Consider the following 57,671-nt stretch of genomic DNA (forward strand, 5'->3'; position numbering starts at 1 on the left):
GCCATTACGACTAGCACTGGTTGGCGCTTTAAAAGGTCCAGACGTGTTTGACATTATGTTTATGATTGGAAAAGATGAGACTAAACGACGTATTGACAATTTAATAAACACACTGTCATAAAAAGAGCGCCTAAAAAGGCGCTCTTTTTATTTTGTACCATTTGATTTGTTAAATAGAAATCATCAAAGAAAACACAAACATAGATTGGTTGCCTTTAAACTTGCCATTATTATCTCCTAAATTTAAATTGTTGTCGTTTAACTTGTTAAATGAATTCAAAAAACCGTAAATATAAGCTGCTTTTATTCTGAAGTGGCTAATACCTGCTGACAAACCAACGGTTCCATCAATATTAAATTTTGAAATATCTGAAATGTCTTTTGCTAGCAAAAGATCATTGTAGTTTTTAATAAAATAATTTTCTTTTTGGTCATCTTTTAATTCCATTTCCCCATTGTATTGTAGCATAGGGCCTAAATCCAATGTAAGATAAGGACCAATAATTTTTACATGCATTAACAATGAGATTTGAGCTGTAAAAATTTTATAATCTAAAAACTCTTCAGGGCCCGATGGAACTGGGCTCGCAGCTATACCGATATTGTTTTCAGCTATTTGAATCATATAACTCATATTGTACCACTTGTGTGGTAAATCAACAGTGGCCGACCCAGCAACAGCCCAACCGTTTCCTGCTTTGGTTTCAAAATTATCTGTTTGAAAGTCGTATTGTGTAATACCTCCAGAAATGCCAATACCATTTACAATGGGTATTGTGCCATGAGGCCTCCTTTGTGCTTGTGCGGTTGTAACAAAAACACTAGATATGGCTACTAATAATATAAGTCGTATAAATTGCATGCTATTAATATGAGATTGCAACAAATATAACTTAAATTAGTAGAACTTATTTTTAACCATTAAAACATATTGCTATGCCTCCTGTTTTTTTTATTCCTTTTATTGTAATTGGGCTTTTAGTCTTAATATCTTCTTTTTTCATTGTCAAGCAACAATCTGCTGCTATTATAGAGCGCTTTGGTCGATTTCAAAGTATTAGACAATCTGGTTTACAAATGAAAATTCCTCTTGTTGATCGCGTTGCGGGACGCTTAAGTTTAAAAATTCAACAATTGGACGTTATCATAGAAACGAAAACATTGGATGATGTATTTGTGCGCTTAAAAGTCTCGGTTCAATATAAAGTGATAAAAGACAAAGTTTACGATGCTTTTTATAAACTAGATTACCCACATGACCAAATTACAAGTTATGTGTTTGATGTGGTTCGTGCTGAAGTGCCTAAAATGAAATTAGATGATGTGTTTGTTAAAAAAGATGATATTGCTTTAGCGGTAAAAGCTGAATTGAATGACGCCATGCTAGATTATGGTTTTGATATCATTAAAACATTAGTAACTGATATCGATCCAGATGCTCAAGTAAAATCTGCTATGAACCGTATCAACGCTTCCGAACGTGAAAAAATAGCTGCGCAATTTGAAGGTGATGCAGCGCGTATTCTCATTGTTGAAAAAGCAAAAGCTGAAGCAGAAAGCAAGCGTTTACAAGGTCAAGGTATTGCCGACCAACGTCGTGAAATTGCTCGTGGTTTAGAAGAATCCGTTGAAGTCTTAAACCGTGTGGGTATCAACTCGCAAGAAGCGTCTGCATTAATAGTTGTAACACAGCATTATGATACGTTGCAATCACTTGGTGAAGAAACCAATAGTAACCTCATTTTATTGCCAAATGCACCACAAGCTGGAAGTAATATGTTGAATGATATGGTTGCTAGTTTTGCTGCTAGTAATCAAATTGGTGAGGCAATGAAAGAAGCTAGAAATAGTAAAAAATAAAAATAACAATCGTTTGAGCGTCAGGCTTATTTAAAAGGATGGCGCTCTTCCCAGTTTTGTTTTGGGTTCATTAATCTGAAAACATTTTTTAATAGCGCATTCATAAACCAATTTGTGTGTTTTAAGTACATGTGCATTTTATATGGTTTTGCCCCTACAGAACTTTTAATAGCCATAGCCGTTCTGGCATAAACTACATTTTTAAATCGGTTTTCTATACCGAATTCCAGCATGTCAAACAGCATGTTTAAATACAATTTATGCTTGTATTGATGGGTTGTATCATACCCTAAAAAGTATGTTTCTAAATCATTATGGTTTAGTATCAGCGTGTAAAAACCAACAAGCGTGTTTTCTAAATAGTAACCAAATATTTTAAAATTATCCCCTAACTGTTTTTTATATTCTAAAAAGTGATTTTCTGGTAAAATAAACGTGTTGATTTTAGCATGATCTGAAACACTTTTATACAGTTTGTATAGTGTTTTAGATTCCTTTTCAACTTCTAATAAATTGAGTTCCCTTTTTTCTATCTGCTTTGCTTTTTTACGCGCTGACTTATACCTATCGCGATACTTTTTGGTTAGATCAAATATGTAATCATCAAAAGATTTCCACTGTGGTTTTATATGAAGAATCATATTGGGTTGAACAGTTAATTGATGACACCCAAAAGCATCTAATTCTTTTGTGTGATTGTTAAAAACATCATTTGTGAAATAATCTTTTAATAAGTACGCGCGTATTTTTTTATTGTGTTGATTTTTAATATTTCTTTTTAACTGTGTCGTAGCTTTAAACAAAACATCTAAAAAATCTGTGTAGTTGTGTTTTTCGGTATAAAAATACACACCATGTTGACCTGTATGTGTTAAATTACCAATTACTAGAATATTACCTTTTAAAACTTTTGAAACTAGACTCTTAAAACGTTCTTTAAAGCATGAATCGTTATCATTTCTGAAAATGTCATTTAAATATAATTGCACACGCTGAACTATAGCAACTCCTATTAAATCTGAATGGCTAAAAAAACCAATGTAATATATGTTAATATTAGCAGGAGATGCTTTTTCTAGAGCTTTTAAATAAGGTGTTTGTAAAAATAAATCATGATAGACTAAAGCATCCCAGTTATTTGGTAATTCGGTGTAATTATTAAAAATTTGATAATCTATCACAATAGCATGAAAAAAGACTGATTGATGCAATCAGTCTTGAAAATTTTAGGTTCATTACAAAATATTACATACCACATAAAATAGCTCCCATTACAGCTAATGTAACAATCCAATATCCACTATTTATAAAAATATATTTTGCGCCTTTTCGCTCAAATAAGGCGTTTGTTCCAATAATTGGTAATGCACCAAAAATTCCAAATATAGCGCCATGTAATGCGCCATGTTTAAAGGTTCTAAAAACAGTACCGTAGTCTGCCATGAATGCTTCAAAAGAGGGTTTTGCAGTTTCTGGCTCTCCTCCCACCATTCCCATGGCTCCCCATTGATGGTTCGTAAATTGCATAAGTAAAATAGCTAATAATAGCGCAAATAATAGTGCAAAGCCAAAAATTACAGCCATATTGCCACCTTTAATTTTTTCTTCAGTCATTCCTGAAGCTTTCATCCAAGCGTTTCCAAAAACTTTTGGGTTGTACCATACAAAGCCAACTACTAAAGCTGACACAGCAGCAATAGGAATGGCTATAGGGTTGATTGGTAATTCCATAGTCAGTAAATTTTAAGTTAGTGCAATAAATATAACTTAAAAATCTGATTTAGAGTGCTTTTTTAACTTTTGCAAATTGAGCTTATAGTGATTGAGCTTCGGTAACCAATAATTCGCTTTTGTCCTCTAAAGCTTTTGAAATAAAGTCGTCAATTGCGTTGTTTCGCTCAAGCCCATTCTTTATCAACTCCTTTAGAGTAATCATTACAGCTATTCGTGTTCCAGCTTTTTTAACAGCTGTATTAAAAAGAGGCTCTAACTCATCATAAGAAACATCTTTAGCTAATTTTTGAATTTCAGCTTTTACTTTTTGCTGTTTTTCTTCTGGGTAATTGGTATATTTTTTACCTAATTGCTGAATAACACTAATGGCTTTTCGTTGTGGCTGATTGGTATTCTGTTTTGATTGATTACTTTGTGGTTTAGGCTTTTGTTTAGCCCATGAATCACGCAAACCAACCGTTTTATTAAAAACTAAATGTTCTGAAGTCGAGTCATCATCAACATTAAAATATCCTAATCGCTGAAATTGAAAACGCTCGCCCACTTTAGCATCTTTTAAACTTGGTTCGACAAAAGCTTCGATTATTTTTAGTGAATTCGGATTCAAAAACTCCATAAAATCTTTACTGTCATGACTGTCTGGAGACTCGTCCATAAATAATCTATCGTACTCCCTAACTTCGGCTTTAATAGCGTGCTTTATAGAAACCCAATGTAATGTGCCTTTCACTTTTTTTGACGTATCTTCAGAATATGTGCAATGTATTTCTGCAATAGATCCATCAGCATTTTTAACAACGTTTTCAGCCTTTATTATGTAAGCATTTTTTAAACGCACCTCACCTCCTAGCCTTAATCTAAAAAATTTACTGCCAGCTTCTTCCTTAAAATCGGCTTTTTCAATATAAATTTCTCTAGAAAATGGCACTTTTCTGAATCCAGCGCTTTCATCTTCTTGATTGTTTTCAGCTTCTAGCCATTCTTCTTTATCTTCAGGGTAATTGGTGATAACCACTTTCACAGGGTCTAAAACCGCCATAACACGAGGCGCAGTTTTATTTAAATCTTCACGAATGCAAAATTCTAAAAGTGAAACATCAATTACATTTTCGCGTTTAGCAACACCAACTTTTTCAATAAAGTTTCTAATAGATTCAGGTGTGTAGCCACGACGTCTTAATCCTGAAATAGTTGGCATTCTAGGATCATCCCAACCGTTTACAATGCCTTCTTCTACCAATTTTAGTAACTTACGCTTACTCATTATGGTATAGCTCAAGTTTAAGCGTGCAAATTCACGCTGTTTTGGAAGCATTGGAAGTGCTTCTGGCTGATATTTATAGACTTGTTCCTTAAACCAATCGTAAAGCTCTCTATGCGGCTTAAATTCAAGCGAGCATAAGGAGTGGGAAATTTGCTCTATATAATCACTTTCACCATGAGTCCAATCGTACATAGGATAAATACACCAATCATTACCGGTTCTGTGGTGTGACTTTTTTAAAATACGATACATAATGGGGTCACGCATCAGCATATTCGGGTGCTGCATATCTATTTTGGCACGCAACACATGAGTTCCTTCATTGAACTCACCATTTTTCATGCGTTCAAAAAGGTCTAAATTTTCTTCAATGCTTCTATTTCGAAATGGACCGTCTATACCTGGTTGTGTAGGTGTGCCTTTTTGTTCAGCCATCGCTTCACTAGATTGCGAATCTACATAAGCTTTACCTTCTTTGATAAGCAATATTGCCCAGTCATATAATTGTTGAAAATAATCTGAAGAATACAATTCATTAGCCCAATTATATCCTAACCATTTTACGTCCTGTTTGATGGCATCAACATACTCCTGCTCTTCCTTTGCTGGGTTGGTGTCATCAAAACGTAAATTTACAGGTGCATTATATTTTTCACCTAAACCAAAACTAATACCAATGGCTTTTGTGTGCCCTATGTGTAAATAGCCGTTAGGTTCTGGTGGAAATCTAAAGCGCAATGCTTTTTTATCTAGTCCGTTCGCTAAATCCTCTTCTATAATATGCTCAATAAAATTGAGTGATTTTATTTCTTCTGACATAATAATTTCTGCATCTAAAATGAGAGGCACAAAATTAGACAATTTTAGTGTAAATGTAACATAGTGATAGTTTTTCACACTAATAAATAAAACCTTTTCAATATGGAACATAGAAACTACGAATGTCCTAAATGTCACAATCGCACCTATCAAGTAGATCAGATGCAAGCTACTGGTGGTTTATTCACTAAATTGTTTAATATTCAAAATAAGCGTTTTACTTCGGTTACTTGTGAACGCTGCACATATACGGAGTTTTATAAAACCAAAACAAGTGCCATTACCAACATCTTTGACTTTTTTACCAACTAGCCAACTTCTCGATACAAATTTCTTTTAGAAATTCACTTAAAGTGACGGCAGGAGTTTTATTTTTGCTTTATGGGAATTATAAAAGTCGAAAACATTAGAATATTCGCAAACCATGGTTGTTTAAGCGAAGAAACTAAAATTGGTAGTGATTATCGTGTGGATTTAGAAGTTAAAGCTAATTTACAGCCATCAGCTAAATCAGATTTATTGAGTGATACGGTGGACTATGTGTTTCTAAATCGCATAATAAGAGAAGAAATGTTAAGGCCATCACATCTTTTGGAAACCGTTGCTAGACGCATATTAAATCGTGTTTTTAAAGAAGATAAACTGATTAAAAAAGCAACTGTTTGCATAAGTAAATTAAACCCACCAATTGGTGGCGATGTCGAAATGGTAACGATAAAAATGACCGACAAACGAAAAAACTACAAGTAAATAGTGTGAAAACTATATTTTTTTTACATTTGCGAACGTTAGTTCTCTAAATAGAATTGATAAGATTCCTGCTTTCGTAGGAAGTTAGGGTGTCGTGGCCGAGTGGCTAGGCAGTGGTCTGCAACACCATCTACAGCGGTTCGAATCCGCTCGACACCTCAATAAGCCTTCAAACTATGTTTGGAGGTTTTTTTATATCTAATTTTTAGGAAAAATTAATTAAAGATAACAACACCATCTACAGCAGTATTCCTATAGTTTCGGGACGCTCGACACCACCAAAAACCTTAAACATACGTTGAGGGTTTTTTATTTTTAAAATTATAGTGAGGTTGTCAGACTGTTCAAAAACAAAAACCTAATTATCAATCCAAAGGATTTATTTGTTCCAGTTTTTCTTTGAGAAGTTCTTTTTCTTTTGGAAAAAAACCTTGAATTAAGAGAAGAATACCAAATCCCATTATAACCAGAGAAACGATTTTTTTAGTTTTAAAAATACGCCTTGGTGTCAATTTATTTTTAAGGGTTTTAGCTGCTGCCATTTTTAATAAATCTACTAGGAAATAAACAGCTAATATAGTACCTAAAAACACCCAAAGCTCTTTTGTTGTTTCAGTTAATGAATTACCAATAACAATAAAACCGAGCCAACCGAGTAATACACCAATGTTTATGAAATTGAGTAAAAACCCTTTGATAAAAAGTTTACCAAACTTCTTTTTAATTTCTACAGTGTGATAATCTCTAACTATTTCACGGAAGGATTTTGATGTTTTCACAAAAGAAATAAAGCCATAAACTGCTAACAAAACACCACCAAAAATTAAAAAACTTGGATCATCTTTTACCTTATCTAAAAGCTTAGTAGTACTGTAAAACGCTACAATTATAAAAAAAATATCAGCAAATATGACACCTAAATCAAATATAAAAGCGCTTTTAAAGCCTTTTGTGGCACTGGTTTCTAGTAAAACAAAAAAAACAGGTCCTATAGTAAAGGACAGAATAATTCCGAATGGGATAGCCGCTAAAATTGCGTCAAGCATAAGTGGATAGCATTTCCACAAATTTATAAAAAAAGCAGGTAATTAATTCTTTCTAACTATTTTACCACCAAAAACAGTGTTTTCATCAACTGTTTCAGGATTTCCATAAATATAAACACTACCACCTGCCCTAACTTTTGCAGTCACCTCTTTTGTAGCATAAACACTAGCTTCGCCAGCTGCTCTAATTACAACGTCTGTTTTTTCAGTTTGGAGACTTTTTCCTTTATAGGTCCCACCAGTATTGATGTCAACATTTTGATTTTTGGAGTTCCCAGTTACTTGTAAAGAACCTCCTGTAATAGCTTTTATATTTAGAAAAGTTAGATCTTTTACTTGTAATTTTATTGAGCCACCTTCTTGTGCTCTTAAGTCTATTTCAAATTGCTCAAAAATATCATTAGATCCAATAAAGGTACCTTCATTAGCATCTATAATATCAATATTCTTGTAATATACTTTAACTTCAGTTTCATCACCATTAAAAATTTTTTCCAGAGTCATTCTAATTTTCAAAGTTTCGTTTTTAATGACAAAAACAACGTCTTCAGTGTTTTTTCCAGAAACAACAACTTTATTCTCATCTGCTTTTACTAGCTCCACTTCTATCCTATCATAAACTTTAACTTCCTTGAAGTCACCTAAATTTTTTTCGGTTTGTGAAAACAATGCAGTTGTCAATAACATGGTCACTGCAACAAAAATATACTTCATGATTCTAAACTATTTATATAATTATTATGCGTTGTGCTTTCCAATTAAATGAAAATCTAAATGCTTTTTTACTAAATCCGTATCTTTTACTTTGACAACTACTTCATCACCAAGTTGATACATAATGTTAGTATTTTTCCCAATTAATGCAAAATGATCTTCATCAAATTGATAATGATCGTCTTTCATATCACGAACACTAACCATACCTTCACACTTATTTTCAATAATTTCTACATAAATTCCCCAATCGGTTACGCCAGAAATAACACCTACAAATTCTTCATCTTGATGGTCTTGCATAAAACGTATTTGCATGTATTTTATTGAATCGCGTTCAGCTTTTGTAGCTAAATATTCCATATTACTAGAATGGTTGCATTTATCTTCATAAACATCTTCATTAGCAGATTTTTCTCCATCCAAATACCGTTGTAGTAAGCGATGCGCCATAACATCTGGATAACGACGAATTGGTGATGTAAAATGACTGTAGTAATCAAAAGCTAGACCATAATGACCTATATTATGAGTGGTGTATTCAGCTTTACTCATTGTCCTAATAGTCAATGTATCAACCAAATTTTGTTCTTTTTTACCATTTACTTCACTTAATAAATTATTTAAAGAAGATGCAACACTTTTTCTGTCCTTAAAATTTAACTTATATCCAAAACGACCAACAACATTTTGTAAAGCTGCTAATTTACTTTCGTCTGGTTCATCATGAACCCGATAAATAAAGGTTTTTTGTGGTTTTTGTTTACCAATAAATTCAGCCACTTTTCGGTTTGCTAACAACATAAATTCTTCAATCAGTTTATTAGCATCTTTTGACGTTTTAAAGAATACACCTACAGGATTATTATCCTCATCTAAATTGAATTTTACTTCAACTTTATCAAAAGAAATAGCGCCAGAGCGCATACGTTTTGAGCGCATTATTTTTGCAAGCTTATCTAGCGTTAATACAGCTTCAGCTATAGCTTGATCTGCTTGATATTCTTTTCCTGTTAAGGATACATCTTGAGGAATGGTTGAATTAATTTGAGACCTCTCGACTGCGCTCGAGGTGACATTTGGATTATTTTCAATAATAGCTTGCGCTTCTTCATAAGCAAAACGCGCATCAGAATAGGTTACTGTTCTACCAAACCATTGATTTTTTACTTCAGCTTTATCATTCAATTGAAAAACAGCTGAAAAGGTATATTTTTCTTCATGTGGTCTTAATGAACACGCATTGTTAGATAGAATTTCTGGCAACATAGGTACGACTCTATCTACTAAATAAACCGATGTAGCACGTTCATAAGCTTCATCATCAAGAACCGTATCAGGTTTTACATAATGTGACACATCTGCAATATGAATACCAATCTCATATAATCCATTTTCTAATATTTGAAATGATAATGCATCATCAAAATCTTTAGCATCTTTTGGATCGATTGTAAAGGTTAAAACATCACGCATATCACGACGTTTAGCTATTTCTTCTTTAGTAATAGCAGTATTTATTTTGTTAGCGTAATCTTCAACTTCATGCGGAAATTCATATGGTAAACCATACTCTGCTAAAATCGAATGAATTTCGGTATTGTGTTCTCCTGGTTTACCTAAAACTTTTAGAACACGTCCGTGTGGTGAATCTGCTTTTTCAGGCCAATCATCCAGTGATACTAAAACTTTATCACCATCTTCAGCTTTGTTAATCTTATTAATTGGAACAAAAATATCTTTATACATTTTTGTACTGTCTGGTATTACGAACGCAAAATTCTTATTGTTTTGAATTTGAATTACACCAACATAATCATTTTTTGCACGTTTTAAAACCTGCGTAATTTCTCCTTCTCTTCTACCACGTTTTAAACGTTTATACGCATAGAATTCTACTTCGTCACCATTTAATGCACGATTAATATTATTTGATGCTATAAAAACATCTTCTTCAAAATCATCGCTAATAATATAACCCGATCCTTTGTGCGATAGGTCTAAAATTCCTGTGTGATACTCGGTTGTAACAATGGCTTTAAATTTACCACGTTCTACTTCTTCAATTTCTTGTTTAGCTTTTAACTGTTGGAGTTTTTTAATTATTTGATTACGACTACTCGCATCATCAACACCAATTTTAGCTGCAATTTGTTTATAATTAAAGGATTTATTTCGTTCTTTTTTTAATATACTTAAGATTGTATTAGTCAGGTTAGAAATCTTATTTTTTGATGATTTCCTTTTTTTCTTTCTTGTCATGTAATTCTTTTCATATTCTGGTTCCTAAAGTATGGAACACTTTCATTTATAATTTAATACTCAAGGCGAAGTAATTTGTATTAAACAATTACAAAGCTACGGTTAATAAATTAAACTAATATGTTTTTAAAGTTAATTATTTGATAACTAACCAATTATTCAATAATAAGTTTTTTGGAAGCTTTTCCTTTATTGGTTATTACTTCAACCACATAAACTCCTGATGATAAACTACTTACATCAACTATAGATTTGGTTGTTTTTGTAACTAATTGTCCTAAATTATTATAAATAGCTATAGTTTTAATATCTAGATTCTTTGGAACTTCAATTGCAATACTTGTAGAAGCTGGATTAGGAAATAAATTAAAGTTTATAAGACTATTTTCATCTACTGATAAAGCTTGTGTTAAATCATAAACACGAACATATCCTATATGAGAAATATCATTATATGTACCAGAAGCACCAATAGCAATTTTAGACCCATCCGCATTTAAACTTATTGAATCACCAAAAAAATCATTTTCTGTTTCTCCAATTATATCACTTCCTATTTGAGTCCATTCATTAGATTGATTGAGATAAATACGAGTTTGTCCAAAACCAGTATTTGAACCATGATTAATATAACTTATAGCTATTATATCTCCATTATTAGATAAATCTATTCTAGGATTTATAATATCATTATCAGAGTTAGAGACTAACCATTCAATATCACTACTTACTTGAGTCCAAGTTTCAGACTGATTTTCATAAACTTTTACTATAATAGTGTGTTCTCCAGATATATATTCTTCCTTTCCAACTGCAATTTTATTACCATCTGATGATAAACTACATAAATAATATCCATTAATATCTTGACCTGTTTGTGTCCAAATTCCGGATTGGTTTTTATATATACGTATAAAACTAAATTGTTCACTTCCGTTATATATAACAAACCTAATTCCTATTGTAGTACCATCATCTGACAAAACCACTGAAGTTAAAAAAGTATCTTCTGGTTCAGTATCTATGGTGCTTCCTATTTGCGTCCATACTCCTGATATGTTTTTATATACTTGTACATAACCAGACCTATTAATTTGATTTAATAATTGAGCTCTAGCTGATATTGCTAAAACAGTTCCATCTCCAGATAAACTTACAAAAGAACCAAACTCACTACCTATATCTCCTTCACTATTAGCCCCTCCTTCGCCGTCAATATCACTTCCAATTTGTGTCCAAACTCCGGATTGATTTTTATAAACACGCACATGACCTGAATCTATCCCATTTTCATCATTATTTGGTGCTCCGATAGCTACTACAGATCCATCCGCACTTAAACTTACAGAATATCCTGAAAAATCATCTAGAGCTTCGCCATCAATATCTTGACCTATCTGCACCCAACTACCAGATTGATTTTCAAAAACACGTACATGACCTGATCTTGATCCATTACCATCATTTGCAATTGCTCCTATGGCTACCACAGAACCATCTGCACTTAAACTTACTGGCCAACCAGAACCATCATTTTCTGCTTCACCAATGATATCTTGGCCAATTTGAACTTGACTAAATATAAATAAAGGAAAGAGAAGTAATAGAGTAATAATATGTTTCATAAACTAAAATTTTCATACAAAACTATAAAACATATGCTTATCAACATTTATAAAATTAATTATATTCTTTCTTTTAAATTAAAAAAAAATATTAATGATTATTATAGCTTGTTAATAGCACGTATAACTTTTTTAGTATTTATTTTGATATGACGTAGTTTACAAAAAGTTGATAGGTAATTAACACAACTTTTATTTATAAAACATTCATTATGAATACTATTTTAATTACTATTAACAGCTGTTTATAACTCATGTTAATAGTTAAATATTAATATTAATTTTATTTTTTACTGTTTATAAAGTCAGATTTCATGCTTAAAAGTCAACCAAAAAAAGATGCTAAAATTTTTGTTCCTTTCGTCTGAATTTTTGCTTGTAATTTTAATTGAATTTTAAAAATATATCTATTAGAAAATGATAAATAGATATTAACAAGTTATGAGTCTATATAGACTGTTTTATAAACACGTTAAATTTTACGATTTAAAATCTGGCATTTTGTACCTTTATAACCTTAATATTAAAGTAATCAAATTATGACAATATCTATAGGTAACGATCACGCTGGAACTGACTATAAATTTGCAATTGTTGAATATTTAACATCTAAAGGTTATACTGTAAATAATCATGGTACAGATAGTAATGATAGTGTTGATTATCCTGATTTTGTACATCCCGTTGCTCAAGACGTTAATGATAACAAAGTTGATTTTGGAATTTTAATTTGTGGTAGTGCAAATGGTGTAGCTATGACAGCTAATAAGTATCAAAATGTACGTGCAGGAATTTGTTGGATAAACGAAATAACTGAACTAACTAGACAACACAATAATGCAAACATTATTTGTATTCCTGCTCGTTTTACAGCAATTCCTCAAGCTATAAAAATGGTTAGTACATTTTTAGAAACTAAATTTGAAGGAGGTCGTCATCAAAAACGCGTTGATAAAATTCCTGCAAGTTGCTAGATATTAATATTTAAATAGATACCAATTTAATATTGGTACATAATGGGTCACTCACATTCACATAGCCACTCACACACCAATATGAAAGATAGAAATCTCATTATTTCTATCTTATTAAACATCATTATTACAGCTTCGCAAATAATAGGTGGATTAGTTTCAGGTAGTTTAGCTTTATTGAGTGATGCGCTTCATAATTTTTCTGATGTTATTTCACTAGTGGTTAGTTTTGGAGCTTCAAAACTATCCAAACGCAAAGCTTCTATTTATAGAACATTCGGTTATAAACGTGCTGAAATATTAGCAGCATTCATTAATGCCTCCACATTAGTCATAGTTGGTATTTTGTTAATTGTTGAAGCAGTTGAACGCTTCCAAAATCCTCAAGAAATAGAATCTAATCTTGTTATTTGGCTATCAGCAATTGCTATACTAGCTAACGGATTTAGTGTGTTGTTACTAAAACGAGATGCAAATACTAACCTTAACATGCGTTCGGCGTATTTACATCTTCTTACAGATATGATGGCGAGCGTTGCTGTGTTGATTGGTGGTTTGTTAATGAAGTATTATAAAATATTCTGGGTAGATAGTTTATTAACGTTACTTATAGCATTGTACCTGGTTTGGGTAGGTTATGATTTGCTAAAAAAATCAACTCGAATTCTCATGTTATTTACTCCAGATCAGGTTGATATAAAAGAAGTGCTTCGTGCTGTTCATAAATTACCAAAAGTTAAAAAATTACATCATGTTCACGTATGGTGCTTAAATGATGATGAATTACATTTAGAAGCACATTTAGATTTAAAAGAAGATATACCCATAACTGAATTCAATACTGTTTTAAAGCAAATAGAAGACATTTTACATAACGAATTTGAAATAAATCACGTGACTATACAACCGGAATTTAATAAAGCAGATCCAAAAGACATTATTGTTCAAGATTAATTATTCTCTTTAAAATGTTAAAAATTATAACCAAAGAATTTCAGGAATTAAATACTAAAGAGTTGTATGATTTATTACAATTACGATCTGAAGTTTTTGTTGTAGAACAGGATTGTGTATATCAAGATATTGATGGTAAGGATATGAAAGCTTACCATATTTTGGGTTATAAAAACGACGAATTAGTAGCTTATACTAGAGTCTTTAAAACAGGAGATTATTTTGAACGAGCTAGTATTGGTAGGGTAGTAGTCAAAAAAAGTGAACGCCATCATAAATATGGATATGATATTATGAAAGCGTCAATTAGTTTAATAGAAAATGTTTTTAATGAAACGGAAATATTAATTTCAGCGCAAACCTATTTGGGTAATTTTTATAACAAATTAGGATTTATAGAAATAGGAGAGGAGTACCTTGAAGATGGTATTCCACACATTAAAATGATAAAAAGTTAGTTTCCTTCTCCAACATATGTTACTAATATTTCAACACGTCGGTCAAATTTAGGATCACCACCCAAAGGAAACTTTCGCCGCATTCCAACATATTTCATACGTCGTTTATCTATTCCTTTTTTTGCTAAATAATCATAAATATATTTTGCTCTTGTAACAGATAAATTCCTTTTGTTTGTTTGCCTATCCATAGCATCTCTTCCATTTTGAGTACAACAGACATGACCTTGAATGGTGAAATAAATATCTTCTCGTTCTAACAACGTTTCGGCAATTTTTTCAAGGGTTTTTTTAGATTCTGGAAGGAGTAAACTATAACCTGTTTTAAATAAAATGTTTTCTAATAAAAATTTATCGCCTGCCTTTATATCGCCTTTTATAGCTTCAGAAAACTCTTTCTTTTTAGGTTTGTTTATTTCATCTGCTGTTCTTGGCGGAGAATAGGGTTGTACACGGATTTCTACTTTACGGTTTAAGCCACGTATTTTTGCAATTTCATTCTCTTTTACAACTTCAAGAAGTACTTCTCCTTTACCATCAACATTGGTTATTTTTGATTCATCAAATTCATTATTTGAAAAAATGGTCTTAATCGAATTAGCACGATATTGTGATAACAATTGGTTGTAAGAGTCAGAACCCCTATCATCACAAAAGCCATAAATAGAGATTTTTTCGATGTCTAGCGATTCAATTTCAGATAAAAACAGCATAAGTCTGCTTTCTTCGGTGGGAAGTACTACATATTGATCGGTTTCAAAGAAAACAATATGTGTACGTTCTCTTTCTGCATCTGTTTGAGAAAAGAGCATATTAAAACCACACAATATGAAGAGCGCTATTAATTTATTCATTGTAGGTATTTACAAATTATCTTAAATATACTTAATTTAAGTAATTTTTATATGTAGAAGGGCTGGATAAAATTTCAGATGCTTTTTTAATTTCTAAATTATGTTCTCTGTAGAATTCGTACAAACCTTCCCTGTAAACAAAACGTTTTACTATTTCATCAGTTAATAACGCAAGAATTTCTTCTTTATTTTCGTTAATTGCTAATTCTTTAGAGTTATTAAGCTTGGAAACAAGGGCATTGTAATCGGTTTCAATATTATCATCCAAATCTTCTTTTACAGCTTTTTCTAATACTTTAGAAAGTGCTTTTTCTGTTTCAGTAACAAATGTGAAATCATTTGTTTTTAAGAAGTTTTTAAAGTCATTGAAATCTGCTGTTGTTAATTTAAAATTGTGAATATCTGTATTGGGATGTTTGTAATAATAATCAGTAGCAAAATCAAAAATCAAAAAATCATTTTGAATGGCTTTTGTGATGGCTGAATTTTTAGTTTCTGCTAATGCTTCATCTGGGAAAACACCACCACCATCAAATACTTTTCTACCGTTTTTAGTTTTAAATTCATTGTATCTATCTTTTTCAATGCGCACAGCGTTTCCTTTATCATCACGGTTCCAGTAGTCAAGAGCTTGAATACAACGACCAGATGGAGTATAGTATCTAGAAATAGTAATTTTTAATTGTGTTCCATAGGTAAGAGGCTTTGGCCTTTGTACCAAACCTTTACCAAAGCTTCTAGATCCTACTATAACTGCGCGATCCAAATCTTGAAGTGCGCCAGACACTATTTCACTTGCCGAGGCACTCGTACCATTAATAAGCACAATGAGAGGTATTTCAGTATCTATTGGATCATTTTGTGTGTAATAAGACCGATTGAATTTTTTAACTTTTGATTTGGTTGAAACTACTAGTTGACCTTTAGGAACAAATAGGTTGACAATTTTAACAGCCTCAAGCAAAAGCCCTCCTGGATTACCTCTTAAATCTAGAATAATATTTTCAGCACCTTGAGCTTTTAAGTCTTTTACAGCATATCCTGTTTGAGATGAAGCTTTATTATTAAACTTATCTAAAACAATATAACCGGTTTTATCATCAATCATAGAAAAATGTGGAACAGCATCTATTTCAACTTCAGAACGCATAATGTCTGCGTTGTATTCCTTGCCTTGTCTTAAATACGTAACAGTTACTTTGGTACTAGAAGAGCCTTTTAATAAATCACCAGCATCTTCTTTATAATTTGCCAATACAGTGTTACCTATTTTTATAATTTCATCACCAGCTTTTAAACCTGCTTTGTCTGCAGGATAGTCTTTGTAAGGCTCTATAATCACTAACTTGTCCTTCATAGTCCTTACATTGGCTCCTATGCCAGTATAATCTCCTGTACGTCTTATTTTTTCAGCTTCTACGTCTTGTTCATTGTAAAACTGTGTGTAAGGATCCAAATCGCTCAACATACTTTTAATGGCAGTATCCATGAGCTGGGCTGGGTTTGTATCATCAACATAGTTCATATTGACCTCTTTGTACAAGGTGGTAAATATTTCTATTTGCTTGGCTATTTCAAAAAAATCGTTTTGAAATGCCGTACTGGATATGAATATTATAAGAGCGCAAAAAGGGATAATAATGCGCTTTTTTAGTAGTTTTTTCATCATCAATTACTTTTAGATTCTTTATCTACAAATTTTTCAAACAGTTTATTCATTGGCTGTTCGAGTTCTGCATAAGTAGGTATATGTTTACCAATGTACAAAATCATTAACGCATATTGTGTTGTAATGTTGTTAAAATAATTGGTTTTGTTCAATCGGTAAACCTCACGCATAAGTCGCTTAATCCTATTTCTATCAACAGCTTTTTTAAAGTGTTTTTTTGAAACCGAAACACCAGTTTTTGCAAAGACATTTTCGTTAAAATTGGTTTTTAAATATACTAATCGTAGCGGATATGACGAAACAGACTGTCCATCAGTAAACAGTTGTTCAATGAGTTTTTTGCTTTTAAGCTTATCTTTCTTGGAATAAGTTGCCTTCATTTAATGCTATCTAATTGCGAAAATAGTAATTACAATTCATTGAAAGTCTATTTTCAGTATGACATAAATCATATTTTTTGAAAGCTCTTCACTGTAACTTACATAACTATTATAAGTAAATTTTTTTAGGTATGGGTAATTTAAATGTAACACGATTGATTTCAAAAGAAGAGAAAGCAGCATTTATTCATCAATTAACACGAGATATTGAAGCGCTTGAAATCATGCTAAATAAGGGTTTAATAGAAAAAGAACCCATAAGAATAGGAGCGGAGCAAGAGTTTTGTATCGTAAATAATGATTTTTATCCTAATGACAACTCTATAGCTTTATTGAATGACATAAACGATGAGCATTTTACGACTGAAATTGGTAATTATAATCTTGAAATTAATTCTGATCCGTTAGAATTAAAAGCAGATTGCTTTTCGCAATTGCACAAACAGCTTTCCAAACTTCTTGATAAAGCCAAAATAGTTTGCAATGCGCATAACACTAAAATTATTCTCACAGGTATTTTACCAACCTTATCACTTAAGTATATTTCAGATGATAATATGACTAAAATTCAACGCTATAAAGTGCTGAATGAAGCAATTAAAGATTCAAGAAAACAAGATTTTAGTATTCATATCAAGGGTGTAGATGAGTTGAATTTATTACACAATTCGGTGATGTTAGAGGCTTGTAACACCAGTTTTCAGGCTCATTTACAAATTCATCCTGATCGGTTTATAGATGATTATAATTGGGCTCAAGCCATTGCTGGTCCTGTTTTAGGTATTTGTACCAACTCACCTTTATTATTCGGAAAAGAGCTTTGGAATGAAACACGTATTGCTCTATTTACTCAAAGTGTTGATACACGAGCGAATTCATTTATTTTGAATGAGAAACAGTCTCGTGTAAGCTTTGGAGCTAACTGGGAAACGGGATCTGTTGTAGATATTTTCAGAGATAGTGTTTCACGATTTAGAAGCCTAGTAACCGCAGAGTATGACAAAGATAGTGTTGATATGGTGGAATCTGGTGAGATTCCAAAATTAAAAGCCTTAAGTCTTCACAATGGGACAGTCTATAGGTGGAATCGTGTATGTTATGGTGTGGGAGGAGGAAAACCACATCTTCGTATTGAAAACCGTTATATTCCTTCAGGACCCACGTTAACTGATGAAATTGCCAATATGATGTTTTGGGTTGGTTTGATGCTTGGTAAACCAAAAGCGTTTGAAAACATTCACGAAAAATGGGATTTTAAAGATGTTAAAACTAACTTTTTTAATGCGGCCAGATATGGTATGGGCACTCAATTTATATGGAACGGAGAGTATGTTTCAAGTCAGAATTTATTACTTGATCACTTACTACCTATGGCATATAAAGGCCTGTATAAAGCAGACATTTCACCGAGAGATGCTGAAAAGTATTTAACAATAATTGAAAATCGAATAAAATCTAATTGTGGTTCTCAATGGTTGGTAAAAAGCTACCGAAATTTACAGGAAAACCATAAACCATATACTGCTGCCCAAATTTTGGTAGCTAATTTATACAATAAACAAGAACAAGATTATCCAGTTGGAAGTTGGAGTGTTTTAAATGGTCATGAGTCATTAGGTTTTGAAGCTGAAAAAACTGTTAAGCATCATATGAGTACTAAAATATTCTCGGTTGAGAAAGATGACAGCCTTAAACTGGTTTTAAATATCATGAAATGGAAGAACATTCATCATATGCCAGTGATTAATAATGATTTGAGTTTAGTAGGCTTATTATCCTGGAACGATGTTTCAAGATATATTGATAATGTAAATATTAGCAACATTTCAATTGAAGAGGTTATGCATAAAAACCTTATAACAACTAACGAGTGGATGCCCATATCAGAGGCAAAAGCTCTAATGGATAAACATGAAATACATAGTCTTCCTGTACTTAAAAATGATAAATTAATTGGAATTATAACTTCAAAAGATATATAAATACATGGTTGAGGTTAGTAGTCCAGCACTTAAAGAAATTATAAAAACACATCGTATAATCGGAAAGATTAAAGGCATTATAGATGGCCCTACCGTAGTTTTTTTTGGAGGAATTCATGGAAATGAAACTGCTGGTGTATTTGCCTTAAACCATGTTTTTAATCAAATTAACCCGAAAGATGTTTTAGGGACAATCTTTGCTATAACTGGAAATATTCAAGCCTTAAAACAAAATAAACGCTACATAAACGAAGACTTAAATAGACTCTGGTTTGAAGAACGTATTAATAGTATAAAAAAGAAAACTAATTTAAATTATGAGGAAAAAGAGTTAATTGATTTGTACCATCTCATTCACAACATTATTGAAACTGAATCTGGACCATTTTATTTTATTGATTTTCATACAACCTCTAGTAAAACCATTCCATTTATAACTATAAACGATGCCTTAATAAATAGAAAATTCTCAATGCTTTTTCCGGTACCAATCGTCTTAGGAATTGAGGAGTATCTAGAGGGACCCCTTTTAAGTTATGTTAACCAATTAGGTTATGTTTCTTTAGGTTTTGAATCTGGACAACATAATGACAATGACGCTGTGATAAACAGTCAATCTTTTATTTATTTAGCACTTCTTTTTACAAAGGCTATAAAATCTGATGCAGATTTGGATTTTCAGGCGCATTATAAGCAATTACTTGAGCAATGTCATAATATTCAAGATGCTTTTGAGATAAATTATTTACACCGTATAAAACCAGAAGATAATTTTAAAATGGTTGAAGGTTTTAAGAGTTTTGAAAAAATAAGAAAAGAAACGGTTTTAGCAACTGACGTAAACGGCAAAATCACCCCAAAACAACGTGGTAGAATTTTCATGCCATTATATCAAAAAATTGGTGCAGAAGGCTTTTTTATAATAAAACCTATAAAACCATTCTTCTTAAAATTATCTGAGTTTTTAAGACGTGTAAAATTTGATAATTTTTTAGTGATTTTACCTGGCGTTTCTTGGGAAAGCAAACATAAACAGGTTTTACTTGTGAATCTAAAAATAGCAAGGTTTTTAGCGAAATCGTTTTTTCATTTGTTGGGTTATAGAACTCAAAAAATAGATGCCACACATTTAAGACTCTCAAGCCGAGAATGGGCTTCAAAAAACATAATGTATAAGAATGAAGACTGGTACTAAAAAAAAGCCACTCGTTAAAGTGGCTTTATAGAATATTGTTGAAGTTTTTCTAGCTCCTCATATATTTTGACTCGCCATTTATCTAGCGCTGCTTTAGATTCCCAACCACTATTAGTAGCTTTTCTGAATTCAGATTGATATTCTTTACACGCTCTTAATAAAAAGTTATATTCATATTGATAAGCTGAAAAGCGCTTCTCTTTAGAAATCTTCAATTCATCAAACTTCTGTCTTATTTTTCGAGCATATAATTCTGCGATATCAAATGTTAGTTGTTCATATTCTAATAAGTCAGACTCATAATCAGGATGAAAATGCGATTGATTCATATGAAACTCCGCTACCACAGTCAAATGCTTGTAACCTTGAATATAGTCATTCCTATCAACGATAACTTCTGAAGGATAAAATTCAATTTTGTAGGCCGTAAATGAATAACTATCACTATCATCCCTAGCTTTCTGAAAATCTTCAACTCGAAGTTTATAATCCTCTTGCCATTGGAGCACATTTTCACTATTAACTGTTTTGTCTTGAGAAAAACATGCTTGAGTAGAAAAAATTAATACCAATAAAAAAACTAACCGCACTACTTTTCTAATAAATTGTTCTCACGATTAACATCCGCCATACCTTGTTTAGGGTCTATATTAACTGATTTTACAGTTTTTGATGCTTCAAATGAATAATTAGGATTCGCCCAGGCCCAGTCTGCAATAATGGTTGCTGAAGTTGGCTTCTCACCACGCATCATTTGCAAAGGGATATAATAGTCTTCGGTCGTGCCATCAGTATATGTTACTGTTACATCTAAAGGCATTGGCATTAATCCTATACGCTCTAAATTAATGGTTTTATCTTCAACACTTTTTACACCATAATCAATTGTATTTGTGGTTTGAGTAAAATCTATTAGATACCAATCCAATTCAAAGTCTGTTACCTTTTCAGCAGATCGGATAATATCAATTGGTCTTGGGTGTTTAAAAGCAAAATCATTAAAGTACTTTTTAATGGCTTTTTTAAGGTTTTCCTCACCAATAACATACCCTAATTGAGCTAAAAATACTTCACCTTTACTATAAGCCGAAATACCATAGGCCTGATTAAACTCATAGCGATCAGCGTGCGTAGAAAGCGGTTGTTCCTTACCAGATTTAGCCAGATATAAATAACCTCTATAAGCGTTAACTGTTGGGTTTTCTTTACCTTCATCCATAACTTCATTCATTGCATAATCGCTAATGTAGCTTGTAAACCCTTCGTCCATCCATTCATGTTTTGCTTCATTTGTGGCTAACAGAAATTGAAACCACGTGTGAGCCAACTCATGAGCAGTTACTCCAACCAGACTTCCAAATGAGCGATTACCAGTAATAAGTGTACACATGGCATACTCCATACCGCCATCACCACCTTGAATTACGGAATATTGATCATAAGGGTACTTACCAATATGCTCGCTGAAATACTGCATCAACTCTACTGTTTTTGGTTGAAGCTTTTTCCAACTTTCTTTCTTTTCATCATCCAATGTACTCTTGTAGTAAAAATTGAGCATTGGACCATTTGGAACTTGCATAGTATCGTGAATGTACTCTGGATCTGCAGCCCATGTAAAGTCATGAACTTTAGGCGCTACAAAATGCAATGTTTTTTTATCACCTTTTGTTTTTATATCATCTTGCAAGTATCCAGTCCCTCCAACAACATAATCTTTGTCGATAGTTAGTTTGACATCAAAGTCACCCCAAACACCATGAAATTCACGACCTATATAAGGATCTGCATGCCAGCCTTCAAAATCATATTCAGCTAATTTAGGATACCATTGTGTCATTGATAGTGCCACACCTTCAGCATTATTTCTTCCTGAACGACGAATTTGAATAGGGACTTGCGCATCAAAATCCATATTAAACGTCACAGATTCACCAGACTGAATAGGTTTTGCAAGTTCAACCTCCAGCACTGTTCCAACGGTTTCATATTTTATGGATTTTCCATTTTGCTTTAATGAATTGACCTTGATAAAGCCAATTTCATTGGGTTGTAGTTTACTGATTCTATCTCCTACACGACCATCAGGATCTGCAATGGTTCTCGAACGAATATCCATCTCGCTACCAGGCTGAAAAGCATTAAAATATAAATGGTAGTAAACACGATTTAAAACATCTGGAGAATTGTTGGTATAAACCAAAGTTTGTTTCCCTTTGTATTGATACGACTCCACATCCATATCAATTTCCATTTTATAATCTACATGTTGTTGCCAGTAACAATTATCATTTGAATTTGTTGGGTTTTGCGCAATGGCTTTATTGCTTGTACCACAAGATAGGATAAGCACAAAGCAGGATGCGATTAAGAATAAATTTTTCATTTGATTGAAGTTTAAAAAAAATCCTATCACTTTAGGATAGGATTTTTTAAGATTTTGAATTGTTTTATTTCATTTGGCTTGCCATGATTAATGCGTTGTAAGCATTAACCATTTTAGCTGATTTAGTTAGGTCTCCAAACGGTCTAACATCTTCAGGATTTCCGCCAACAACAACGTTGGTTTTTACAGGTAATCCAGAATCTAAAATAACCTGCTTCACTTGTTCGGCAGATAACTTTGGATAGTATGATCGAATTAATGCAGCTACACCGGCTACTGCAGGAGCAGCCATGGATGTTCCACCCTTTGTATCGTATTCATTTTCTGGAGTTGTAGAATACACTTTGGCTCCTGGAGCAAAAACATCAACATTATACTTTCCATAATTTGAGAATCCTGCAATCATTCCTGAACCGTATTTTGGTTCTAGCGCTCCAACAGTAATAAAGGTTTTTGAAACTTCAGGACCTGTTCCGATAGCATCGTTTGGATACACATCTTTTTTGTCAATATCAATTCCTTCGTTTCCAGCTGCGTTAATGAACAACACATCGTTATCACTAGCATAAGCAATAGCATCACGAACCCAATCACTATGTGGTGAGTAGTACTTCCCAAAACTTCCGTTTATAATTTGAGCGCCATTATCAACAGCGTAACGTATAGCTAGTGCAATATCTTTATCATATTCATCACCATTTGGAACCGCTCTTAAGCTCATTATTTTTACATTATTAGCCACGCCATTTGCGCCCAAACCATTGTTGCGTTCTGCGGCAATAATTCCAGCAACGTGTGTCCCGTGACTTTCACCTTTTTCAGAAGGCATAACGTTGTTGTTTCCATAACCAACATCAGATAAATTATCAGGATCATCACCAGTTGTTCTTCCTTTCAACTCTTTGTTTAAATTGGCATTTAATTGATCAGTATAATACTCAACGCCTCCTTTTATAGCTTTTAATGCAGCATCAGTATTATCAAAACCATTACCATACATGTTTTGAAGCATCGCTTTGGCTTGATTTACTGTAGCGTCGTCCGATTTAATAGCCTCAACATCTTCTTTTGAATAGTCTTCTTTCTTTAAATGTTTTGAAACAGTTTCGTCAGCGCTTTTTACCATTTCATAAATTTGGTCGTAACGTTGTTTATTTGATAAAGCTTCTTGGTATTTCTCTTCGTACTCGGCAACTGCAGCATCATATTGTGGATTATTTTTGTCACCTTTAACGATTATACGAACAAATTCTAACTGCTCATCATAGGTGTCTCCTAAAAAGTTCCAACCATGTATATCATCAACATAACCATTTTTATCATCGTCAATTCCATTTCCTGGAATTTCATCTTCATTGGTCCAGACAACACCATCTAAATCTTCATGTTCGATATCAATACCGGAATCGATAACAGCTACAATTACTGTTTTTCCTTTTTTATCTTTAATAATTTCAGCATAAGCCTTATCAACACTCATTCCAGGGATGGTGTCAGCAACCAGGTCTAGATGTCCCCAATTGTGTTTTTCACTTTCGGTTAGCTCTGTTTCTTTTAACGGGACGTTGTCTATATTTTCAACAGGAGTTGATAATACTGCTGACCCACCACCACAACTTGTTAAGATTATCGCTGTAAAAGCAATAAAAAAGAAGGATTTAATTAATTTCATTGTATAATTTATTTTAGTTAAATATATCATTACAGCTAAAAACTTCGTTTAAACGCACGCCTTTTTCAGTGTTTTTTACTGTAATTATTTCATTATGTGCATCGTGTTCCAAAAATAAGTAATAATTATTATCTGCCGCCATTTTAAGAAACTTTTCTTTCTCGTCCAATGTCAACAACGGTCTTGTGTCATAACCCATTACAAATGGTATTGGTAAATGTCCAGCAGTTGGTAATAAATCGGCCATAAAACATATGATTTTCCCATGGTATTTAATCATAGGAATCATTTGTTTGTCGGTATGTCCATTTGCAAAGAAAATATCAAAACCCAATTTTGAGTTTTGTAATAAATCTAATTCTGGAAGTGATGTGAATTTTAACTGACCACTTTCTTCCATGGGTAAAATATTTTCTTTTAAAAAGGAAGCTTTCTCTCGCTTATTGGGTTTTGTTGCCCATTGCCAATGATCTTGATTACTCCAAAAATGGGCATTTTTGAAAGCAGGCTCATATCCTGTTCGGTCTTTATTCCATTGAATGCTACCACCACAATGATCAAAATGTAAATGAGTCATAAAAACATCAGTAATATCATCTCGATGAAAACCGTATTTCTTAAGCGATTTATCAATAGAATCATCTCCCCAGAGAAAATAATAACCAAAGAACTTTTCACTTTGTTTGTCTCCCATTCCAGTATCAATTAATGTTAATCGATTACCATCTTCAATTAATAAGCAGCGCGCTGCAATATCAATCATATTGTTATTGTCTGCTGGGTTGGTTCTTGTCCAGAGTGATTTTGGTACCACACCAAACATGGCACCACCATCTAGTTTAAAATTACCAGCATTTATAGGGTATAGGTTCATATTTGAATGAAATATTGCTTTGCAAATTACTAAAAGCAACAAACATTATCTGGTGTAAACACCATTAATTAGAGCTTTTTTAACATTTTTAATAAATTTTGTATCTTAATGATATACTTTTATAATAGAAATTTTTGCCAAATGAAATCTACTCCCAAAATAAAAAAAATGAAGTTATTGAGGTTTGGTCGAGACTTCAATCCAGACGAACAGGTTATATTGAGAGATTATTTAGCAATTGAGCGAACCCGTTTAGCTAATGAGCGAACGCTATTGTCTTATATACGATCATCACTGTATTTGCTTTTGGGTGGCATTGCGTTTTTTCAGCTAAAAGAATTTACAAATTTTAAATATTTGGCCATTTTATCATTGATTTTTAGTGGTATTTTTTTTGTAATAGGAATATACCGATTTACCTTACTTAAGAAGAGTCTGAAAAGAGTATACTATAAATCTGAAGAAAAAGCTAAAGAGGTAGATTAATACTACTAATTACGGTCAACAATGGATTTATTTATAACATTTGCTATAATTCTAGTTGGTGTTTTTCTGTTTGTGAAAGACTACTTTTCAATTGATACAACTTCTATACTAATTATGGCAATGTTTATTGTCGCTGGTGTTTTAAGTCCAGAAGAAGGCTTTTCAGGATTTAATCACCCAGCAACCATTACGCTAGGCTGTATTTTTGTAGTTAGTGCAGGCGTTTTTAATTCAGGAATATTAGATGGATTAAGTTATAAAATTATTAAAGTAGCAAAAACACATTACAGTGTTGCGCTCATGGTGTTTTGTTGTATTTCAGGTTTATTTTCAGCGTTTATTAATGATACAGCTGTTGTTGCGTTGTTACTTCCTATTGCTTTAACTGTTTGTAGAGAAACAAATATCAGACCCAGCAGGCTTTTAATACCTATTTCTTTTGCAGCGTTATTTGGTGGCACATGTACCTTAATAGGCACATCTACAAATATTTTAGTAAGTAGTTATGCAAAGAAGCATGGCGTTGAAGAGTTTGGAATGTTTGAATTTAGCGGAGCGGCTTTATGTCTTTTAGCTATTGGATTTACTTATATTTTTATCATTGGTCCTCTGTTATTGCCTAAAAACAGAGGCGAAAACAATGAGCTTACAAAACGAGCAGAGTCATATATAACTGAACTTTTTGTTGAGGAAAACTGTGTTGATATTAATACACTACTAGGAAAATCACAACTTGTAAGTGATTATCATGTTAATGTACTTTCAATTCTTAGAAATGAAGTTTTAAAACACAATTTTAGTTTAGACACAAGAATATTAAAAGGAGATATCTTAAAAATAATTGTCCCTCCCGAAACACTGTCTAGACTTTTAGATTTAGATGGTTATAGCATTAAAGGCTCAAATCGCATGAAGCTTGCTGAAGAAAAATTTAAATCTTTCAATCTTTATGAGGTTATTATTCCTTTTGGATCCAGCTTATCTGGTATGTCTCTAAAAGGAATCAATTTTAGGAATCAATACAATTCTTCAGTGATTGCAATACGTCATAGAGGGCAAAATAAGTATGATAAATTGAGCCATATTTTATTAAAAGAAGGAGACATGCTTCTTATTTTGGGACAAGAAGAGGAAATAAATAATTTAGAATCCAATAAAATCATTGTAAGACTTTCAGAGTATAAGAAGAAAAAAACAAACTATACAAAAGCTATTCCAGCTGTCTTGATAGGTATTGGCGTAGTTTTGGCAGCATCATTAAATATAACATCTATATTGATTAGCGCTATGGTTGGAGCTTTGTTAATGATTATAACTGGAATTTTAAAACCAGTTGAAGCCTATAAAGCTGTTGAATGGAAAGTTATTTTTATGATGGCTGGTGTTTTATCTATGGGAACAGCTCTTGAAAAAGTAGGAGGCGCCACATTAATAGCAAACAACATAAAAGAAACCTTGGGACAATATGATGCTCAAATTACATTGAGCTTAATTTATTTAGTTACTTTTATTTGTACTAATTTAATTTCTAGCAAGGCAACAGCAGCTTTGATGACTCCAATAGTAATTAGTTTATCTGAAGCTATGCAAATTAGTAATCGTCCTTTTTTAGTTGCAGTAATGTTTGCTTGTTCTTTAACATTTATGACACCTATGAGCTATCCTACTAATACAATGGTCTATGCTCCTGGGAATTATAAATTTACTGACTTTCTTAAATTTGGAACTCCGTTAAACATTCTTATTTGGATTGCTGCTACATTTATAATTCCACAATTTTTTCCGTTTTAACAGGAATACTTTGTTATAAGATATGGTTTGTTATTATAAATCATTTTTAAAAAAGTGTCATTTTAAATTTTTATTCCTATTTTTCCCTAAAACTTAATAGCATGATAGAATTAGCAGGTATAATCATTTTAGGAATTTTAGCGCAATGGTTTGCATGGCGATTAAAAATCCCTGCAATTTTACCTCTAATCCTTATTGGACTTTTGGTTGGTCCAATAGCTGCTGAATTTTTAAGTGAAGACGGGACGAAATGGATTGAACCTATTTGGAACGGTAAAAAAGGTCTTTTTCCAGGTGATGGTTTATACTATTTTGTGTCATTAGCCATTAGTGTGATTTTATTTGAAGGAGGATTAACACTCAAGAGAGATGAAATCAGGAATGTCGCTCCATCTATTACAAAGCTTATAACACTTGGATCTATTATTACGTTTTTTGGAGGAGCAATTGCCGCGCATTACATATTTTATCTAAGCTGGGAAGTTTGTTTTTTATTTTCAGCATTGATTATAGTTACAGGACCAACAGTTATAACACCTATTTTAAGGAATATTCCTTTAAAAAAAGATGTTTCAGCAGTTTTAAAATGGGAAGGAATCTTAATAGATCCTATTGGTGCTTTAGTAGCAGTATTGGTATTTGAATTTATAAGTGTAGGAGGTGATAGCGGTTTTACTAAAACGGCTTTTATTGAGTTTGGTAAGATTATATTATTCGGTACAACGTTTGGCTTCACATTTGCTCACGCCTTAAAATTTGTGATTAATAAAAATTTGATTCCTCATTATTTATTAAATGTTGTATCGCTTTCAACAGTTTTATTGGTGTTTGTAGAGTCGGATATATTTGCTCATGAGTCAGGCCTGTTGGCTGTTGTTGTTATGGGAATGGTTTTAGGTAACAGTAATCTTCAAAACCGAAAAGAACTTCTTTACTTTAAAGAATCTTTAAGTGTACTTCTCATATCTATTTTGTTTATTTTACTAGCTGCAAATATTAGCGTTGAAGATTTATTGCTATTATATAATTGGAATACTGCTGTATTGTTTGCCATTGTTGTTTTTGTAATAAGACCACTTGCGGTTTTTTTGAGTACTGCAGGTTCTAAACTTAAATCAAATGAAAAGGTATTTATTAGTTGGGTTGGTCCAAGAGGTATTGTAGCAGCGGGTATTGCTTCATTATTTGGAACAAAGCTTATTAAACAAGGTGTGGAAGGCGCTGAATATATTACGCCTTTGGTGTTTATGATTGTTTTAGGAACAGTTCTTTTAAATGCAACGACGGCTAGAATGGTAGCGCGAGCTTTAGGTGTTTTCTTAACAAAAAGCGAAGGTATTTTAATTGTTGGGGCTTCAAAATTTGCTCGGATAATTGGCAATTATTTAGAGTCTAATCAAAGACACGTTGTATTAATTGATAACAATCAATCAAATATTGATGCAGCTCATGAACTAGGGCTTGAAGCTTTAAATGTTAATATATATTCAGAAACTTTAACAGATAACATTGAGTTGAATGATGTTGGATATCTTATGGCAATGACTGCCAATGCTGATATTAACAAATACACTATAAATAAATTTAGTAAACAGTTTGGTGAAAATGGTAGTTTTAGATTGGTAACACGTGAGGAAATGCAGAATAACGAAAACAGTCCTAAAGAGGGCTTATTTTCACATACAGACGATTATGTAAGAATAACGGAAGTCACTAGAAAATATCCTTTAATTCATGAAATACCAGTCAAGGATAAAGCGCATTATGACGAACTTATAGAAATCACGAATAAAAATAACGATATGATTCCTCTTTTTGTAAAAGATGAAGAGGGTGAGCTGCATATCATTTCTTCATACAGTAAAGAAACCGATAAAATAAATAATAAATGTCAGTTGGTTTATTTAGGCAAAGCATTAGATATCAAAACAGAATCTAAAGCTCAAGAAGAAACTTAATCATTAAGCTTCAGTACAGCCATAAATGCTTGTTGCGGAATTTCCACATTTCCTACTTGACGCATTTTCTTTTTACCTTTTTTCTGTTTTTCAAGAAGTTTACGCTTTCTAGAAATATCTCCACCGTAACATTTTGCAGTAACATCTTTACGTAAAGCCTTTATGGTTTCACGAGCAATAATTTTAGCGCCAATGGCAGCTTGGATTGGGATATCAAATTGCTGTCTAGGTATTAACTCTCGAAGTTTTTCTGTTATCTTTTTACCAATATTATATGCATTATCAGCATGAATTAGAGCTGACAAAGCATCAACAGGTTGAGAATTTAAAAGAATATCCACACGAACTAATTTTGAAGATCGCATTCCAATAGGTGAATAATCAAAAGAGGCATAGCCTTTAGAAACCGTTTTCAGTCTATCATAAAAGTCGAATACAATTTCAGCTAGAGGCATATCAAAGGATAGTTCAACACGTTCCGTTGTTAAATACGTTTGATTAGTAATTACACCGCGCTTATCAATACAAAGCGACATGACATTACCAACAAAATCAGATTTTGTGATAATAGTAGCTTTTATGTATGGTTCTTCAACACGATTTAATGTTGAAGGCTCTGGTAAATCACTAGGGTTATTAACTATAATAATTTCATCTGGATTTTTATTTGTAAAGGCGTGATATGACACGTTAGGAACTGTTGTAATAACAGTCATATCAAACTCACGTTCCAATCGTTCTTGAATAATTTCCAAGTGCAACATCCCTAAAAATCCACAACGAAATCCAAATCCTAAAGCTGCAGAACTTTCTGGTTGAAATACTAAAGACGCGTCATTTAATTGCAATTTTTCCATTGAAGCACGCAAGTCTTCATAATCTTCGGTATCAACAGGATATATTCCAGCGAAAACCATTGGTTTTACATCTTCAAATCCGCTAATTGCATTTTTAGTTGGGTCTTTAGCATCAGTAATGGTATCACCAACTTTCACTTCTTTTGCTTCTTTTATACCAGTAATTAAATAACCTACATCACCAGCTTTTATTTCTTGTTTTGGAAGTTGTTTTAGTTTGAGTGTCCCAACTTCATCAGCAAAATAATTTTTATTGGTCGCAATAAATTTAATTTGCTGTCCTTTTTTAATAGAGCCGTTAATGACTCTAAAATATGTCTCTACACCACGAAATGGATTATAAACAGAATCAAATATCAGTGCTTGAAGCGGCTCATCAACATTACCTTTTGGGGCAGGAATACGCTCTATGATTGCAGAAAGAATTTCTTCTATACCAACACCAGTTTTAGCACTTGCAGGAATAATTTCATCACGATGACAACCTAATAAATCAACAATATCGTCTTTAACCTCTTCAGGGTTAGCACTTGGTAAATCGATTTTATTGAGAACAGGGATAATTTCTAAATCGTTTTCTAAAGCTAAATATAAATTTGAAATAGTTTGCGCCTGAATACTTTGAGCAGCATCTACAATAAGTAAAGCACCTTCACAAGCCGCTATAGATCGAGACACTTCATAAGAAAAATCCACATGACCTGGCGTATCAATTAAGTTTAAAACAAACTGTTCTCCTTTATAAACATAATCCATTTGGATGGCGTGAGATTTTATGGTAATACCACGTTCACGTTCCAAATCCATATTATCTAATAACTGATTTTGTTTCTCACGCTCGGTTACTGAACCTGTAAAATCCAATAAGCGATCAGCAAGAGTACTTTTTCCATGATCAATATGCGCAATAATGCAAAAATTTCTAATGTGCTTCATAACCTCTAATCTAGCATAACAAAACTAGTTTGCAAATATAATTGTTTTATTATGCTTTAAATATTTATACTAACAATATTGCAACACAAATTTCATTTACTGTAAAACCGTAAACAAAAGTTTAAAACAATTTTTATATTGCAATTCCAAAAGAACTCAATGAATCTTAAAATAAAACGTGTAGTACTGTTATTAAGTATTTTAACCTCTGGGTTTATATTCGGGCAAGATTTATCCGTTTCAGGTTTTATTAGTGATGTAGATGACAACCCTATTTCTTTTGCAAATATTGTGCTACTTTCAACCGCAGATTCTACTGCAATAAAAGGAACCACATCAAATGATAAGGGTTTTTTTCTAATCGAGAACGTTACGCCAAACAACTATCTTTTACAAACAAGTTTTATAGGATTCAAGCCAAATTACCAACTTATCAGTGTTGATGATTTAAGTGTAGAAGTAGGTAATGTAATACTGGAAGAATCAGCCGAAGCACTTGATGAAATATCTATAATTGCCAAAAAACCAACGGTAAAAAAAGATGCGGATAGATTGGTTTTTAATGTCGAAAATACAGCATTAAGCGAGGGCAATGTTATGGAAGTAGTAAGAAATACACCAGGCGTTTTGGTTTTAGATGGTTCCATTTCGGTAAAAAATACCAAACCTACAGTATATATTAACGACAGAAAGGTACAGCTCTCTAATGCTGAACTGATGAATTTATTGGAAGGATCGCCTGCGAGCAGTATAAAATCTGTTGAAGTTATAACAAACCCTGGAGCAAAATACGATGCTTCTGATGGTATTGTAATCAACATCGTGATGGGAAAAAACCTTGTAACAGGTTATCGAGGAACTGTTTTTGCAAATTACACCCAAGGGTTTTACCCTAGATACAATGCAGGTATTACTAATTATTACAAAAACAATAAAATAAATGTTTTTGCCAGTTATAGTTATAATAATGAAAAAATAGGACGCCTAAATGATGAGCAAGTAAATTTTATAAATGATAGTGATGCTATTTATGAACGTTGGGATTCAGATTTTGATAGAACTACCAAATCACAAACGCATACTATAAACACTAATTTTGACTATTTTATTAATGACAATAATACCTTAAGTTTCTCTTCTAACTTACTATTTCTACCAAAGTTTGATTATGTTACAAACGGTCAAACCAATGTTTTTGACCAGAATTACAGTGGGCTTTATAATTTTGATAATGTAAATAACACCAATGACAATAAATATAATTTGGGTTTTGATCTAGATTATGTTAGTAATTTTGATAGTGGAAGCAGTTTATCACTAAACATACACCTAACGACCTATGATTACAATAGAGATCAAAAGGTTAACAGTAATTATTATTTTTCAGATAACAGTTTGAATTTTTCTAATGCTTTTGAAACGGTTTCTAAACAAAACACTCTAATTAACACAGCTCAAGTTGATTACAGCTTGCCTCTTTCAGAAAGCAATAGCTCCTTTTCTTTTGGTGCCAAAAGTTCTTTTGTGAATACAGATAGTGAAATTAATCAGTTTGATATTGAAAACGGAAATCTAGTTTTTGATTCTAATAATTCTAATGCGTTTGATTATAAAGAAAGTGTATTTGCTGCCTATAGCTCATTTGAAAAGAGTTGGGAAAAGTTTGATTTAAGTATAGGTCTTCGCGTTGAGCAATCAAATATTGAAGGAAAGTCCTTAATTACAAATAATACTCTTACACAAGATTACTTTAATTGGTTCCCAATTGCCAGTTTAAGTTATCAAGCCTCTGAAAAAGTAAGTTTATATACTAACTATAAGCGCAGTATTCAAAGACCAGACTATCAATCTTTAAATCCCTTTAAATTCTTTTTGAACGACAATACTATTGTGACGGGAAACCCTAACTTACAACCAGCGTTAACGGATTTTGTTGAAATAGGCACTTCATTAAATGGTAATATTTATGTCCAAGCTTATTTTAAAGACACCGAATCAAACTTTATGGAATTGCCATTACAGGATAACGATAATAATTTATTGATTTATACACCAACAAATCTAGAAAACACTACAGAGTATGGGTTTGATTTTATAACATTTTTTGATTTAACCTCAAGGTGGAATGTTTATTTTGTAACGTCTGTTTACAATTTGAAGGAACAAGCCATTCTTAATGAAAGTCTTTTAAATAGGAATATGTGGTCAAATTATTCAGAATTGAGTAATTCCCTTTCCTTATTGAAAGACAACAGTTTATCTGTTACCCTTTCCCTTGTGTACATAAGTAAAAATCAACAAGGCTTTCAAACTGTTGACGCACAACTTTACAGTGATTTAGCTTTAAAAAAGACTATTTTTAACAAACACGGTGTGCTAACTTTATCTGCGGGTGATTTGTTTAACCAACAAGACTATAGTGTTAGAACAAAATATTTAAGACAAGATAACTATCGATTCATGAATATTGATAACCGATTTGTAAAACTAGGCTTTAGCTACAAATTTGGTAATACGGGTCTTGAAACGAACCAAAGAACCAAAGAGAAAAACGAGCGTGACCGTTTAGAAAAATCTGGAAACTAATCTTGCCATTCAGCAATAAATAAATTAGTGTCGCGTCCACCTCCATTATTTCTATTTGATGAAAAGATTAATTTCTTTCCATCGTTTGAAAAAACAGGAAACGCATCAAACGTATCGCTATGTGTAACACGTTCTAAATTTTTTCCATCAATATCAATCAGGTATAAATTAAATGGGAATCCGCGTTCAGATTCAAAATTTGAAGAGAATAAAATCTTTTCACCACTAGGGTGAAAAAACGGACTCCAATTGGCATTTCCTAAATCGGTAAGTTGGCGCAAATCACTACCATCTGCATTACAAATATAAAGCTCCATTTGTGTTGGCTGTACAAGACCTTCCGACAAAAGATCTTGATATTCTTTTATAGCTTCTTTAGTTTTTGGACGTGATGAACGGAAGATAATTTTGGTTCCGTCAGGCGAAAAGAAAGCTCCGCCATCATAACCTAATTCAAAAGTAATTTGCTTAACATCACTGCCATCAAGATTCATAGTGTATAATTCTAAATCACCACTTCTATCTGAAGTAAAAACTATTTTATCGCCTTTAGGAGAAACAGTTGGCTCAGCATCATAGCCCTTTTCGTTGGTTAATTGAGCTGTAATGTTGCCTTCCAAATCAGCTACAAAAATATCATAGGTGTCATAAATTGGCCAGATATATTTACCGTTTTTACGTAATGGTGTCTCTGGACATTCTTCTCCACCCAAGTGTGTTGAAGCATAAATAATATGTTCATTGTCAGGTAAAAAATAAGCACAAGTTGTACGGCCTTTACCCGTGCTTATCATTGGTGGTATGTTGTCTTTAAACGTTTCATCAACATTCATTAAAAACATTTGATCGCAATTTACATTCCAAGCTTTGTTATTTGATTGAAAAACCAGTTGCTTATCATCAAAACTCCAATAAGCTTCAGCATTATCACCACCAAAAGTAATTTGTTTAATGGACTTAAAATTTGTCTCTTCAGGATATATTAAAGAGTCAACCCATTTTGTAGCACCAGAATCAGCATCAGTAGCTTGGTTTTTATCCGTTTTACATGAAATGGTTATGAGTAAGATGAAGATGTAAATATAACTTTTCATTGTGTTGACAATATATAAATGTGGCAATTATTGCTTAATTTCGCCAAAAATAAGATTATTAAAATGAAGAAAATATCGCTACTAGTTCTTTTTATAACGCTACTAGGTTGTAAAAATGAGCATACCTATGAGAATAAAATAAAGAAAGATGTTATGTTTTTATCCGATGATAAGCTTGAGGGAAGAGAAACAGGAACAGATGGCGAACTCAAGGCTGCAGAGTATATTTCGCAGCGATATGCTGAAATAGGCATCGAACCTAAAGGTACTGAAGGATATTATCAAACATTTAGTTTCAAACCCACAAATGATCCTCATGGCGAAGTAGCATTTACAAACATTGCTGAAGATGGTACAGTAACAGGAACCAATGTAGTTGGATATATTAATAATAATGCAAAAAACACTGTTGTTATTGGTGCGCATTATGACCATTTAGGGTATGGAGGTGATGGCTCATTATATAAGGGTGAAAAAGCTATCCATAATGGCGCTGATGACAATGCCAGTGGTGTAGCTGTTATGTTAGATTTAGCAGGAAAACTGAAAGATGTAAATACATCAAACAATTATCTTTTGATAGCTTTTTCTGGTGAAGAAATGGGCTTATTAGGCTCAAACTATTTCGTAAAAAACCCAACTATTGACACTAAAGCGGTAAGCTATATGATTAACATGGATATGGTTGGTCGTTTAAAGCAGGACAGTACATTGGCAGTTTACGGAACGGGAACTTCGCCAATTTTTAAGCAGGTTTTAAACTCGCACAACGATAACTTTAAACTTATAGAAAAAGAATCTGGGGTTGGTCCAAGTGATCATACGTCATTTTATTTAGCAGACATTCCAGTATTACATTTTTTTACAGGTCAGCATGAAGACTACCATAAACCAGGAGATGATTTTGATAAGCTTAACTACAAAGGAATGGCAACCATTTCAAGCTATATTTTTGAAATTATCTCTGATTTAAATGATAATGGAAAATTAGCCTTTAGAAAAACTAAAAATGAAAGTGAAGAGACACCACGCTTTAAAGTAGGTTTAGGTGTTGTTCCAGATTACCTATACGACGGAACAGGTATGCGTATAGATGGCATTAGTGAAGATAAACCAGCTCAAAAAGCAGGTCTACAAAAAGGGGATGTCGTTGTAAAACTTGGCGATAGTACTGTGACAGATATGATGAGCTATATGCGAGCGCTATCTGCGTTTGAACCAGGTGATTCCACCGTAGTTAGTGTTGAACGAAAAAAAGACATATTAGACTTTAATTTAATTTTCAAATAATTGGTAAAAATAGGCGACATAGAACTTCCAGATTTCCCTTTGCTATTAGCACCAATGGAAGATGTTAGTGATCCACCTTTTCGTGCGTTGTGCAAAGAGCAAGGTGCAGATGTGGTCTACACAGAATTTGTTTCTAGTGAAGGTCTTATTCGTAATGCGGCTAAAAGTGTTATGAAATTAGACATTTATGAAAAGGAACGCCCAGTTGGCATTCAAATTTTTGGTGCTAACCTAGACAGCATGTTGCAGACCATTGATATTGTTGAAAAGTCCAACCCAGACATTATCGATATCAACTTTGGTTGTCCTGTTAAAAAGGTAGTAAGCAAAGGTGCTGGAGCAGGTATTCTAAAAGACATTTGCTTAATGGAAAGCTTAACAGCAGAAATGGTTAAGCGTACAAATTTACCAGTCACTGTTAAAACACGTTTAGGCTGGGATCATGATTCCATAAAAATTGTTGAGGTTGCTGAACGTTTACAAGATGTAGGCTGTAAAGCTATTTCTATTCATGGTCGTACGCGTGCTCAAATGTACAAGGGTCAAGCCGATTGGAAACCTATTGCAGAAGTTAAAAACAATCCTAGAATGCACATTCCAGTATTTGGAAATGGCGATGTAGACTCACCTGAACGCGCTATGGAAATGCGTGATAGTTACGGGTTGGATGGTTGCATGATAGGTCGTGCCACTATTGGCAACCCTTGGTTTTTTAAACAAGTCAAGCATTATTTTAAAACCGGAGAGCATCTTGCGCCTATTTCGTTAGGGGAACGTGTTGAAGCTGCTAGACGTCATTTACAAATGTCAATTGATTGGAAGGGTGAAAAATTAGGTGTGTTTGAAACCAGACGTCATTACACAAATTATTTCAAAGGTATTCCAAACTTCAAGGAATATAGAATGCGTATGGTTACAAGTGATGATTCAAAAGATGTATTTAAAGCTTTTGATGATGTTCTTAAAAACTTTTCAGATTATCAATTTGCCTAATTAGAAACTAGGTTTCTAGTGATTCTTGACGAAGCAATTTTAGCAGCACCAATTCCTAAAATAGAAATGGTAACATAAACAAGAAGAATATTCTCAATTTTAATTGACATCGGGTAAGGTAAAGAAGCTGTTAGCATAACCAAACCAAAAGTTTCCTGCAACCAAACCAAAATCAACCCTAAAATCAACCCAATTAATCCACCAAATAAAGTCATTAAACTTCCCTGAAGAAAGAAAATTCTCCTAATGTCTTTTAATGTTGCTCCTAAGTTGTAAAGAGTATGCAAGGTTTTTTTCTTATCAAGTATCATCATGATAATAGAACCAATGACATTGAACAGCGCAATGATTAGGATTAGAGTGAATATTAAATAAACCGCTAAATTTTCAGTATTTAGCATTTTATGTAAAGCATCATTGAGTTGAGACTTGTTTTTTAAAATAATTTTATCACCTAAAACTTTCTGAATTGAAGTTCTTATTTCCTCTTCATCAAAACCATCACGAAGTTTAAATTCTAATGCAGAAATTTGATTAGCTTCATAATTTGTTAAATGTTGAGCCATTTCAATCGGGACATATATGTATTTCTCATTTAAAGCTTCGTTAACATCAAATATGCCAACATTTACTGCTCTCACAGAATTGAAAGCTTGTTCAATTGAAGAAATTTGGCCTTTACCAGGCTTTGGAACATATAAGTTGACAGCTTTACCATAGTCTAAAACGCCTATTGATAAACGGTTGGCTATTCCCCAGCCAGTAACAACTTGATTTGTTTTTTCCGAAAACCAACTTCCTAAAGGAACAATAGAGTCAACAGCATGTATGTTGGCATAGTTAGAATCAACCCCTTTTATGAAAGCGTTATGATTTCTGCCTTCAAAAGAAATAAAAACACGCTCTTCGACAATTTTCGCAAATGAAACAACATCAGGAATATTTTCAAGATCTTTCAGTTCAGAATCACTTATGTAGAATGATTTCCCTTGATAAGGTTCTGCCTTTAAGTCAGGATCTATAATCGAAGTAAATTGCAGCGTAAAATCTTTGAGGCCAGCAAAACCAGAGAGTACAATAAAAAGCGATAAAGCGCCAATGATAACACTTATTGCAGCAATAATTGTGATGAAATTAATAGCATTGTTAGAGCTTTTTGAAAGCAGGTATCGTTTTGCTATATATAACGAGAAGTTCAATTAAGACTTTTTACGTTTATCTAAAAGATTAGGATCAGAAATAGGGTTATCACTGCCTTTTAAAGATTTTTCAATTTTGTCAATGTACTCCAAAGAATCATCAACAAAAAACTCCAATTGAGGCATGCGTCTTAACTGGTTTTTTGTGCGTTGAGCCAACTCATGCTTAATTAAAGGCGCATTAGATCGAATGCCTAGAATAAGTTCTTTAGCTTTATTATTTGGGAAAATACTTAAATAGACTTTCGCCACAGATAAATCTACGGTAACTTTTACTTTAGAAACAGAAATCAGTATACCTTGCATGCCACCTTGAGTAGCTGCTTTTTGTAATATATCTACAAGGTCACGTTGTAAAACCGAAGCTATTTTCTTTTGTCTTTGACTTTCTTCCATGATGCAAAAATAACGCATATTTGAAGATTATCTTACTTTTGCAATCAAAATTCGTAACTTACTTATCATGAATAAGATTGAACACATTGGTATTGCAGTAAAAGACTTAAAAAATTCTAACGATTTATTCGAAAAGTTGTTTGGCAAATCACATTATAAAATAGAAGAAGTGTTAAGTGAAGGTGTGAATACTTCTTTTTTTAAGATTGGAGAAAGTAAGATAGAGCTTTTAGAAGGCACAAATCCTGATAGTCCAATTTCAAAATTCATTGAAAAAAGAGGAGAGGGCATTCACCATATTGCTTTTGATGTAGATTGTATTGAATCTGAAATTGAAAGATTGGAAAACGAGGGTTTTACAGTTCTAAATAAAACACCAAAAAAAGGAGCCGATAATAAGTTGGTTGTGTTTTTACATCCTAAATCAACTAACGGTGTTCTTATTGAGTTATGCCAAGATATAAAGAAATAAAAAATCTTGTAGAGTTTTAAAATATGTAGTAATATTGCACACTCTTTAAGCAAGAGTGTATTAGTAAAACGCTAATAGGTCCTATAACTCAGTTGGTTAGAGTATCTGACTCATAATCAGAAAGTCCCTGGTTCGAGCCCAGGTGGGACCACAAAATAACCCTGTAAAACGTTGTTTTGCAGGGTTTTTCGGTTTTTTAGGGACAACAATAGGGACAACCGGTTCTTTGAAAATTAAAAAAAGAGCCTTTCAAAAAAGACTCTTTTTGAATTGATATTTAATGGTCGTGATTAGAGTGGTCTTCCGATTTCATTTCACCTGACTGATTCATCATCATTTCGTGGTCGTATTGACAACAACCTGGTAAATCTTTATAGGCTTCTTCACTTCCTGCAACTTTTTCGGTGTCGTAACCTGAAGCTGCTATTGCTTTATGAATTGCCATTGCATCTGTTTTGGTATCATCAAATGAGACATCAATCTTCTTTTTATCGACATCCCAATTGGCACTTGCAACACCTTCAACACTATTGGCTGCTTTTTCAATGGTACTTTTACACATACCACAATTTCCTCTTACTCCAAAAGATAAATCTGTCATTGCGATTTCTTTTGACACTTCTGTTGTTGTAGTATCTTCAACTTTTTTAGTTTCGTTTTTACAACTTGTTAAACCTAATGCTGCTATTGCAACTACACTTAAAATTACTTTCTTCATTGTTTAAAATTTAATTGTTATTACTTGATTTATTATTATTCTATTACTTGTTTTACTTCACCACAGGTTAGCATTGCTTCACCAAAATATGGATTGATTACTTTTTCTTCTTTACTCAACCAATATGCACCATTGTTGTTATCTGCCATAGGACAAAACTCCACATACACTTTTTCATTGACACCAAACAGTTGCACAGCATTTATTAAGTGTGATGATAGATGTTTGAAGTGGTCTCTTTGTTCTTTTATATCTGACGTTTTTGAAATGGATGTTGTAGAAGATTGTATTTCTTTTACTAATGACATCCAATGTGCGTGAGCATTATTGTCTGATAATAATTTCATATCAACTTTACCTAAATTGTCTAATAAACTTGTTGCATTAACTGAAGTAATTTTTGAATCTTCTTTTACTAAAGCATTTTTTAAATTGATATAATCATTGTAAACAACTTTTAATTGTTCTTGGAATTTCTCTGATACTGTCAATCTTTGGTTCATATTAGTATGGTCACTTTCTTTTTTTGATGTCTTATTATCCATTCCTAAATGTCCTTCGTGACCAGTCATTACTTTGCCACCATCTTTATTCATCATTGATTTTTTACCTTGTAATTGAGCTGCTGCATCAACTGTAAAAGTTCCGTTAGTTACGATTTCATTTCCAACAAATAATCCTTCTAAAACTTCATATTCATTACCAATTTGATTACCTAAAACAACTTCACGCATTTCAAAAACGGTTTGGTCTGGATTGGTTTTTAAATAGACAACAGAACGTTCACCTGTCCAAAGTACAGCAGATGCTGGAATTGTTAATACCTCATTATTACTACTTGAAACTCGTTCAATATTTGCGGTTACAAACATTCCTGGTTTAAATACATCGTTTTTGTTATTAAGCACCACACGTAAGGTTACTGTTCTTGTTTTAGTATTTAAAATTGGTTCAATAAAATCTACTTTCCCTTTAAATTCCTTATTAGCATAAGCGTTTGTAGTCACTAAAACTTCTTGTCCCTTTTTAAATAAATCGATTTGATTTTCATAGACATCAAAGTTTGCCCAAACCGTATTGAGATTTGCAATTTTAAGCAATGGTTGACCTTGTTTGATGTAGTCGCCTTGTTCTACTAATTTTTCGGTAACTGTACCTGAAACGGTTGCATAAACTGGAAAGTTTTCTTTTACTTTTTGAGTTTCTTCAATCTGATTGATTTGATTTTCAGATAGCTTCCACAACTTCAATTTATTACGAACCGCCTTGTATAATGCAGGTTGCGATTCCTTTAAAGATGATGCTGTAATTAGCTCTTGTTGTGCCGCATACAATTCTGGCGAATAAATAGTTGCTAATAGCTGACCTTTACGTACTTCTTCACCTGTAAAACTGACATTCAATCGTTCTATTCTACCCGAAAAATAACTGACTTGTACTGCGTTTGCTTCTTCATTTTCAGCAATTTTACCAGATAATTTAAGGCTGTTGCCATCAACATTTCCTTTGCCTACAACAGTTGTTTGAATATTGGCTAATGCCATCGCATTTTCAGTTAACTTGAATTGGTCTGCCAACAGACCATCACTTCCACTTTCGGCAGGAATTAAATCCATACCACAAATAGGACAATCACCTGGTTCTGGTTGCATAATTTGTGGATGCATAGAACACGTCCACATTTGATTGGTCTCTGCAACCTTATCGTGATTATGGTCTATTTCTTCTTTTGATGAACCACCAAATAGTATCCAACCCAAGAGCAAACCTACTGCCAATAAACCTATGTATATGACTATTTTATTATTTTTCATTTTCTAATCGTTTTATCATTGCTTTCATTTCTTCTATTTCCTTTTTCTGCGCTTTAATAATATCCTCTGCTAATTGTTTAACTTCTGGGTCTTTTATATCTGCTCTTTCGCTTGTTAGAATTGCTATGGAATGATGTGGTATCATACCCTTCATCCAAAGGACATCACCTACTGTTGATTTTTGATCACGTACTAAACCTAAAGCACCAAGGAAAAGGACGATGCTACCTAATACAATACCCAAATTTTTCCTCTTATTCGTGTACATATTCTTCATAAAGAAAAACATAATTAAAGCCATAGCTGCAATACCTAAACAGACCATATAAAATCGTGTTAGACTAAACCATACGTGGTCAAATTCATAAGTATTTAAGTACATTGTGATATACATTGCAACAAATGATGAGCCTAACATCAAAAAGAATTTAGTGTAATTGCTCATACCTTTATTATCGTTGTTTGTGTGTTCTTGTGTGTTCATAATATTTTGATTTTAATGGTTAAACTTTAATTGTTCTTAATCGTAGTGCATTACCTATTACAGAAACAGAGCTAAAACTCATCGCTAACGCAGCTATCATTGGCGAGAGTAGTATTCCGAAGAATGGAAACAACACACCTGCTGCAATAGGTACTCCTAATGTGTTATAAATAAGTGCAAAAAATAGATTCTGCTTAATATTCTTCATTACGGAATGACTTAAATTTTTAGCCTTTACTATTCCGTGTAAATCGCCTTTTACTAAAGTTATCATTGCACTTTCTATAGCAACATCTGTTCCTGTACCCATTGCAATACCTACATCACTTTTCGCTAATGCAGGCGCATCATTAATACCATCACCTGCCATAGCAACCACTTTTCCTTTTTCTTGCAGTTTCTCTACTTCTTTGAGTTTATCTTCTGGTAGCATACTGGCTTTGAAATCTGCCAAATTAAGTTCTGAAGCTACTGCTTGTGCGGTATCGTGATTATCGCCTGTAAGCATTATAACATCAATGCCTTTATCTTGAAGTATTTTAATTGCTTTGGCACTTGTTTCTTTTATTTTATCTCCTATAACTACATATCCTACAACGGTTTCATCTAATGATAAATAAGAAACTGTTTTACCCTGTTTTTGATAACATTTTGCTTCGTCTTTCATTTTAGAAGTAATATCTGCTTTGGCATATTCCATCATTTTAGGATTTCCTAATGCTACTTTTTTATCTTTTATTATAGCTTCAACACCTTTTCCTGTGACAGCACTAAAGTTTTCAGATTTTATTATTTCAGCGTTATGTTCCTTTCCATATTTAACTGTCGCTTCTGCCAAAGGATGTTCACTATTGGTATTTAATGAAACAATGTATTGAAGTAGCTCATTTTTGTTTAAAGTATCACTAAAAGCACCTACTGTTTCTACCGTTGGTTTTCCTTCTGTAATAGTTCCAGTTTTATCAACTATAAGTGTATTTACCTTATCCATTTTTTCAAGAGCTTCTGCATTTTTAATCAATACACCATTTTGAGCACCTTTGCCCACACCAACCATTACAGACATTGGTGTTGCTAAACCTAAAGCACAAGGACACGCAATGATTAGTACTGCAATTGCATTCACAAACGCATACACATAAACTGGTTCTGGACCCCAAATTGCCCAAACAATAAATGTGATAATAGAAATAAGAACTACAACTGGCACAAAATAACCTGATACCTTATCTGCTAAATTCTGAATAGGTGCGCGACTTCTACTGGCATGATTAACCATATGAATGATTTGTGAGAGTAACGTATCACTTCCTACTTTTTCCGCTTTCATCAAGAATGATTGATTCCCATTAATTGTTCCGCTACTTACTTTATCATCTTGAGATTTGTTTACAGGAATAGGTTCTCCCGTAATCATAGATTCGTCAATGGTTGTTTCACCTTGAGTTATTACACCATCCACAGGAATTTTATCACCTGGTTTTACTTTTAGAATATCTTTTAATTCTATCTTATCTATACTGACTTCAACTTCTTCACCATCTACCATTTTAATGGCTTTATTAGGTGCTAACTTTAATAATTCTTTTACTGCCGAATTGGTTTTGCTATGTGCACGCGCTTCTAACAACTGTCCTAAAAGCACCAAGGTTAGAATAACCGTTGCTGCCTCAAAATAGACGTGTACTGCACCTGATTCAGTTTTAAATTGTTCAGGAAATATATCTGGAAATAACATCCCAAACACACTAAATAACCAAGCCACACCTGCACCGATTCCAATGAGTGTGAACATATTGAGATTCCACGTTTTTATGCTTCTATAAGCACGTTCAAAAAACATCCAAGTCGCATAAAATACAACTGGAATGGATAAAGCAAACTGAATCCAATTCCAATATTTCTGTTCCATTATATCGTACAATGGATTGTTATTGAGCATTTCGCTCATAGCCATTAAGAATATTGGTAATGTGAATGCAGTTGCTATCCAAAACTTCTTCAATAATTTTTTATAGGTCTTTTCTTCTGCTGAAACATCTGGTTGCATTGGTACTAAATCCATACCGCAAATAGGGCACGAACCTGCTTCATCTTTGACAACTTCTGGGTGCATTGGACACGTCCATTGTTTTATTGAAGCTGTCGATAGATTTTGTTCTTCAACCAAATCCATTCCGCAAACAGGACAATCTCCTGCTTTATCATACGTTTTATCGCCTTCGCAATGCATAGGACAATAAAATGTACCTGTGCCTTTTGCTTTTGGTTGGTTTTCCTTTTTATCTTCTAAATGGTGATGATGTTCGCCTTGTTTATGAATACTGTATCTCCCACCATCATTTTTAAGAGCGTCTTGAAATGCCTCTATTGGAATATGTGATTCCATTTCGATTGTAGCTTCTGCCTTTTCTAAATTGACTGTTGCTTTTGAAACACCTTCCACTTTAGAAAGTGTTTCTTCTACGTGAGTACGACAACCGTTGCAAGTCATTCCGTGTATGTGATATGTGTGTTTCATTACTATTGTATTAAATAATTAATAATTGTGCTTTGCACATAGTAGCCCTTAATAGACTCTATTTGGTTCATTTGAAACTTTAATTGTAGTTCTTGAATATCCAAAACATCATTAAAGTCAATCGTACCTGTTTCGTAGCTTTTGATTAAGATGTCCTCTGCATCTTTGGCTTGTTTTAAGTTCTTGGCTTGTGTAGCATAACTTATTCTTGCAGAAATACGCTCATTAATCGCTTTACTTAATAGCGTTTCCAAAGTGTTTAATCGTTCTTGTTTTTGAGCTGTTATTTCTTGCTGTTCTAACTCATTTTGCTTGGTTTGAGATTTATATTTTTTATTAAAAATTGGGATTGACACCGAAACCATTGGCATCACAATATCTTTACCGTTATCCGAGAAATTCATATCTGGTCTTTCGGAAACATTGATATAGTCTAATCCAAAACCAATCATAGGACTGCCTTCTTTTTGGTTTAATAATTCTGATTGTTCTATGGACTGATAGAGTTTATCATACTTCAACAATTCAGGATGTAATGCTAAATTTTCAGTAATGATTTCAAAGTCTTCTGAAGGCATAATTAAACTATCTACTACAGTAACAGCAACATCATTTTCCCTATTCAAAAGATTATTCAAATTAGTTTGTTCTGCTAAAAACTGTTGACTTAAAACATCTTTCAGTTGTTGCATTTCATTTTGACGGATTTGTAATCGCAACACATCTACAGCAGATGCTTTACCAACCTCAACAGAGGTTAGTGCCAATGTCTCATAGGTTTCCAATAGTTTAATGTTTTCTGTTAGCACCTCTTGTTTTGCTTTATTGGCGTATAAATTATAATAGGATTGTGATACAGAAGCCATCAATTTTCGCTTTGCAATAACAATGTCTTCATATTTTGCATTAGCTAATGAACTGACATAATTTTCTCGTGAAGTAATTGTGCCAAACCACGGTAACATTTGTTTTGCTGATACTTTAAAGCGTTGCGCTCCTGTTCTCGTTTCTGGTTCGCTTACAAAATAACCTACACCAAATTCAGTATTAGGAATCGTATTGACTTCGTTTACCTTTTCTGAAACTCTTTTGTATTGCAACTCGAACTTTTGAATTTCGGGATTGTTAGTCAATGCTACATCAATAAGTGTTTCTAACTCTTGACTTTGTGCAGAAAACGCAAAGCATAAGAAACAAACAACAAAGACCGTTTTTATATTGATTTTTATATATTTCATTTTGTTGCTCTTTTAAGTTGAACTTCGGATTTCCAGCTATATAATACTGGCACTACAAATAGGGTTATTAAGGCTATGAGCATTCCGCCAAAACTTGGTATTGCCATTGGAATCATAATATCGCTTCCTCTCCCTGTAGATGTGAGTATTGGTAATAATGCTAATATGGTGGTTGCTGTTGTCATTAAACAAGGTCTGATACGTTTTTCTCCTGCTTCTACTATGGACGCTCTAATTTCCTTTTTATTCTCTGGTGTATTTCTATTAAAAGTTTGCGTTAAATACGTTGCCATTACTACACCATCATCTGTTGCAATACCAAAGAGTGCAATAAACCCAACCCAAACCGCTACACTTAAATTAATGGGATGCATCTGAAATAAGTCTCGCATATTTTCGCCAAAGAAATTGAAGTTTAAAAACCAATCTTGACCATAGAGCCATATCATTATAAATCCACCTGCAAACGCTACTGCGATACCTGTAAATACCATTAATGAGGTTGCCACAGAACGGAATTGGAAATACAGTATTAAAAAGATAATTGCCAATGCTAACGGTACAACAACAGATAATGTTTTTTCTGCTCGTAATTGATTTTCATACGTTCCTGTGAATGCATAGTTGATTCCTTTTGGAACTATTAATTCGCCTGAATCTATCTTTTCTTGGATTAATGCTTGTGCATTTTCAACAACGCTTACTTCTGCAAAACCATCTAATTTATCAAACAAGACATAACCTACTAAAAAGGTGTCTTCACTTTTAATGACTTGTGGACCTTGTTCGTAGCGAATGGTTGCCAATTCGCTTAATGGAACAGGACTACCTTTTTCAACTGGCACATAAATCTGTTGTAAGTCTGTTGGATTTGCTCGTAATTCTCTTGGGTATCGCACACGAACACCATATCGCTCACGACCTTCAACCGTTTGTGTTAATACCATACCACCAACTGCGACTTTTAATACATCCTGAACATCTTGTATAGAAATTCCGTAACGTGCAATTTTCTCTCTATCAATATCAATCAACAAATACGGTTTGCCAACAATACGGTCAGCAAAAACAGCTTCTTTTTTAACGCCTTCAGCTTCTTTGATAATGTTTTCCAATTGCACACCAAACGATTCAATTTGCTTTAAGTCTTGACCTTTTACTTTTATTCCCATAGGTGCTCGCATTCCTGTTTGAAGCATTACCAATCTCGTTTCAATGGGTTGTAATTTTGGTGCTGACGTAACACCTAGTAATTTGGTGACTCTTACGATTTCATTCCAAATATCGTCTGGTGATTCAATTTCTGGTCGCCAATTACGATAGTATTCGCCATCCTTGTATTCAATTAATTGAGACCTTTGGACATTTAATAAAGCTGATTTGATTATCGCTTTGTTCTCGACTGCACTCGAACTGACATCTATATTTTCGTTATGAATTAATCGACCATCCTTTAATTCAAACAAACCATCCTCATTTACTTTGTAACGTTGCCTTTCTCCATCTGCATTCATCATATACTCTGGCTTATACTGAATCATATTCTCGTACATTGATAGTGGTGCTGGGTCTAAAGCTGATTCTGTTCTTCCTGCTTTACCAACTACCGTTTCAATCTCTGGAATACTGGCTACTGCCATATCTAATTGCTGTAAAACTCGTTTGTTTTCTTCTACGCCAGAATGAGGCATTGAAGTTGGCATTAGTAGAAATGAGCCTTCATTTAAGGATGGCATAAACTCTTTACCAGTATTTTTCATAATGAAAAAACCTGCAATTACAATAGCTGTTGGTACAGATAAAAACAATAACTTATTATCTAAACACCACCTTAAAATACGTGTGTAATATTTGATGAATAATGAGAAAACACCTAATAAACCAAAACATATAACACTAACAAAAATGAGATTCCAGAAGATGCTTTTATCAACACCTAATGGTCTCCAATATTCGGCTAACTGAAATACTATCGCTGATACCGAAATAATAATATTGATAAGGTTGGCTTGTTTTTCTGATACTATTTCTTGTTGCTTTATAAGTGCAACAATTCCAAAACCAATCAATATTAGACCTAACCAATACCCATAGACTATTGCTACGATACCTAAAGCTATTAAAACACCATTTAAAACATATTTAAAAGTGTTTTTAATGCTTTTCTTTCTGAATAAAAATGCTGCAAATGGCGGTATTAAAAATAAAGCGACAATAATAGAGGCGGTTAAAGCAAAGGTTTTTGTAAAGGCTAATGGTCTAAATAATTTTCCTTCTGCGCCAATCATTGTAAATACAGGAATGAAACTGATTATTGTTGTCATTACTGCGGTTACTATTGCACCAGATACTTCGGCTGTGGCATTATATACTACTGTATTGATGGATTGTGTTCCATCATCTTCGTCCAAATGCCTAATAATGTTTTCTGAAAGTATGACACCGACATCGACCATTGTACCAATAGCAATTGCAATACCAGATAAAGCGACAATGTTTGCATCTACACCAAAGAACTTCATAGCTATAAACACCATTAAAACCGCAACAGGTAATAAGCCAGAAATTAATACTGATGCTCGAAGATTAAACACCATAATGATAATAACCAAAATGGTAATCAGTATTTCTAAAGTCAATGCCTCATTAAGCGTGCCTAATGTTTCTTGAATTAATACGGTTCTATCATAAAATGGTACTATTGTGACTTGTGATGTTCTACCATCTGCTAATACTTTTGAAGGTAATCCTGCACTTAATTCATTAATTTTTTCTTTTACATTATTGATTACTTCCATTGGGTTTGCTCCGTAACGAGCCACAACAACAGCACCTACAACTTCTGCACCTTCTTTATCTAATAATCCACGTCTGGTTGCAGGACCTAATGATACTTTTCCAATATCTTTGATTCGTATTGCTGTATAATCTTCGGAAGTAACGACTGCATTTTCTATGTCTTCAATAGATTTCACATAACCTAAACCACGTACTAAATATTCTGCATTATTAATTTCAATAGTTTGTGCACCGATGTCTTTATTGCTTTCCTTAACTGCTTTCACAATATGATGCAATCCAATATTATATTGACGCATCAATTCTGGATTAACATCGACTTGGTATTCTTGAACATAACCACCAATTGAAGCTACTTCTGATACTCCACTTGCAGAGGATAGCGCATATTTCACATAGTAATCTTGAATACTTCGTAGCTCTTGTAAATCCCAACCACCAGTTACGTTTCCGTTTTCATCACGTCCTTCAAGTGTGTACCAAAATATTTGTCCTAATCCTGTGGCATCTGGACCCAAAGCAGGATTAACACCTTCAGGTAATAAACCACTTGGTAATGAGTTTAGTTTTTCGAGAATACGACTTCTACTCCAGTAAAATTCTATGTCTTCTTCAAAAATGATATAGATACTTGAAAAGCCGAACATAGACGAACTACGAATGGTTTTTACTCCAGGAATACCTAACAAGGACGTGGTTAACGGATAGGTAATTTGGTCTTCTATATCTTGTGGTGAACGACCATCCCACTTTGTAAATACAATTTGTTGGTTTTCACCTATATCTGGAATTGCATCTACAGCTACAGGATTGCTTGGTAAAAATCCTGTATCCCAATTGAAAGGTGCATTTACTGTTCCCCATCCTACGAAAAGGACGAGTAGTAGTACTGCAACGAGTTTATTCTCAATAAGAAATTTGATTGCTTTATTAAGCATATTGTTTGATTATTAAACAGTTAGACATTGGCGTTGAGAAAACACCGAATACAACAAATTATCCACATAGCATAAAGCCATAGGATAACACAGTCTATTGTTTAAGAATCAAATTAAATACGTCTCGTCAATCTTGTAGATACGCCTTATGACGAGTGGCGGTTCGTATTTTTCGTATGAAGTAATGTCTTTATCAAAACCTTCGAAAAGGTTAATATAGGTATGAATAAATGAAGTAATGAATACCTGTTGCTCAAACGTAATTTTGTCAAATTGCAGTTGTAATTCGTCTTGACCTTCAATTGCTAATTGTTTATCATCGCAACAATTTTTCTTGGTAATAGAACATCCTTCAATAGCTGGTTTCTCCATTTCCATTCCGCAACCCTTGGCTTTTTGGAAAATAGCCGTTTCTACTAAAGCACCTCCACAATAATGCATATTCATAGTAAATGACATTGTAGAGAATAACACTACAAAAGCCATAACTAAAGACATTATTTTATGGAAAAACTTCTTCATACTAATTGTAAAGTTACGAAATTTTAACAAATGTTCATTTTGTTTAACAGAAGTTTAATGGTTAACTCCATCGTATTCGTTGTAGTCTAACTGCATTTAATATTGCTAATAATGCAACACCAACATCTGCAAAAACAGCTTCCCACATTGTGGCTAAACCGCCAGCTCCTAAAATTAAAACAATCACTTTTACTCCGAATGCTAAAATGATGTTTTGCCATACAATCTTACGAGTGGAACGACTAATTTTAATAGCCCTTACGACTTTTGAAGGTTGGTCTGTTTGAATGATAACATCTGCTGTTTCAATAGCGACATCACTTCCTAAACCACCCATTGCTATTCCTACATCACTTGCAGCTAAAACTGGTGCGTCATTAATACCATCACCTATAAAAGCAATTTTATTTTCAGGATTTTGTTTTAAAAGCTCAACTTCATTTAATTTATCTTCTGGTAACAAACCACCTTTAGCCTTTTCAATATTTAATTCTCTTGCTACTTGTTGGGTAATGGAATCCTTATCTCCAGAAAGCATCATTATATTATTAACACCAACTTTATGCAAGGCTGTAATTGTTTCTTTTGCATCTTCTTTTAATTCATCTGCAATGACAACATAACCTGCAAATTCATTGTCTATAGATACTAATACTATAGATTCTACAATAGTTTCTGTTTCCTCTAAAACTTTAATATTATTGGCTGACATTAGGGCTTTATTACCAACTAAAACAGTCTTACCATTTACTATACCTTTTAAACCTTTTCCTGCTATTTCTGTAACTTCGGAAGCCTCATAATCTGCGCCTTCATCTTTATATTCTAAAATAGCTTTTGCTATTGGATGTGTGGACTGTTCTTCCATAGCCATTAAGTACTTCATAAAATCGGATTCTTCCCAACCAATAGCCTTTACTTCCTTGATTTTAAAAACGCCTTTGGTTACCGTACCTGTCTTATCCATTACCAACGTGTTAATTTTGGTCATTGCATCTAAAAACGAAGCACCTTTAAATAAAATTCCATTTTTTGAAGCTGCACCTAATCCTCCGAAATAACCTAAAGGAATTGAAATCACCAAAGCACAAGGACAAGAAATTACAAGAAAAATCAAGGCACGATACAACCAATCTCTAAAGACATAATCATCTACAAAAAAGTATGGAAGAAACGTAACGCCTATTGCTAAAAACACAACAATTGGTGTGTAAATTCGAGCAAATTGTCTGATGAATAATTCTGTTTTAGATTTGCGAGCTGTTGCGTTCTGTACCATATCCAAAATCCGAGCAATGGAACTATCTTTAAATTCTTTGGTGGTTTCAATTTCAATTACTCCATCCATATTAATACTTCCAGCAAATACTTTTTCGCCTTTTGCAATAGTATCTGGTTTACTTTCGCCTGTTAATGCTGCTGTGTTGAATGAACCTTTATCGGAAAGTAGAATACCATCTAAAGGGATTTTTTCTCCAACACGTACTTGCACTTTTTCGCCAATTTCAACCGTTTCTGGACTTACAGACAAATAATCATTGTTGCGATATACCAGAGCTTCATTTGGTCTTACATCAAGTAAGGCTTTTATATTTCCTTTTGCTCTGTTAACTGCTGCATTCTGGAATAATTCCCCAACTGCATAAAACAACATTACTGCAACACCTTCAGGATATTCGCCAATAATAAAGGCTCCAATAGTGGCTATAGACATTAAAAAGAACTCTGTAAATACATCGCCTTTTTTAATACTTTCCCAACCTTCTTTTACAACAGGAAGTCCAACTGGTAAATAAGCAATACCATACCATATAATGCGAATCCAATCCTTGAAAAAAGCAACATCAAAATAGTCTAACCCAATACCAATAATTAGCATTGTAAAACTTATAATTGCTGGTACATAGGCTTTAATTTGATTTGAATTACCACTATGATTGTGACCATCATTGTGACTATGTTCTTTTTCAGGATTAGGCTTAATATCTCTTAAATTCAGCTTCTTTTTTTTCATAATAAAATTTATCTCATCCAAAGATGATAATTTAATAAGTGCAATGGAAGTGCATTTGTTATCTACTGCACTTATCACAAATACCTTTTACAACCAAGTTTACATTTTCCGAAACAAAGCCATCAGGTACTTTAATTTGAGGTATTTTATGGTCTGTTAAGCAAATGGTTTCATTACAGTTATTGCAATGAAAATGCAAATGTAAATCGGTTTCAATCTCGCAATTACAGCCGTTTTCACATAATGCATATTTAGTGATTCCAGTACCATCATCTATTTGATGCACAATATCCTTTTCCTCGAATGTTTTAATAGTTCTGTATAACGTCGTTCTATCTGCTTTTTCAAAAGCATTTTCTATATCACTTAATGTTACTGCAATTTCTTTTTCTGCAAGAAACTTATAAATTAACAAACGCATTGCCGTAACACGTATATCTTTTGACTCTAATAATTTTTCTATTGTTTGCATAATTTAATGTTCGTGTTCTGCTTCGCCTTTTTTCATTTCTGCTATAAGATAATACGCATTATTATAAGCAAACTTTGTATTTGGCTTTATATCTTCAGTAAATTGAATAGCTATCCAATTGCCATCTTTTGCTCCTAAAAGCACTTCAACTGGTTTAAAACTCCAATCTTCATTTTCTTTTTCTGCTGAAAACACAAAAAATTTATCACCTTCTTTTACTATCGCACTTTCGGGCAACGCCATAGTTTCTGTATTTTCAGTTTGAATTTTACCTTGGATATACATTCCAGGAATTAAGTTACCTTTTTTGTTTTCAATCTCAGCATGTACATGTACTGCTTTAGGATTATCTTCAAATGTTTTACTAACGGAATATATTTCAGCTATTAATTCTTCATCTTGTATTGTTTGTACATTAAAGGTTACTTTTTGACCTTTCTTAACTTTATACACATCTTTTTCAAACACCATTAAATCAGCATGAACATGATGTGTATTTACAATTTCAAAGAGTTCGGTTTGTGGTTCAACATATTGTCCTGTTTTTACTTCTACCTTTTGCACATAGCCTTCAATTGGACTTCGTAAGGAAATACTTTGAGCAATTGTTCCATTTCGTACTGATGACGTATTTATGTTTAATAGTTTCAATTGCGCTTCCAATCCCTTAACCACAGCTTTAGAGGCTTCATATTCTGCTTCAGCTTTTTGGTAATTTGCACCAGATCCAACTCCTGCATCATATAATTTTTGTTGACGCTCAAAGTTCTTCTTTAAAAAATTACTATTGCTAAAAGCATTCAAATAATCGGTTTGCATTTGGATAATATTTGGATGTGAAAGATAAGCTACCACTTGATCTTTGTTCACCTTATCGCCTTCAATCACTTTTATGGATACCACGTTTGCACCAACAACTGATGTTATTGCAGCTTCACTTTGTGGTGGCACTTCTAATGTGCCATTGGCTTCCACATAGCCACTCATATTACGCAATGCAATTGTGTCTATCTTCATTTTTAAGGCTTCAAACTGTTGTTCTGAAAGCATCACTTCTTCGCCTTTGCTATGGTCATCGTTTTCTTCAATCTTTTGTTCTTCGTTATGGGAATGACCATCACCTTCTTTATGGCTTTCTTTATTTCCGCAAGCAACAACTAAAAATGAAACTGTTAGTAGTGCTAAAATTATATATCGTGTGTTTTTCATTGTCTTATTGATTAAAATATTGTAGTTGAAATGTGCTTTCTAAATAATTTATTAATGCTTCTTGAGATTGTAATTCAGATTGAATAGCTTCTTTTATAAGTTGTGTAAACGCTGTGTAATCAATCTCTCCTTCTTTATAAGCAAACAAAGCACCAGTTTTTTGCTCTTTAATAAGTGGTAATACTTCATCCTTATAGAACAGCCAAGATGTTTTCCATTTTTGGTGATTTTCTTTGGCTTGATTAAATTTAGATTGCACTTCCTTTTGCTTGAACTGCATATTTGATTCGGCAATTTGCCTATCAATTTTTGCAGTTCTAACTTGTGCTTTTGTTGTACCAGATAAAAACGGTATTGAAATACCAGCTTGATAGGTATAAAACCCTGAATTTCCGTTTACTTTTTGCAAACCACCTTGAAGGTTTAACTTTGGTAAATTTTCAGCTTTGGCAGCTTTAAAGTTTGCTTCTGCCTCTGCGAGTTGAAGTTGAGAAACAGTATATAAAGGGTGTGCTTCTATACTAAAGGATTCTACATATATTTCGCTCTCTATATCAATTTCATCTGAAACCGTATAAAAATCATCTGAAATCAACCACAAGTTTAATTGTTGTAAAGCAATAACATATTCGCTTTTTGATTGCAAAAATTTATTCTGAATCAGTAAGGCTTGATTTTTGGCTGCTGCATATTCCAGTTTAGAAATGGCTTCGACTTCATAATTTAAAGCAACTGCTTTTTCAAAGTTGGTATAGATGGAATCTAACTCTTTGTATAAATTATAATTCCTTTTACTCTGTAAAGCATTTGCCCACGCTTTCTTTACTTCCAGTTCTAAATCTAATTCTGAAAGCTGAAACGCTTTTTGAGCTAACTGAATGCGTTGCTCCAGTAATTTTCTCTTTGGTGCTATACCAAATACATCAATATTTGATTGACCAACTCCAATAGTGGTGTAAATACCATTTCCGTTATTGATTTCTTCACCTCCCGTAAAAATTTGGGTAGTACCAAAATCGAAAGCAGTTCCTTTTAATTGTTGTTGCTTATCAATTTCGAGTTGTTGTTGTTTTAAACTTGGATAGTTTTCTTTAGCCAATTTTACAGCTTCTTGCATCGAAATAATTGGTAACGAATCATTTATTTTTTGCGCATTTCCTGTTATTGGCAACAAAAACATAAAAGCCACCATAGCAGTAACTGTAATTACCTTTTTGTTAGCCCTAAAATTGAATGATTTGTTTTCTACCCAATGATATAATATAGGTAAAACGAATAATGTTAATAGTGTAGAGGTTAACAAACCACCAATTACAACGGTTGCTAAAGGTCGCTGAACTTCTGCACCAGCCGATGCTGAAATTGCCATAGGTAGAAAGCCTAAAACATCTGTAAAAGCAGTTAACATTATAGGTCTGATTCTTCGCTTTGTACCTTCTATAATTCTATCTTTTAGATTGGTAACTCCTTCTTCTTTTAACTCATTCAAACCACTAATCATTACTAATCCGTTTAATACTGCAACACCAAACAACACAATAAAACCAACACCTGCCGAAATACTAAAAGGCATATCACGCAACCATAACGCTACAACACCTCCAATGGTTGCCATTGGGATTGCTATATAAATCATCAAGGTTTGTGGTAAGGATTTTAATGCAAAATAAATCAGTACAAAAATGAGTAACAAGGCAATAGGAACAACAGTTTGTAAACGGTTACTGGCACGTTCTAAATTTTCAAAAGCACCACCATAACGAATGAAATAACCTGATGGTAGTTCTAATTGTGCATCTAATTTAGTTTTAATTTCTTCTACCAATGATTTTACATCACGACCTCTAACATTAACACCTACATAAGTTCTTCTGTTGGTATTGTCTCTACTGATTTGCATTGGACCAGCTTTGTAGCTAACATCCGCAATTTCACGTAATGGAATTTGAGTGCCAGAAGGTAGATTAATGTAGAGGTTTTGAACATCTGTTATGTCTTTACGATTACGAGAACTTAACCTAACCACTAAATCAAACCGCTTTTCACCTTCAAAAATAACACCTGCTGTTCCACCTGCAAATGCTGATTGTACAATTTGGTTTAAGGTATTAATTTGAAGTCCGTATTGTGCCAATTTATTTCTATTATATGAAATGGTCATTTGCGGTAGGCCTGTTGTAGCTTCCGCTTTCATATCGCCAATACCTTCTGTACCAGCAATAATTTTAGATATTTCTTCTGCCTTTTGAGATAGCACCTCTATATCTTCACCATAAAGTTTAATAGCAATGTCTTCACGAACACCTTCAAGCAGTTCATTAAATCGCATTTCAATAGGTTGTGTAAACTCATAGTTAACACCAGGAATTATTTCCACAGCTTCCTTCATTTTTTCAATGAGTTCGTCTTTTGTTTCAACGGTAGTCCATTCGCTTTTTGGCTTTAGAATTACAAAAACATCGGCTAAATCCATTGGCATTGGGTCTGTTGGAATTTCGGCAACACCAATTCGACTGACTATTTTTTCAACTTCTGGAAACTTTGCTTTTACAATTTGTTCAATTTTTGTAGTTGTTTCAATAGTTTCAGTAAGAGAACTACCTGGTTTTAAAATGGCGTGAAATGCAATGTCGCCCTCATCCAGTTGCGGTATAAATTCACCACCCATTCTTGTGAACATAAAGACTGTAATTCCGAATAGCACGACTGCAATACCAATAATCCATTTTCCTTTTTGCAATGCCTTTACCAATAAGGGTTGGTACTTATCCTCAACCCAATGCACAAATCTATCACCATACGAATTCTTATCGTTTTTTGGTGCTCGTAACACCAATGCAGACATCATTGGTACGTAGGTTAAACATAGCACCATTGCACCAATCATCGCAAAAATAAAGGTCAATGCCATTGGTTTGAACATTTTCCCTTCAATACCTTCTAATGCTAATATTGGTAGAAATACAATTAGAATAATTAACTGACCAAAAAAGGCAGCATTCATCATTTTTTTTGAGGCATTTGCTGCTACACCATCACGTTCTTTGGAAGTCAATTTTTTCTTCTTATAGAGTTGGGAAGCAATTAGAAAAACGGTACTTTCTACAATAATTACAGCACCATCGACAATGATTCCGAAATCTATTGCTCCCAGGCTCATTAAGTTAGCCCAAACATCAAAAACATTCATTAGTATAAATGCGAATAATAGTGATAATGGAATTGTTGAAGCAACGATTAAACCACCTCGCCAATTGCCTAATAAGAAAATAAGAACAAATATCACTATTAATGCACCTTCAATGAGGTTGGTAGCAACCGTTGAAGTTGTTTCTGCTATTAATTTACTTCGGTCTAACAAAGGTTCGATAATCACCCCTTCTGGTAATGATTTTTCGATTTGAGCCATTCG

General features: G+C 33.2%; 46 protein-coding genes and 2 tRNA genes (2 of these 48 running past the window's edge). 18 read left to right on the forward strand and 30 right to left on the reverse strand.

The window, feature by feature from the left end:
* Window positions 1-121: the 3' portion of a glutamate--tRNA ligase gene (gltX, locus tag HGK31_RS03075; protein WP_191858437.1), read on the forward strand. It extends 1,400 nt beyond the left edge of the window; the window shows 121 of its 1,521 coding nt (coding positions 1,401-1,521); its start codon lies off the left edge, out of view; it ends in the stop codon at window positions 119-121.
* A 48-nt stretch (window positions 122-169) separates the two neighbouring features.
* Here gltX and HGK31_RS03080 read toward each other — a convergent pair whose 3' ends face one another.
* On the reverse strand, window positions 170-862 hold the full coding sequence (locus HGK31_RS03080) for a hypothetical protein (RefSeq protein ID WP_191858438.1): 693 nt from the start codon (window positions 860-862) through the stop codon (window positions 170-172).
* 74 nt (window positions 863-936) lie between these two features.
* Here HGK31_RS03080 and HGK31_RS03085 point away from each other — a divergent pair, with 74 nt between their 5' ends.
* Window positions 937-1,860, forward strand: a complete 924-nt coding sequence (locus HGK31_RS03085) for an SPFH domain-containing protein (protein WP_191858439.1) — start codon at window positions 937-939, stop codon at window positions 1,858-1,860.
* Window positions 1,861-1,886: 26 nt separating this feature from the next.
* Here HGK31_RS03085 and HGK31_RS03090 read toward each other — a convergent pair whose 3' ends face one another.
* The 3 genes from HGK31_RS03090 to HGK31_RS03100 all read right to left on the reverse strand — a co-directional run bounded on the left by HGK31_RS03090 (window position 1,887) and on the right by HGK31_RS03100 (window position 5,677).
* Entirely contained in the window at window positions 1,887-3,071 is a 1,185-nt protein-coding gene (locus HGK31_RS03090; RefSeq protein WP_223115299.1) for a GNAT family N-acetyltransferase, read from the reverse strand.
* A gap of 34 nt (window positions 3,072-3,105) precedes the next feature.
* The gene (locus HGK31_RS03095) at window positions 3,106-3,591 is read right to left on the reverse strand and encodes a DUF1761 domain-containing protein (protein WP_191858440.1); all 486 of its coding nucleotides are present in this window, start codon (window positions 3,589-3,591) and stop codon (window positions 3,106-3,108) included.
* An 82-nt stretch (window positions 3,592-3,673) separates the two neighbouring features.
* The gene (locus HGK31_RS03100) at window positions 3,674-5,677 is read right to left on the reverse strand and encodes a glutamine--tRNA ligase/YqeY domain fusion protein (protein ID WP_191858441.1); all 2,004 of its coding nucleotides are present in this window, start codon (window positions 5,675-5,677) and stop codon (window positions 3,674-3,676) included.
* Between the two features lie 102 nt (window positions 5,678-5,779).
* Here HGK31_RS03100 and HGK31_RS03105 point away from each other — a divergent pair, with 102 nt between their 5' ends.
* The 3 genes from HGK31_RS03105 (at window position 5,780) to HGK31_RS03115 (ending at window position 6,586) form a co-directional block, all read left to right on the forward strand.
* Window positions 5,780-5,989, forward strand: coding sequence for a zinc ribbon domain-containing protein (locus HGK31_RS03105; RefSeq protein WP_191858442.1), 210 nt, complete (start codon window positions 5,780-5,782; stop codon window positions 5,987-5,989).
* A 69-nt stretch (window positions 5,990-6,058) separates the two neighbouring features.
* Entirely contained in the window at window positions 6,059-6,427 is a 369-nt protein-coding gene (folB, locus tag HGK31_RS03110; RefSeq protein ID WP_104735122.1) for a dihydroneopterin aldolase, read from the forward strand.
* Between the two features lie 88 nt (window positions 6,428-6,515).
* A tRNA-Cys gene (locus tag HGK31_RS03115) sits at window positions 6,516-6,586 on the forward strand.
* Between the two features lie 206 nt (window positions 6,587-6,792).
* On the opposite strand, the gene HGK31_RS03120 is transcribed toward HGK31_RS03115, so the two are convergent.
* The 4 genes from HGK31_RS03120 to HGK31_RS03135 form a co-directional block, all read right to left on the reverse strand.
* Window positions 6,793-7,473 (reverse strand): LysE family translocator, encoded by a 681-nt coding sequence (locus HGK31_RS03120; RefSeq protein ID WP_191858443.1) that lies wholly within the window; start codon window positions 7,471-7,473, stop codon window positions 6,793-6,795.
* A 42-nt stretch (window positions 7,474-7,515) separates the two neighbouring features.
* Window positions 7,516-8,187, reverse strand: a complete 672-nt coding sequence (locus HGK31_RS03125) for a head GIN domain-containing protein (protein ID WP_191858444.1) — start codon at window positions 8,185-8,187, stop codon at window positions 7,516-7,518.
* 24 nt (window positions 8,188-8,211) lie between these two features.
* The gene (locus tag HGK31_RS03130) at window positions 8,212-10,449 is read right to left on the reverse strand and encodes a ribonuclease R family protein (RefSeq protein WP_191858445.1); all 2,238 of its coding nucleotides are present in this window, start codon (window positions 10,447-10,449) and stop codon (window positions 8,212-8,214) included.
* Between the two features lie 155 nt (window positions 10,450-10,604).
* The gene (locus HGK31_RS03135; protein WP_191858446.1) at window positions 10,605-12,074 is read right to left on the reverse strand and encodes a T9SS type A sorting domain-containing protein; all 1,470 of its coding nucleotides are present in this window, start codon (window positions 12,072-12,074) and stop codon (window positions 10,605-10,607) included.
* 539 nt (window positions 12,075-12,613) lie between these two features.
* On the opposite strand from HGK31_RS03135, the gene rpiB reads away from it, so the two are divergent.
* From rpiB to HGK31_RS03150, 3 genes are read left to right on the forward strand one after another with little or no spacing between them, the layout of a single operon-like run.
* Window positions 12,614-13,048 carry a ribose 5-phosphate isomerase B gene (gene rpiB / locus HGK31_RS03140; RefSeq protein ID WP_191858447.1) on the forward strand — a complete coding sequence of 145 codons (435 nt, stop codon included), beginning with the start codon at window positions 12,614-12,616 and terminating at the stop codon, window positions 13,046-13,048.
* 42 nt (window positions 13,049-13,090) lie between these two features.
* Window positions 13,091-14,002, forward strand: a complete 912-nt coding sequence (locus tag HGK31_RS03145) for a cation diffusion facilitator family transporter (protein WP_191858448.1) — start codon at window positions 13,091-13,093, stop codon at window positions 14,000-14,002.
* A 14-nt stretch (window positions 14,003-14,016) separates the two neighbouring features.
* Complete coding sequence (locus HGK31_RS03150; RefSeq protein ID WP_191858449.1) at window positions 14,017-14,460, forward strand: GNAT family N-acetyltransferase; 444 nt, start codon at window positions 14,017-14,019, stop codon at window positions 14,458-14,460.
* On the opposite strand, the gene HGK31_RS03155 is transcribed toward HGK31_RS03150, so the two are convergent.
* From HGK31_RS03155 to rnpA, 3 genes are read right to left on the reverse strand one after another with little or no spacing between them, the layout of a single operon-like run.
* Window positions 14,457-15,314, reverse strand: coding sequence for an OmpA family protein (locus HGK31_RS03155; RefSeq protein WP_104735130.1), 858 nt, complete (start codon window positions 15,312-15,314; stop codon window positions 14,457-14,459). The genes HGK31_RS03150 and HGK31_RS03155 overlap by 4 nt on opposite strands.
* A gap of 31 nt (window positions 15,315-15,345) precedes the next feature.
* Window positions 15,346-16,980 (reverse strand): S41 family peptidase, encoded by a 1,635-nt coding sequence (locus HGK31_RS03160; protein ID WP_191858895.1) that lies wholly within the window; start codon window positions 16,978-16,980, stop codon window positions 15,346-15,348.
* A 2-nt stretch (window positions 16,981-16,982) separates the two neighbouring features.
* A complete protein-coding gene (gene rnpA, locus HGK31_RS03165; protein WP_104735131.1) occupies window positions 16,983-17,363 on the reverse strand; it encodes a ribonuclease P protein component in 381 nt (126 codons plus the stop codon).
* A gap of 131 nt (window positions 17,364-17,494) precedes the next feature.
* Between rnpA and HGK31_RS03170 the strand changes: the two genes are divergently transcribed.
* A complete protein-coding gene (locus HGK31_RS03170) occupies window positions 17,495-19,345 on the forward strand; it encodes a CBS domain-containing protein (RefSeq protein ID WP_191858450.1) in 1,851 nt (616 codons plus the stop codon).
* 4 nt (window positions 19,346-19,349) lie between these two features.
* Window positions 19,350-20,540 (forward strand): succinylglutamate desuccinylase/aspartoacylase family protein, encoded by a 1,191-nt coding sequence (locus HGK31_RS03175; protein ID WP_191858451.1) that lies wholly within the window; start codon window positions 19,350-19,352, stop codon window positions 20,538-20,540.
* Window positions 20,541-20,554: 14 nt separating this feature from the next.
* Here HGK31_RS03175 and HGK31_RS03180 read toward each other — a convergent pair whose 3' ends face one another.
* From HGK31_RS03180 to HGK31_RS03195, 4 genes are all read right to left on the reverse strand, one after another.
* Complete coding sequence (locus HGK31_RS03180; RefSeq protein ID WP_191858452.1) at window positions 20,555-21,130, reverse strand: hypothetical protein; 576 nt, start codon at window positions 21,128-21,130, stop codon at window positions 20,555-20,557.
* Window positions 21,130-22,926, reverse strand: coding sequence for a M1 family metallopeptidase (locus tag HGK31_RS03185; RefSeq protein WP_191858453.1), 1,797 nt, complete (start codon window positions 22,924-22,926; stop codon window positions 21,130-21,132). Before HGK31_RS03185 ends, HGK31_RS03180 begins: the two co-directional genes overlap by 1 nt.
* A 64-nt stretch (window positions 22,927-22,990) precedes the next feature.
* Complete coding sequence (locus HGK31_RS03190; RefSeq protein ID WP_191858454.1) at window positions 22,991-24,598, reverse strand: S8 family peptidase; 1,608 nt, start codon at window positions 24,596-24,598, stop codon at window positions 22,991-22,993.
* 13 nt (window positions 24,599-24,611) lie between these two features.
* A complete protein-coding gene (locus tag HGK31_RS03195; RefSeq protein ID WP_191858455.1) occupies window positions 24,612-25,472 on the reverse strand; it encodes an MBL fold metallo-hydrolase in 861 nt (286 codons plus the stop codon).
* Between the two features lie 168 nt (window positions 25,473-25,640).
* On the opposite strand from HGK31_RS03195, the gene HGK31_RS03200 reads away from it, so the two are divergent.
* The 3 genes from HGK31_RS03200 (at window position 25,641) to HGK31_RS03210 (ending at window position 29,707) form a co-directional block, all read left to right on the forward strand.
* Window positions 25,641-25,958, forward strand: coding sequence for a DUF202 domain-containing protein (locus HGK31_RS03200; protein WP_104735136.1), 318 nt, complete (start codon window positions 25,641-25,643; stop codon window positions 25,956-25,958).
* Window positions 25,959-25,979: 21 nt separating this feature from the next.
* A complete protein-coding gene (locus tag HGK31_RS03205) occupies window positions 25,980-27,749 on the forward strand; it encodes an SLC13 family permease (protein ID WP_191858456.1) in 1,770 nt (589 codons plus the stop codon).
* Between the two features lie 101 nt (window positions 27,750-27,850).
* Window positions 27,851-29,707, forward strand: coding sequence for a cation:proton antiporter (locus HGK31_RS03210; protein WP_191858457.1), 1,857 nt, complete (start codon window positions 27,851-27,853; stop codon window positions 29,705-29,707).
* Here HGK31_RS03210 and lepA read toward each other — a convergent pair.
* On the reverse strand, window positions 29,704-31,500 hold the full coding sequence (gene lepA / locus HGK31_RS03215) for a translation elongation factor 4 (RefSeq protein ID WP_191858458.1): 1,797 nt from the start codon (window positions 31,498-31,500) through the stop codon (window positions 29,704-29,706). The genes HGK31_RS03210 and lepA overlap by 4 nt on opposite strands.
* Before the next feature lie 159 nt (window positions 31,501-31,659).
* Here lepA and HGK31_RS03220 point away from each other — a divergent pair, with 159 nt between their 5' ends.
* Entirely contained in the window at window positions 31,660-34,086 is a 2,427-nt protein-coding gene (locus tag HGK31_RS03220) for an outer membrane beta-barrel family protein (protein ID WP_191858459.1), read from the forward strand.
* On the opposite strand, the gene HGK31_RS03225 is transcribed toward HGK31_RS03220, so the two are convergent.
* Entirely contained in the window at window positions 34,083-35,180 is a 1,098-nt protein-coding gene (locus HGK31_RS03225) for a TolB family protein (RefSeq protein WP_191858460.1), read from the reverse strand. The genes HGK31_RS03220 and HGK31_RS03225 overlap by 4 nt on opposite strands.
* Before the next feature lie 63 nt (window positions 35,181-35,243).
* Between HGK31_RS03225 and HGK31_RS03230 the strand changes: the two genes are divergently transcribed.
* Together HGK31_RS03230 and dusB are read left to right on the forward strand one after the other, a co-directional pair.
* Entirely contained in the window at window positions 35,244-36,470 is a 1,227-nt protein-coding gene (locus tag HGK31_RS03230) for a M28 family peptidase (protein WP_191858461.1), read from the forward strand.
* Window positions 36,471-37,463, forward strand: a complete 993-nt coding sequence (gene dusB / locus HGK31_RS03235) for a tRNA dihydrouridine synthase DusB (protein ID WP_191858462.1) — start codon at window positions 36,471-36,473, stop codon at window positions 37,461-37,463.
* Here the strand turns inward: dusB and HGK31_RS03240 are convergent.
* Window positions 37,460-38,662: an ABC transporter permease gene (locus HGK31_RS03240; protein ID WP_191858463.1), complete on the reverse strand. Its 1,203-nt coding sequence runs from the start codon at window positions 38,660-38,662 to the stop codon at window positions 37,460-37,462. The genes dusB and HGK31_RS03240 overlap by 4 nt on opposite strands.
* Entirely contained in the window at window positions 38,663-39,058 is a 396-nt protein-coding gene (rbfA, locus tag HGK31_RS03245) for a 30S ribosome-binding factor RbfA (RefSeq protein ID WP_104735144.1), read from the reverse strand.
* Between the two features lie 67 nt (window positions 39,059-39,125).
* Here rbfA and mce point away from each other — a divergent pair, with 67 nt between their 5' ends.
* Together mce and HGK31_RS03255 are read left to right on the forward strand one after the other, a co-directional pair.
* Window positions 39,126-39,530 carry a methylmalonyl-CoA epimerase gene (mce, locus tag HGK31_RS03250; RefSeq protein WP_191858464.1) on the forward strand — a complete coding sequence of 135 codons (405 nt, stop codon included), beginning with the start codon at window positions 39,126-39,128 and terminating at the stop codon, window positions 39,528-39,530.
* A 77-nt stretch (window positions 39,531-39,607) separates the two neighbouring features.
* Window positions 39,608-39,681: transfer RNA gene (locus tag HGK31_RS03255), tRNA-Ile, on the forward strand.
* A 126-nt stretch (window positions 39,682-39,807) separates the two neighbouring features.
* Here HGK31_RS03255 and HGK31_RS03260 read toward each other — a convergent pair.
* The 11 genes from HGK31_RS03260 to HGK31_RS03310 all read right to left on the reverse strand — a co-directional run.
* Window positions 39,808-40,248, reverse strand: a complete 441-nt coding sequence (locus tag HGK31_RS03260) for a heavy-metal-associated domain-containing protein (RefSeq protein WP_191858465.1) — start codon at window positions 40,246-40,248, stop codon at window positions 39,808-39,810.
* Between the two features lie 35 nt (window positions 40,249-40,283).
* Window positions 40,284-42,062 carry an efflux RND transporter periplasmic adaptor subunit gene (locus HGK31_RS03265; RefSeq protein WP_191858466.1) on the reverse strand — a complete coding sequence of 593 codons (1,779 nt, stop codon included), beginning with the start codon at window positions 42,060-42,062 and terminating at the stop codon, window positions 40,284-40,286.
* Window positions 42,052-42,546 (reverse strand): DUF305 domain-containing protein, encoded by a 495-nt coding sequence (locus HGK31_RS03270; RefSeq protein ID WP_191858467.1) that lies wholly within the window; start codon window positions 42,544-42,546, stop codon window positions 42,052-42,054. The genes HGK31_RS03265 and HGK31_RS03270 overlap by 11 nt, the downstream gene beginning before the upstream one ends.
* Before the next feature lie 19 nt (window positions 42,547-42,565).
* Complete coding sequence (locus tag HGK31_RS03275; protein WP_191858468.1) at window positions 42,566-45,067, reverse strand: heavy metal translocating P-type ATPase; 2,502 nt, start codon at window positions 45,065-45,067, stop codon at window positions 42,566-42,568.
* Between the two features lie 2 nt (window positions 45,068-45,069).
* Complete coding sequence (locus HGK31_RS03280; RefSeq protein WP_191858469.1) at window positions 45,070-46,305, reverse strand: TolC family protein; 1,236 nt, start codon at window positions 46,303-46,305, stop codon at window positions 45,070-45,072.
* Window positions 46,302-50,042 carry an efflux RND transporter permease subunit gene (locus tag HGK31_RS03285; protein ID WP_191858470.1) on the reverse strand — a complete coding sequence of 1,247 codons (3,741 nt, stop codon included), beginning with the start codon at window positions 50,040-50,042 and terminating at the stop codon, window positions 46,302-46,304. The genes HGK31_RS03280 and HGK31_RS03285 overlap by 4 nt, the downstream gene beginning before the upstream one ends.
* Window positions 50,043-50,150: 108 nt before the next feature.
* On the reverse strand, window positions 50,151-50,564 hold the full coding sequence (locus tag HGK31_RS03290; RefSeq protein WP_233450964.1) for an HYC_CC_PP family protein: 414 nt from the start codon (window positions 50,562-50,564) through the stop codon (window positions 50,151-50,153).
* Window positions 50,565-50,625: 61 nt separating this feature from the next.
* Complete coding sequence (locus tag HGK31_RS03295; protein ID WP_191858471.1) at window positions 50,626-52,578, reverse strand: heavy metal translocating P-type ATPase; 1,953 nt, start codon at window positions 52,576-52,578, stop codon at window positions 50,626-50,628.
* Window positions 52,579-52,636: 58 nt separating this feature from the next.
* Window positions 52,637-53,050, reverse strand: a complete 414-nt coding sequence (locus HGK31_RS03300) for a Fur family transcriptional regulator (RefSeq protein WP_191858472.1) — start codon at window positions 53,048-53,050, stop codon at window positions 52,637-52,639.
* Between the two features lie 3 nt (window positions 53,051-53,053).
* Window positions 53,054-54,259, reverse strand: coding sequence for an efflux RND transporter periplasmic adaptor subunit (locus HGK31_RS03305; protein ID WP_191858473.1), 1,206 nt, complete (start codon window positions 54,257-54,259; stop codon window positions 53,054-53,056).
* Window positions 54,260-54,263: 4 nt separating this feature from the next.
* Window positions 54,264-57,671, reverse strand: the 3' portion of a protein-coding gene (locus HGK31_RS03310; protein WP_191858474.1) for a CusA/CzcA family heavy metal efflux RND transporter. 927 nt of this gene lie beyond the right edge of the window; the window shows 3,408 of its 4,335 coding nt (coding positions 928-4,335); its start codon lies off the right edge, out of view — the gene reads right to left on this strand; the stop codon is at window positions 54,264-54,266.

Source organism: Hanstruepera ponticola (assembly GCF_012931685.1).
GTDB classification, from domain to species: domain Bacteria; phylum Bacteroidota; class Bacteroidia; order Flavobacteriales; family Flavobacteriaceae; genus Hanstruepera; species Hanstruepera ponticola.

Coding starts and splice junctions, on each gene's coding strand:
- HGK31_RS03080 (WP_191858438.1), bottom strand. CDS start 862: ATGCAATTTATACGACTTATATTATTAGTAGCCATATCTAGTGTTTTT.
- HGK31_RS03085 (WP_191858439.1), top strand. CDS start 937: ATGCCTCCTGTTTTTTTTATTCCTTTTATTGTAATTGGGCTTTTAGTC.
- HGK31_RS03095 (WP_191858440.1), bottom strand. CDS start 3,591: ATGGAATTACCAATCAACCCTATAGCCATTCCTATTGCTGCTGTGTCA.
- HGK31_RS03100 (WP_191858441.1), bottom strand. CDS start 5,677: ATGTCAGAAGAAATAAAATCACTCAATTTTATTGAGCATATTATAGAA.
- HGK31_RS03105 (WP_191858442.1), top strand. CDS start 5,780: ATGGAACATAGAAACTACGAATGTCCTAAATGTCACAATCGCACCTAT.
- folB (WP_104735122.1), top strand. CDS start 6,059: ATGGGAATTATAAAAGTCGAAAACATTAGAATATTCGCAAACCATGGT.
- HGK31_RS03120 (WP_191858443.1), bottom strand. CDS start 7,473: ATGCTTGACGCAATTTTAGCGGCTATCCCATTCGGAATTATTCTGTCC.
- HGK31_RS03125 (WP_191858444.1), bottom strand. CDS start 8,187: ATGAAGTATATTTTTGTTGCAGTGACCATGTTATTGACAACTGCATTG.
- HGK31_RS03130 (WP_191858445.1), bottom strand. CDS start 10,449: ATGACAAGAAAGAAAAAAAGGAAATCATCAAAAAATAAGATTTCTAAC.
- HGK31_RS03135 (WP_191858446.1), bottom strand. CDS start 12,074: ATGAAACATATTATTACTCTATTACTTCTCTTTCCTTTATTTATATTT.
- rpiB (WP_191858447.1), top strand. CDS start 12,614: ATGACAATATCTATAGGTAACGATCACGCTGGAACTGACTATAAATTT.
- HGK31_RS03145 (WP_191858448.1), top strand. CDS start 13,091: ATGGGTCACTCACATTCACATAGCCACTCACACACCAATATGAAAGAT.
- HGK31_RS03150 (WP_191858449.1), top strand. CDS start 14,017: ATGTTAAAAATTATAACCAAAGAATTTCAGGAATTAAATACTAAAGAG.
- HGK31_RS03155 (WP_104735130.1), bottom strand. CDS start 15,314: ATGAATAAATTAATAGCGCTCTTCATATTGTGTGGTTTTAATATGCTC.
- HGK31_RS03160 (WP_191858895.1), bottom strand. CDS start 16,980: ATGAAAAAACTACTAAAAAAGCGCATTATTATCCCTTTTTGCGCTCTT.
- rnpA (WP_104735131.1), bottom strand. CDS start 17,363: ATGAAGGCAACTTATTCCAAGAAAGATAAGCTTAAAAGCAAAAAACTC.
- HGK31_RS03170 (WP_191858450.1), top strand. CDS start 17,495: ATGGGTAATTTAAATGTAACACGATTGATTTCAAAAGAAGAGAAAGCA.
- HGK31_RS03175 (WP_191858451.1), top strand. CDS start 19,350: ATGGTTGAGGTTAGTAGTCCAGCACTTAAAGAAATTATAAAAACACAT.
- HGK31_RS03185 (WP_191858453.1), bottom strand. CDS start 22,926: ATGAAAAATTTATTCTTAATCGCATCCTGCTTTGTGCTTATCCTATCT.
- HGK31_RS03190 (WP_191858454.1), bottom strand. CDS start 24,598: ATGAAATTAATTAAATCCTTCTTTTTTATTGCTTTTACAGCGATAATC.
- HGK31_RS03195 (WP_191858455.1), bottom strand. CDS start 25,472: ATGAACCTATACCCTATAAATGCTGGTAATTTTAAACTAGATGGTGGT.
- HGK31_RS03200 (WP_104735136.1), top strand. CDS start 25,641: ATGAAGTTATTGAGGTTTGGTCGAGACTTCAATCCAGACGAACAGGTT.
- HGK31_RS03205 (WP_191858456.1), top strand. CDS start 25,980: ATGGATTTATTTATAACATTTGCTATAATTCTAGTTGGTGTTTTTCTG.
- HGK31_RS03210 (WP_191858457.1), top strand. CDS start 27,851: ATGATAGAATTAGCAGGTATAATCATTTTAGGAATTTTAGCGCAATGG.
- lepA (WP_191858458.1), bottom strand. CDS start 31,500: ATGAAGCACATTAGAAATTTTTGCATTATTGCGCATATTGATCATGGA.
- HGK31_RS03220 (WP_191858459.1), top strand. CDS start 31,660: ATGAATCTTAAAATAAAACGTGTAGTACTGTTATTAAGTATTTTAACC.
- HGK31_RS03225 (WP_191858460.1), bottom strand. CDS start 35,180: ATGAAAAGTTATATTTACATCTTCATCTTACTCATAACCATTTCATGT.
- HGK31_RS03230 (WP_191858461.1), top strand. CDS start 35,244: ATGAAGAAAATATCGCTACTAGTTCTTTTTATAACGCTACTAGGTTGT.
- rbfA (WP_104735144.1), bottom strand. CDS start 39,058: ATGGAAGAAAGTCAAAGACAAAAGAAAATAGCTTCGGTTTTACAACGT.
- mce (WP_191858464.1), top strand. CDS start 39,126: ATGAATAAGATTGAACACATTGGTATTGCAGTAAAAGACTTAAAAAAT.
- HGK31_RS03260 (WP_191858465.1), bottom strand. CDS start 40,248: ATGAAGAAAGTAATTTTAAGTGTAGTTGCAATAGCAGCATTAGGTTTA.
- HGK31_RS03265 (WP_191858466.1), bottom strand. CDS start 42,062: ATGAAAAATAATAAAATAGTCATATACATAGGTTTATTGGCAGTAGGT.
- HGK31_RS03270 (WP_191858467.1), bottom strand. CDS start 42,546: ATGAACACACAAGAACACACAAACAACGATAATAAAGGTATGAGCAAT.
- HGK31_RS03275 (WP_191858468.1), bottom strand. CDS start 45,067: ATGAAACACACATATCACATACACGGAATGACTTGCAACGGTTGTCGT.
- HGK31_RS03280 (WP_191858469.1), bottom strand. CDS start 46,305: ATGAAATATATAAAAATCAATATAAAAACGGTCTTTGTTGTTTGTTTC.
- HGK31_RS03285 (WP_191858470.1), bottom strand. CDS start 50,042: ATGCTTAATAAAGCAATCAAATTTCTTATTGAGAATAAACTCGTTGCA.
- HGK31_RS03290 (WP_233450964.1), bottom strand. CDS start 50,564: ATGAAGAAGTTTTTCCATAAAATAATGTCTTTAGTTATGGCTTTTGTA.
- HGK31_RS03295 (WP_191858471.1), bottom strand. CDS start 52,578: ATGAAAAAAAAGAAGCTGAATTTAAGAGATATTAAGCCTAATCCTGAA.
- HGK31_RS03300 (WP_191858472.1), bottom strand. CDS start 53,050: ATGCAAACAATAGAAAAATTATTAGAGTCAAAAGATATACGTGTTACG.
- HGK31_RS03305 (WP_191858473.1), bottom strand. CDS start 54,259: ATGAAAAACACACGATATATAATTTTAGCACTACTAACAGTTTCATTT.